The organism is Streptomyces sp. NPDC027962, from assembly GCF_055566095.1.
Genome location: NZ_JBVHTA010000009.1, coordinates 1 through 54,808, shown reverse-complemented (window position 1 = coordinate 54,808; position 54,808 = coordinate 1). Strand labels below are relative to the sequence as shown.

The 54,808-nt window shown below is 70.0% G+C and carries 54 protein-coding genes, 1 tRNA gene and 1 riboswitch (1 of these 56 cut by a window edge); of the genes, 25 read left to right on the top strand and 30 right to left on the bottom strand.

Features of this window, described 5'->3' with window-relative positions:
• Positions 1 to 1,240 carry the 3' portion of a DrmB family protein gene (drmB, locus tag ACZ4SA_RS11355; RefSeq protein WP_468272491.1) on the top strand. 629 nt of this gene lie to the left of the window's left edge, so only the last 1,240 of its 1,869 coding nucleotides appear in the window; its start codon lies beyond the left edge, outside the window; its stop codon occupies positions 1,238 to 1,240.
• A gap of 35 nt (positions 1,241 to 1,275) precedes the next feature.
• Here the strand turns inward: drmB and ACZ4SA_RS11350 are convergent, their stop codons facing one another.
• Entirely contained in the window at positions 1,276 to 1,905 is a 630-nt protein-coding gene (locus ACZ4SA_RS11350) for an ATP-binding protein (RefSeq protein WP_468272488.1), read from the bottom strand.
• Between the two features lie 224 nt (positions 1,906 to 2,129).
• Between ACZ4SA_RS11350 and ACZ4SA_RS11345 the strand changes: the two genes are divergently transcribed.
• From ACZ4SA_RS11345 to ACZ4SA_RS11320, 6 genes are all read left to right on the top strand, one after another.
• Positions 2,130 to 2,975, top strand: coding sequence for a helix-turn-helix domain-containing protein (locus ACZ4SA_RS11345; protein ID WP_468272486.1), 846 nt, complete (start codon positions 2,130 to 2,132; stop codon positions 2,973 to 2,975).
• Entirely contained in the window at positions 2,975 to 3,169 is a 195-nt protein-coding gene (locus ACZ4SA_RS11340; protein ID WP_468272483.1) for a DUF397 domain-containing protein, read from the top strand. The genes ACZ4SA_RS11345 and ACZ4SA_RS11340 overlap by 1 nt, the downstream gene beginning before the upstream one ends.
• A 101-nt stretch (positions 3,170 to 3,270) precedes the next feature.
• Complete coding sequence (locus ACZ4SA_RS11335; RefSeq protein WP_468272481.1) at positions 3,271 to 3,558, top strand: DUF397 domain-containing protein; 288 nt, start codon at positions 3,271 to 3,273, stop codon at positions 3,556 to 3,558.
• Positions 3,559 to 3,581: 23 nt separating this feature from the next.
• A complete protein-coding gene (locus ACZ4SA_RS11330; RefSeq protein WP_468272479.1) occupies positions 3,582 to 4,811 on the top strand; it encodes a damage-control phosphatase ARMT1 family protein in 1,230 nt (409 codons plus the stop codon).
• Position 4,812: 1 nt separating this feature from the next.
• Complete coding sequence (locus ACZ4SA_RS11325) at positions 4,813 to 5,337, top strand: YunG family protein (protein WP_468272477.1); 525 nt, start codon at positions 4,813 to 4,815, stop codon at positions 5,335 to 5,337.
• Between the two features lie 282 nt (positions 5,338 to 5,619).
• Entirely contained in the window at positions 5,620 to 6,339 is a 720-nt protein-coding gene (locus ACZ4SA_RS11320) for an excalibur calcium-binding domain-containing protein (protein WP_468272476.1), read from the top strand.
• 82 nt (positions 6,340 to 6,421) lie between these two features.
• Here the strand turns inward: ACZ4SA_RS11320 and ACZ4SA_RS11315 are convergent, their stop codons facing one another.
• Positions 6,422 to 7,039: a COG4315 family predicted lipoprotein gene (locus ACZ4SA_RS11315; RefSeq protein ID WP_468272474.1), complete on the bottom strand. Its 618-nt coding sequence runs from the start codon at positions 7,037 to 7,039 to the stop codon at positions 6,422 to 6,424.
• Positions 7,040 to 7,220: 181 nt separating this feature from the next.
• Here ACZ4SA_RS11315 and ACZ4SA_RS11310 point away from each other — a divergent pair, with 181 nt between their 5' ends.
• A complete protein-coding gene (locus ACZ4SA_RS11310) occupies positions 7,221 to 8,162 on the top strand; it encodes a CHRD domain-containing protein (RefSeq protein ID WP_468272472.1) in 942 nt (313 codons plus the stop codon).
• Positions 8,163 to 8,331: 169 nt separating this feature from the next.
• Positions 8,332 to 8,634 (top strand): hypothetical protein, encoded by a 303-nt coding sequence (locus ACZ4SA_RS11305; protein WP_468272470.1) that lies wholly within the window; start codon positions 8,332 to 8,334, stop codon positions 8,632 to 8,634.
• Between the two features lie 181 nt (positions 8,635 to 8,815).
• Here ACZ4SA_RS11305 and ACZ4SA_RS11300 read toward each other — a convergent pair whose 3' ends face one another.
• Positions 8,816 to 11,740, bottom strand: a complete 2,925-nt coding sequence (locus ACZ4SA_RS11300; RefSeq protein WP_468272468.1) for an ATP-binding protein — start codon at positions 11,738 to 11,740, stop codon at positions 8,816 to 8,818.
• A gap of 528 nt (positions 11,741 to 12,268) precedes the next feature.
• On the opposite strand from ACZ4SA_RS11300, the gene ACZ4SA_RS11295 reads away from it, so the two are divergent.
• On the top strand, positions 12,269 to 13,408 hold the full coding sequence (locus tag ACZ4SA_RS11295; protein ID WP_468272466.1) for an isoafricanol synthase: 1,140 nt from the start codon (positions 12,269 to 12,271) through the stop codon (positions 13,406 to 13,408).
• 61 nt (positions 13,409 to 13,469) lie between these two features.
• Here ACZ4SA_RS11295 and ACZ4SA_RS11290 read toward each other — a convergent pair whose 3' ends face one another.
• Complete coding sequence (locus tag ACZ4SA_RS11290) at positions 13,470 to 14,828, bottom strand: DUF445 domain-containing protein (protein ID WP_468272463.1); 1,359 nt, start codon at positions 14,826 to 14,828, stop codon at positions 13,470 to 13,472.
• Positions 14,829 to 14,941: 113 nt separating this feature from the next.
• On the opposite strand from ACZ4SA_RS11290, the gene ACZ4SA_RS11285 reads away from it, so the two are divergent.
• Positions 14,942 to 16,186: an SGNH/GDSL hydrolase family protein gene (locus ACZ4SA_RS11285; protein ID WP_468272461.1), complete on the top strand. Its 1,245-nt coding sequence runs from the start codon at positions 14,942 to 14,944 to the stop codon at positions 16,184 to 16,186.
• 610 nt (positions 16,187 to 16,796) lie between these two features.
• Here ACZ4SA_RS11285 and ACZ4SA_RS11280 read toward each other — a convergent pair.
• The 4 genes from ACZ4SA_RS11280 to ACZ4SA_RS11265 all read right to left on the bottom strand — a co-directional run bounded on the left by ACZ4SA_RS11280 (position 16,797) and on the right by ACZ4SA_RS11265 (position 20,248).
• On the bottom strand, positions 16,797 to 17,486 hold the full coding sequence (locus tag ACZ4SA_RS11280; RefSeq protein WP_468272458.1) for a DUF1707 SHOCT-like domain-containing protein: 690 nt from the start codon (positions 17,484 to 17,486) through the stop codon (positions 16,797 to 16,799).
• Between the two features lie 190 nt (positions 17,487 to 17,676).
• The gene (locus ACZ4SA_RS11275; RefSeq protein WP_468272455.1) at positions 17,677 to 18,633 is read right to left on the bottom strand and encodes an ABC transporter ATP-binding protein; all 957 of its coding nucleotides are present in this window, start codon (positions 18,631 to 18,633) and stop codon (positions 17,677 to 17,679) included.
• An 18-nt stretch (positions 18,634 to 18,651) separates the two neighbouring features.
• Positions 18,652 to 19,455 carry an ABC transporter permease gene (locus ACZ4SA_RS11270; protein WP_468272453.1) on the bottom strand — a complete coding sequence of 268 codons (804 nt, stop codon included), beginning with the start codon at positions 19,453 to 19,455 and terminating at the stop codon, positions 18,652 to 18,654.
• The gene (locus tag ACZ4SA_RS11265; RefSeq protein WP_468272451.1) at positions 19,448 to 20,248 is read right to left on the bottom strand and encodes an ABC transporter permease; all 801 of its coding nucleotides are present in this window, start codon (positions 20,246 to 20,248) and stop codon (positions 19,448 to 19,450) included. Before ACZ4SA_RS11265 ends, ACZ4SA_RS11270 begins: the two co-directional genes overlap by 8 nt.
• A gap of 140 nt (positions 20,249 to 20,388) precedes the next feature.
• Here ACZ4SA_RS11265 and ACZ4SA_RS11260 point away from each other — a divergent pair, with 140 nt between their 5' ends.
• On the top strand, positions 20,389 to 23,067 hold the full coding sequence (locus ACZ4SA_RS11260; RefSeq protein WP_468272449.1) for a transglycosylase domain-containing protein: 2,679 nt from the start codon (positions 20,389 to 20,391) through the stop codon (positions 23,065 to 23,067).
• Here the strand turns inward: ACZ4SA_RS11260 and ACZ4SA_RS11255 are convergent.
• The 3 genes from ACZ4SA_RS11255 to ACZ4SA_RS11245 form a co-directional block, all read right to left on the bottom strand.
• Entirely contained in the window at positions 23,061 to 23,381 is a 321-nt protein-coding gene (locus ACZ4SA_RS11255; protein WP_356630518.1) for a DMT family transporter, read from the bottom strand. The two genes, ACZ4SA_RS11260 and ACZ4SA_RS11255, sit on opposite strands and share 7 nt — an antisense overlap.
• A 43-nt stretch (positions 23,382 to 23,424) precedes the next feature.
• Positions 23,425 to 23,484: riboswitch (guanidine-III (ykkC-III) riboswitch) on the bottom strand.
• A 69-nt stretch (positions 23,485 to 23,553) separates the two neighbouring features.
• Positions 23,554 to 23,910: a GroES family chaperonin gene (locus ACZ4SA_RS11250; protein ID WP_468272447.1), complete on the bottom strand. Its 357-nt coding sequence runs from the start codon at positions 23,908 to 23,910 to the stop codon at positions 23,554 to 23,556.
• A gap of 43 nt (positions 23,911 to 23,953) precedes the next feature.
• Positions 23,954 to 24,274: a DUF3618 domain-containing protein gene (locus ACZ4SA_RS11245; RefSeq protein WP_468272446.1), complete on the bottom strand. Its 321-nt coding sequence runs from the start codon at positions 24,272 to 24,274 to the stop codon at positions 23,954 to 23,956.
• Positions 24,275 to 24,409: 135 nt separating this feature from the next.
• Here ACZ4SA_RS11245 and bcp point away from each other — a divergent pair, with 135 nt between their 5' ends.
• The 3 genes from bcp (at position 24,410) to ACZ4SA_RS11230 (ending at position 26,930) form a co-directional block, all read left to right on the top strand.
• On the top strand, positions 24,410 to 24,877 hold the full coding sequence (gene bcp, locus ACZ4SA_RS11240) for a thioredoxin-dependent thiol peroxidase (protein WP_468272444.1): 468 nt from the start codon (positions 24,410 to 24,412) through the stop codon (positions 24,875 to 24,877).
• A gap of 130 nt (positions 24,878 to 25,007) precedes the next feature.
• Entirely contained in the window at positions 25,008 to 26,504 is a 1,497-nt protein-coding gene (proP, locus tag ACZ4SA_RS11235) for a glycine betaine/L-proline transporter ProP (RefSeq protein ID WP_468272442.1), read from the top strand.
• Positions 26,505 to 26,846: 342 nt separating this feature from the next.
• Positions 26,847 to 26,930: transfer RNA gene (locus ACZ4SA_RS11230), tRNA-Leu, on the top strand.
• Between the two features lie 50 nt (positions 26,931 to 26,980).
• Here ACZ4SA_RS11230 and rdgB read toward each other — a convergent pair.
• The 4 genes from rdgB to ACZ4SA_RS11210 all read right to left on the bottom strand — a co-directional run bounded on the left by rdgB (position 26,981) and on the right by ACZ4SA_RS11210 (position 29,244).
• A complete protein-coding gene (gene rdgB, locus ACZ4SA_RS11225; RefSeq protein ID WP_468272440.1) occupies positions 26,981 to 27,583 on the bottom strand; it encodes an RdgB/HAM1 family non-canonical purine NTP pyrophosphatase in 603 nt (200 codons plus the stop codon).
• Positions 27,584 to 27,591: 8 nt separating this feature from the next.
• Positions 27,592 to 27,978, bottom strand: a complete 387-nt coding sequence (locus ACZ4SA_RS11220) for a hypothetical protein (RefSeq protein WP_468272438.1) — start codon at positions 27,976 to 27,978, stop codon at positions 27,592 to 27,594.
• 171 nt (positions 27,979 to 28,149) lie between these two features.
• Positions 28,150 to 28,872: a ribonuclease PH gene (gene rph / locus ACZ4SA_RS11215; RefSeq protein ID WP_356630536.1), complete on the bottom strand. Its 723-nt coding sequence runs from the start codon at positions 28,870 to 28,872 to the stop codon at positions 28,150 to 28,152.
• A 93-nt stretch (positions 28,873 to 28,965) separates the two neighbouring features.
• Positions 28,966 to 29,244 carry a PTS sugar transporter subunit IIB gene (locus tag ACZ4SA_RS11210; RefSeq protein WP_468272436.1) on the bottom strand — a complete coding sequence of 93 codons (279 nt, stop codon included), beginning with the start codon at positions 29,242 to 29,244 and terminating at the stop codon, positions 28,966 to 28,968.
• A 195-nt stretch (positions 29,245 to 29,439) separates the two neighbouring features.
• On the opposite strand from ACZ4SA_RS11210, the gene ACZ4SA_RS11205 reads away from it, so the two are divergent.
• A complete protein-coding gene (locus ACZ4SA_RS11205) occupies positions 29,440 to 30,696 on the top strand; it encodes a PTS transporter subunit EIIC (protein ID WP_468272434.1) in 1,257 nt (418 codons plus the stop codon).
• A gap of 250 nt (positions 30,697 to 30,946) precedes the next feature.
• Entirely contained in the window at positions 30,947 to 32,215 is a 1,269-nt protein-coding gene (locus ACZ4SA_RS11200) for a PTS transporter subunit EIIC (protein ID WP_468272432.1), read from the top strand.
• Positions 32,216 to 32,306: 91 nt separating this feature from the next.
• Here the strand turns inward: ACZ4SA_RS11200 and ACZ4SA_RS11195 are convergent, their stop codons facing one another.
• From ACZ4SA_RS11195 to clpS, 8 genes are all read right to left on the bottom strand, one after another.
• Entirely contained in the window at positions 32,307 to 33,059 is a 753-nt protein-coding gene (locus tag ACZ4SA_RS11195; protein WP_468272430.1) for an MBL fold metallo-hydrolase, read from the bottom strand.
• A 416-nt stretch (positions 33,060 to 33,475) separates the two neighbouring features.
• The gene (locus ACZ4SA_RS11190; protein ID WP_468272428.1) at positions 33,476 to 34,426 is read right to left on the bottom strand and encodes a PLP-dependent cysteine synthase family protein; all 951 of its coding nucleotides are present in this window, start codon (positions 34,424 to 34,426) and stop codon (positions 33,476 to 33,478) included.
• A gap of 6 nt (positions 34,427 to 34,432) precedes the next feature.
• A complete protein-coding gene (locus ACZ4SA_RS11185; protein ID WP_468272425.1) occupies positions 34,433 to 34,711 on the bottom strand; it encodes a MoaD/ThiS family protein in 279 nt (92 codons plus the stop codon).
• 91 nt (positions 34,712 to 34,802) lie between these two features.
• Positions 34,803 to 34,919: a putative leader peptide gene (locus tag ACZ4SA_RS11180; protein ID WP_356630550.1), complete on the bottom strand. Its 117-nt coding sequence runs from the start codon at positions 34,917 to 34,919 to the stop codon at positions 34,803 to 34,805.
• 210 nt (positions 34,920 to 35,129) lie between these two features.
• The gene (locus tag ACZ4SA_RS11175; RefSeq protein WP_468272422.1) at positions 35,130 to 35,552 is read right to left on the bottom strand and encodes a M67 family metallopeptidase; all 423 of its coding nucleotides are present in this window, start codon (positions 35,550 to 35,552) and stop codon (positions 35,130 to 35,132) included.
• A 76-nt stretch (positions 35,553 to 35,628) separates the two neighbouring features.
• The gene (locus ACZ4SA_RS11170; protein WP_468272420.1) at positions 35,629 to 37,077 is read right to left on the bottom strand and encodes an amino acid permease; all 1,449 of its coding nucleotides are present in this window, start codon (positions 37,075 to 37,077) and stop codon (positions 35,629 to 35,631) included.
• A 376-nt stretch (positions 37,078 to 37,453) separates the two neighbouring features.
• Complete coding sequence (locus ACZ4SA_RS11165) at positions 37,454 to 38,047, bottom strand: DUF2017 domain-containing protein (protein ID WP_468272418.1); 594 nt, start codon at positions 38,045 to 38,047, stop codon at positions 37,454 to 37,456.
• Positions 38,047 to 38,358 carry an ATP-dependent Clp protease adapter ClpS gene (clpS, locus tag ACZ4SA_RS11160; protein ID WP_468272416.1) on the bottom strand — a complete coding sequence of 104 codons (312 nt, stop codon included), beginning with the start codon at positions 38,356 to 38,358 and terminating at the stop codon, positions 38,047 to 38,049. Before clpS ends, ACZ4SA_RS11165 begins: the two co-directional genes overlap by 1 nt.
• 106 nt (positions 38,359 to 38,464) lie before the next feature.
• Between clpS and ACZ4SA_RS11155 the strand changes: the two genes are divergently transcribed.
• Together ACZ4SA_RS11155 and ACZ4SA_RS11150 are read left to right on the top strand one after the other, a co-directional pair.
• Entirely contained in the window at positions 38,465 to 39,793 is a 1,329-nt protein-coding gene (locus ACZ4SA_RS11155; RefSeq protein WP_468272413.1) for a nicotinate phosphoribosyltransferase, read from the top strand.
• Between the two features lie 215 nt (positions 39,794 to 40,008).
• The gene (locus tag ACZ4SA_RS11150) at positions 40,009 to 40,593 is read left to right on the top strand and encodes an isochorismatase family protein (RefSeq protein ID WP_468272411.1); all 585 of its coding nucleotides are present in this window, start codon (positions 40,009 to 40,011) and stop codon (positions 40,591 to 40,593) included.
• Between the two features lie 369 nt (positions 40,594 to 40,962).
• Here the strand turns inward: ACZ4SA_RS11150 and ACZ4SA_RS11145 are convergent, their stop codons facing one another.
• Together ACZ4SA_RS11145 and ACZ4SA_RS11140 are read right to left on the bottom strand one after the other, a co-directional pair.
• Positions 40,963 to 41,271 (bottom strand): hypothetical protein, encoded by a 309-nt coding sequence (locus ACZ4SA_RS11145; RefSeq protein ID WP_468272409.1) that lies wholly within the window; start codon positions 41,269 to 41,271, stop codon positions 40,963 to 40,965.
• A gap of 122 nt (positions 41,272 to 41,393) precedes the next feature.
• Positions 41,394 to 43,811 carry an immune inhibitor A domain-containing protein gene (locus ACZ4SA_RS11140; protein WP_468272406.1) on the bottom strand — a complete coding sequence of 806 codons (2,418 nt, stop codon included), beginning with the start codon at positions 43,809 to 43,811 and terminating at the stop codon, positions 41,394 to 41,396.
• Between the two features lie 390 nt (positions 43,812 to 44,201).
• On the opposite strand from ACZ4SA_RS11140, the gene ACZ4SA_RS11135 reads away from it, so the two are divergent.
• Positions 44,202 to 44,513, top strand: a complete 312-nt coding sequence (locus ACZ4SA_RS11135; RefSeq protein WP_468272403.1) for a hypothetical protein — start codon at positions 44,202 to 44,204, stop codon at positions 44,511 to 44,513.
• Here ACZ4SA_RS11135 and ACZ4SA_RS11130 read toward each other — a convergent pair.
• Together ACZ4SA_RS11130 and ACZ4SA_RS11125 are read right to left on the bottom strand one after the other, a co-directional pair.
• On the bottom strand, positions 44,502 to 45,281 hold the full coding sequence (locus ACZ4SA_RS11130) for an RDD family protein (protein ID WP_468272401.1): 780 nt from the start codon (positions 45,279 to 45,281) through the stop codon (positions 44,502 to 44,504). The two genes, ACZ4SA_RS11135 and ACZ4SA_RS11130, sit on opposite strands and share 12 nt — an antisense overlap.
• A 97-nt stretch (positions 45,282 to 45,378) precedes the next feature.
• A complete protein-coding gene (locus tag ACZ4SA_RS11125) occupies positions 45,379 to 46,953 on the bottom strand; it encodes an RDD family protein (RefSeq protein ID WP_468272398.1) in 1,575 nt (524 codons plus the stop codon).
• Positions 46,954 to 47,176: 223 nt separating this feature from the next.
• Here ACZ4SA_RS11125 and ACZ4SA_RS11120 point away from each other — a divergent pair, with 223 nt between their 5' ends.
• Positions 47,177 to 47,647 (top strand): SsgA family sporulation/cell division regulator, encoded by a 471-nt coding sequence (locus tag ACZ4SA_RS11120; protein WP_468272396.1) that lies wholly within the window; start codon positions 47,177 to 47,179, stop codon positions 47,645 to 47,647.
• 145 nt (positions 47,648 to 47,792) lie between these two features.
• Here ACZ4SA_RS11120 and ACZ4SA_RS11115 read toward each other — a convergent pair whose 3' ends face one another.
• Positions 47,793 to 49,160 carry an FAD-binding oxidoreductase gene (locus ACZ4SA_RS11115; RefSeq protein WP_468272779.1) on the bottom strand — a complete coding sequence of 456 codons (1,368 nt, stop codon included), beginning with the start codon at positions 49,158 to 49,160 and terminating at the stop codon, positions 47,793 to 47,795.
• Positions 49,161 to 49,269: 109 nt separating this feature from the next.
• On the opposite strand from ACZ4SA_RS11115, the gene ACZ4SA_RS11110 reads away from it, so the two are divergent.
• Positions 49,270 to 50,934, top strand: a complete 1,665-nt coding sequence (locus ACZ4SA_RS11110) for a tetratricopeptide repeat protein (protein ID WP_468272393.1) — start codon at positions 49,270 to 49,272, stop codon at positions 50,932 to 50,934.
• A gap of 91 nt (positions 50,935 to 51,025) precedes the next feature.
• On the opposite strand, the gene hppD is transcribed toward ACZ4SA_RS11110, so the two are convergent.
• Positions 51,026 to 52,171, bottom strand: a complete 1,146-nt coding sequence (gene hppD, locus ACZ4SA_RS11105; protein WP_468272390.1) for a 4-hydroxyphenylpyruvate dioxygenase — start codon at positions 52,169 to 52,171, stop codon at positions 51,026 to 51,028.
• Positions 52,172 to 52,292: 121 nt separating this feature from the next.
• Between hppD and ACZ4SA_RS11100 the strand changes: the two genes are divergently transcribed.
• The 3 genes from ACZ4SA_RS11100 to ACZ4SA_RS11090 all read left to right on the top strand — a co-directional run bounded on the left by ACZ4SA_RS11100 (position 52,293) and on the right by ACZ4SA_RS11090 (position 53,655).
• A complete protein-coding gene (locus tag ACZ4SA_RS11100; protein ID WP_468272388.1) occupies positions 52,293 to 52,772 on the top strand; it encodes an Lrp/AsnC family transcriptional regulator in 480 nt (159 codons plus the stop codon).
• 71 nt (positions 52,773 to 52,843) lie between these two features.
• Positions 52,844 to 53,458 (top strand): ArsR/SmtB family transcription factor, encoded by a 615-nt coding sequence (locus ACZ4SA_RS11095; RefSeq protein ID WP_468272385.1) that lies wholly within the window; start codon positions 52,844 to 52,846, stop codon positions 53,456 to 53,458.
• Positions 53,459 to 53,472: 14 nt separating this feature from the next.
• Entirely contained in the window at positions 53,473 to 53,655 is a 183-nt protein-coding gene (locus tag ACZ4SA_RS11090; RefSeq protein ID WP_468272383.1) for a hypothetical protein, read from the top strand.
• A 125-nt stretch (positions 53,656 to 53,780) separates the two neighbouring features.
• Here the strand turns inward: ACZ4SA_RS11090 and ACZ4SA_RS11085 are convergent, their stop codons facing one another.
• Positions 53,781 to 54,569 carry a YlbL family protein gene (locus ACZ4SA_RS11085; protein WP_468272380.1) on the bottom strand — a complete coding sequence of 263 codons (789 nt, stop codon included), beginning with the start codon at positions 54,567 to 54,569 and terminating at the stop codon, positions 53,781 to 53,783.
• Positions 54,570 to 54,808 lie beyond the last annotated feature (239 nt).

Genomic DNA, 54,808 nt, shown 5'->3' with positions numbered 1-54,808 from the left:
CCGCCGCTCGGCGCTGACCGACCTCGATGTGCGCTGCGAAGGCAGGCGCCCCTGGTTGGAGGGGGCACCTGCCGAGTTCTGCAAGCAAGCGCCACGTACGCTTCAGCGCGGTTCGTCGGCCGTCTGGCAGCCGGTGCTGAAGTCCGCGCTGTCCATCCCGCCGTGGAGCGACGGCCTCGCCGACAAACTGACGGACCACTGGGAGAATCTGCGCACGCTCGGAACCCGCGAGAAGATCGAGATCTATCTCATGGGGGCGTTCAAGGGCGACGACGCCGTCTCGGTCGACGCCGTCATGGAGCTGTTGGAGGCCGAGCAGGAGGAAGACCCGACCCCGGAGGGCGGCTCGGACACCCCTTCGGCCAGTCGATACCAGGCGCTGCGCCGCCAGGAGTACGAGCGACTCTGTTCGGGTAACGAGCTGCGGGACAAGGGGCGTGACGAGCAGTTCATCTGCGAGCCGCCGGTCTCGGACCCGGCCGCCCTCGATCCGTTCGGCGTCAGAAGTCCGATGCTGGTCAAGCGCCTCCGGGAGGTACGGGCGCTCAAGGCGTTCACTCGCGTCGCTGATCCGGAGTCGAGTTCCGAGGGGCACGAAGCGGCCCTGTCCCTGACTCCGACGGACTGGCTCCCGGCGATGGAGGTCCACGGCGAAGGCGTCTTCGTACGCCTCGACGAGGGCCTGTTGGACGAGTGGGCAGAGTCCGTCGCGGCTGCGGGCCGTGTGGATCTCATGCGCACCAACCACGAACGCATACTCAGGGAACGGTCCGCCGACGCCGCGGACGTGCCGCCCTCGCCTGCCACGCCCCGCATGGTGCTGCTGCACACCCTGGCGCATGTGCTGATCAACGAGTGGAGTCTGGACGCCGGCTATCCGGCAGGGGCACTGCGCGAGCGCCTGTACGCGGACGCCGGCATGTCCGGCTTCCTCATCTACACGGCGACCAGCGACTCCGCCGGCAGTCTCGGCGGCGTGGTGGCCCAGGGCGAGCCCGACCGCCTCGCCGAGGCGCTCAGCTCGGCGCTGAAACGCGCCTCCTGGTGCTCCGTCGATCCGCTGTGCATTGAGACAGGGTCCTCCGGTCCCGGTGGCACGAACCTGGCCGCCTGCCACGCCTGCGCGATGCTCCCCGAGACCAGCTGCGAGTACAACAACATCCTGCTCGACCGCGCACTGCTCGTCGGCACCCCGGATGATCCGCACTTGGGCTTCTTCTCGGAGATCCTGGCCGGCTGAGGTCTGGTGGGCGGCGACGGCCGAGACAATGGGCTTCAAGCGTCGTCCTCCGCCTCGAAGTGCGTCTGCGCCCGGTCCAGAGCCCCGTCCGGATCGCACCCGTGGGCCCGAAGCCAGAGGAGGAGGTCGGCGATCACATCGATCGCCGCTTCCTCCGCCACGGCAACGCTCAGCGGACCGCCGCGGCGGAACCCGACTTCACGGGTGGCCATGCAGAGCCCGAGCAGGGCCTCGGCCCGCTCCACGCTGTCACCACCCACGTGTCCGCCCGCAGAAACCAGGCCGGTCTTCAGCTCGCACCATGTGACCTTGGAGTCGTCGTGCAGCACGACGCCCCACCGATCCGCGATCGTGTTGACCAGCGCCATGCCACGCCCCGACTCATCGTCCGCTTGGACAGCGAGCAGGGTGGGCAGCGCTCTTGGGTCGGGATCCCGCACCTCGATACGCAACCTGGTGCCGTTCATGGAGAACGCGAGCGTGGTCGGCGTCTGGCTCCCCACGTGGCGGATCACGTTGGTGACGAGCTCAGACACACACAGCTGGGCCGCATCAGCGATCGCAGGCAGACCCCAGAGCTCCAGATGATGACGAACGACGCGGCGAAGGCCGGCCAACTCCCTCGCCTCCACGGGGAACGGCAACTCCCAGGTCTTGCGCACCACTCCGATCGTGCAGACACCCGTTTCCATGAACCCTCCCGAAAGTCACACGACAGCCTTGGGTAGCCGCTTCCCAACCCAGAGTGACAGTGAAACTCTCAAAATGGAACTCTCACTTCACCTCATCGGTAGCGCGGGACGGCGCTGCACGCCCCGGGCGCACGCCGGCTTGCCTCGGCACCACGTCGCGTGCAAGCTCGGACGGACCGACACGAGGGGCCCTGAACATGGCAGTTGGACCGACAACCCGTAGGCGGCAACTGGGTGCGGACCTGAGGCGACTGAGGGAGCGCAAGGGGCTCACTCTCGAAGAGGCGGGAGCGCGGGTCGGAATCTCGAAGGCGACCCTGAGCCGCTACGAGACGAAGGAAGGCACCGTCAAGTGGCCGGCCGTCGACGCCCTCTGCCGCGAGTACGGTGCCACGGTCCAGGAGCGGGAGACTCTGGTCGAGCTGGCCAAAGGAGCGAAGATCCAGGGGTGGTGGCGGTCCCTGGCTGACCCGATCCCCGAGTCCATGAATCTCATGCTCACGCTCGAGGACGAGGTCGTGCGCGAGGACCACTACGCGTGCATGTACGTCCCCGGGTTGCTTCAGACGCGCCCGTATGCGGAAGCCGTCCACCGGGCCTCGGAGATGCGGTGCAGCGAGTCGGAGATCGCGCACATGGTCGACATCCGCATGAAGCGCCAGGAGCTGTTGACCCGCGAAGATCCGCCGCACATCTGGGCAGTGATCGACGAGGCGGTGATCCGACGCGCGGTGGGTGGACGGGCGGCCATGCGCGAACAGCTGGAACTCCTGCTCTCGCTCACGGACTCGCCCCATGTCACTGTGCAGATACTGCCGTTCGCCAGCGGCGCACACGCCGCGGCCGTGGGGAGTTTCGTGGTTCTTGGAGGCCCTGCCCCCGAACTGGACGTCGTGTATGTGGACATCATCGGAGGTGGGCTCTTCATGGAAAAGCCCGAGGAACTCGAACGCTATAAGTTGGCGTTCGACTACTTGCGTGCTCAGGCGTTGGACATCCCCTCGTCGGTCGCGCTCCTCAACCGGGTCTGCAGGGAGTTGTAATGGATCGCGACGACCTTCACTGGTTCAAGTCCTCGTACAGCGGAGGAAGCGGAACCGAGTGTGTGGAGGCCGCCTGGATGCCTGTCGGCACTGCCGTACGCGACAGCAAGAACCCGTGCCGGTCTCATCTTTCTTTCTCCGGCCCTGCCTGGGAGAACTTCGTTGATGCAGTCATCGAGGGCCATCTGATGTGACCGGGGTGCCGGTCGCGTGGCGTGCGTCGGCGACCTCACCGGCGCCACTCTGCCTGGATGTGCCTGGGCGCGGGACGACCAAGCCGCGGCCGTCCGTCGGCATGATGGTCCGCAGCAGCCGCGGCCCGCAACAACCGACCGAGGAGTACGTGAGCCTGATGACCGTATTCGCGACGCCCCCGAGCACCAATACTGCACCCAGCCACGGCGACGGATGGTTCAAGAGCAGTTACAGCAACGGGTCCGGCGGTGAGTGCGTCGAGGTTCACTTGGCCGCGTACAGCGCCTCAGTACGGGATTCCAAGCACAAAGGTGGCCCTCAACTACGCATCAGCGCCCCAGTTTGGACTCACTTCGCTTCGGCGGTTCGCGAGCAGCGACTCGGCTAGCACTGTCATCCTCGGAGAGCCTGATGACCACAGACGCGACACCCCCGAGCGCCGACGACGACCCGGTGAGCGCGCCCGTGATCCTGAGCAACGAACCCGGGTCGTTCGCCTGGGGGGTCCTCGCCAAGCGGCACCCCGCGCTCATCCAGCAAGTCCGTGACGCCTTCCCCCTCGGGCCCGCGCAGCACAACGCGCTCGACGCGCTCCTCGAGGAGTCCGCCCACGGCGTCATCGAGCCGCTCGACGCGGGCGCCCACGATCGCGAGCGATGGGCGGCCTGGGGCCAGGGGCACTTCGGGCGGTCGTGGTTCGACGTGCCGTTCCTGTGGGCCGAGAGCTACTTCTACCGCAAACTCCTCGGCGCCCTCGGCTACTTCTCCCCCGGGCCCTGGCAGGGCATCGACCCCTTCGGCCCCTTCAAGGCGGCCGAGCTGCGCAGCGCGACGGTCGACGACGAACTCGCCGCCCTCGACGAGCTCGCCGGGCGGCCCGCTGACGTCCAGGCCGCGGCGTACCTGGGCGCGGCCCTGTGGGGCAACCGCGCCGACCTCGGCTTCGGTCTCGACTCCGGCGGCGCCGCTCAAACCGCGCGCGTCGACTCCCACCTCGTGGCCGACGACAGCGACGCTCTCTGGTCGCTGCTGCCGGTCGGCCGCGCCGCCACGGTGCACGTCGTCGCGGACAACGCGGGGCGGGAACTCATCCCCGATCTCGTACTCATCGACCACCTGCTCCACGCCGGGCGCGCCGCCGACGTCGTCCTGCACGTCAAGCCGTACCCGTACTACGTCTCCGACGCCACCATGGCGGACGTCGTCGACAGCCTGCGCCGGCTCATGAGCGCCCCGGCGACGGCGTACGCCTCAAAGATCGGGCAGCGCCTCTGGGCCGCGATGGCCGACGGGCGGCTCGAGGTCCGCGCGCACGGGTTCTTCTGCGCACCGTTCCCGTACAGCGCGATGCCCGACAGCTTGCGGGAGGAGTTCGCGGGGGCCACGGTGACCGTCCTGAAGGGCGACCTGAACTACCGTCGCCTCGTCGGCGACCAACTGTGGGAGCCGACAACGCCGTTCGCGGAGCGGACCGGTTTTTTCCCCGGGCCGGTGGCCACTCTGCGCACCCTGAAGTCCGACGTGATCGTCGGCCTGGAGCGGGTCGTTCTCGCCGCCCTCGAATCCAGCGGCAACGCATGGCGCACCAGCGGAACCCACGCCCTGATCCAGGTCAGCAGCGGCGGCGGCAGCAGCAGCTGAAATGCGGCATCGCTGGGCGGCACGACCCGGCGTACGGCCATCGACGACTCCTGTCAGGGCTGTCCGTGCTGTCAGTCGGACACGGCATCCTGCAGAGACGACCCCAACGACCCTGACCGGCATCGAGAACGCCCTGCGCGCGAGTTGGGCCGCCGACACCTGCTCGCCCGACGATCTGGAGCGCGCCGGCTGGAGCGGTGACAACCCGGCCCTGGGCCAGTGCGACGTCACGGCTCTGATCGTGAACGACCTGCTCGGCGGCGACCTCGTCGTCGGCGAGGTGCACCTGGACGGCAGGCAGCACGGCTACCACTGGTGGAACCGGCTGCCGGGCGGCCTCGAGATCGACCTCACGCGCGACCAGTTCCGGCTCGGTCAGACGGTCACGGCGGGCCGCACCGTCCGGAGGCCCGAGGGCCGGCCGCGGCGGCGCGGGGACGAGTACGAACTGCTGCGCAGGCGGGTCCTCGCGCGACTGGGCTGCGGCCTGCCCGTGCGGACGGGCGGCCAACGAGCCGACGCGTAGCGCCTGCGAAACGGGCGGGCACCCGGCAGTGGGGGCGGCGGCTGCTCGTCCCCACCTCAGCGGCACGCACATTTTCGTCACAACTTCTCCAACTCTGCCCACAACTCACTCACAGGAATGACATGCTCGGCCCCTCGTTTTCTGTTCAACAGCCTTGGGGGGCCAATGACAGCAAAAAGAGCTCGCGGACGGATCGTTCCGGCCGTCTGTGTCATGGGAATGGCCGCGGCACTGGTCGGGTGCGGCGGGGACGGGGGTGAGGATGCCAAGCCCCTTGCGACGGTGTCGAGCACTGCGGCCACACAGGAGCCGACACAGACGCCCTCGCCGAAGCCCGGACTGGCCCTCGTCGACGACGAGGAGAGCGCCGACGCCGGCAAGGAAATCGTGGTGGAGGTACTGGAGAACGACACGGCCACCCTCGGCGACGCGCCCTTCGCGCCGCTCGAGGACGTCTGGCAGGCCGAGGACTTCACGCTCACCGTCGACAGCCCCGCGAGCCACGGGACTGCCGAGGTCGACGGCACGAGCATCACCTACACACCCACCGCCGGGTACGGGGGCGAGGACGAATTCACCTATCGCGTCGAGGTGACGGGCAAGGACGCCGCGGAGGAGGCCTTGGCGGCCACCGCCGTCGTACGGATCACGGTCACAAGGCCCAAGCCCAAGCCGACCCCGACACCGACCCCCAAGGCCAAGCCCAGGGTCTCGTACGCCAACTGCGACGCCGTCCGCGCTGCCGGAGCCGCCCCGATCCACGAGGGGGACCCCGGGTTCGGGTCGCATCTCGACCGTGACGGGGACGGAGTGGGCTGCGAACCGTACAACGGCGGCAGTGGCGGCAGCAGCGGCGGCGGTACGACCGGAGGCGGGTCCGGCAGTGCGTACTACGCCAACTGCTCCGCCGCGCGGGCCGCCGGAGCCGCGCCCGTCCGCGTCGGGGATCCCGGATACGGGCGGCACCTGGACCGCGACGGGGACGGGGTCGGCTGCGAGTGAGCCCGGCCCGGCGGCCGGGGGGCTCAGCGGTAGTCGTCGGGGTGGTCAGCTCAGCCGCGGGAGGAGGGAGGGAACCCGCCGGTCACGCCTGCGACTTGATCAGCTTGCCGTCCGCCGCGATCACGAACCACTCGTCGTCCAGCCCTTGGCCGTTCACGTCGCCGGCAGTCACATCGCCCACGTAGTAGTAGAGCGGCCAGTCGCCGTAGACGGCCTGCTCCGCGCCCGCGCCGAGCTTGATCTCCTTCAGCAGCGACGAATCGACTCCCTCGCCCGCCGTCACGTCCTTGGCCGAGATGAGCGCGGGCCAGACGGCGATGCAGTCGGCGTCGCAGTTGGCTTGGCCCGGCTTGTCCTTGGTGAATCCGTAGAGGGTACGGCCCTGGTCGTCGACCAGGATCGTACCGAGATCCGACTCGGCCGTACGGACCGAGATCGAGGGCGCCGGCGCCTGCTTCGGCGGTGCGTCGGCGGCGGGCTCCTCGGCGTCGGGCTGCTCCTTCGGCGGCGCTTCGGCAGGCTGCTCGGCCGGTGCCTGCCGGTCCGCCGGCTGCTCGGCGGTGCCCGCGCCGTACGACGGGCCCGAGCCGTCCGAGTCCTCGCACGCGGTCGCGGTGAGCAGCGCCAGCGCCATCAGCGGGGCTGCGATCAAGGCCTTGGTCCGGGTGCTGGGCCGGTCGCTGGTCCGGGTGGTGCGCATGGTGTGATCCCTCGGCTTCCGGGGCGGGAGCGGGCGGTGCGTACGGCGGGAGGTACGGCCTCAACTGACCGGCTGTTCAACGGAATCCACGGTTTCTGCCATTGAACGAGGTGCGCGGGCGGCTCGTACAAGACCCCGACCGACCACGACCGGTCGGCCCCCAATGAGAGGTTCATTCGCAATGCACAAGCGCACTCTCGCCGTGCCGGCCGCCGCCCTCGTGCTGGCCGTGGCCGGTGTCGTCCCAGCCGTCGCACACGACAGTCACGGAGGGGGCCGAAGTAACGCGCAGACCGCTGCCTCCACGTTCACCAAACCCAGCCACGGACGCGCCGTCACCTTCGCCGCCGTCCTCACCGGCGCGCACGAGGTGCCCGACGAGACCGGGGCGGCGGTGAACGACCCCGACGGCAAGGCCGTCGCCCTGGTGCAGGTGAAGGGCGACCGGGTGGTGTTCGCGATGCAGTGGAAGGGGTTCGTACCGAGCCAGGGCCACATCCACGAGGGCGCCGCCGGGCAGAACGGCGACGTGAAGGTGCCGCTGTTCGGCAGCACGATGCCCGAGTCGCTGCACTCGGCGGCCGGGCACACGACCGTCACCGACGCCGCGCTCGCCAAGAGCATCGTCGAGCATCCGTCCGGGTTCTACATGAACCTGCACAGCGAGGAGTTCCCCGGCGGGGCGGTGCGCGGTCAGCTGAAGCAGCTGCACAAGAACATCAACCCGCTCCACATCATCAAGGGCGGCAAGCTGCGCGCCCTGGCCAACGGTGCCCAGGAAGTCGCCGACAACGACGCGACGAAGGTCAACGACCGCGATGGCAAGGCAGTGACGTTCCTGCATCCCAAGGGCACGAACGTCGACTTCTCCCTCGCTTGGGTCGACATCAAGGCGCCGAGTGCCGCACACGTCCACAAGGGCGACTTCGGCAAGAACGGCGACGTGGTGCTCGGCTTCTTCGACAAGCCGGTGCCCGAGGGACTGTTCGCCGTCTCCGGGCGGCTCGAGCACCAGAAGGCCGAGCTGGTGAACGAGATCCGCCACAACCCGTGGGGCTTCTACTCCAACATCCACACCGAGGAGTTCCCGGACGGGGCGGTCCGGGGCCAGCTCTTCCACTGATCGGGGCCGGTTCCGCCACTCGTCCGGGGCCGGCTCGGGCGCCGGTGCGGGTCGGTTCCTCCACCGGCACGAGCGGAACGAGGCCTCCGGAGCGAGCGGAACACGGCCGGGAACGAGCACCGTTCAGACTCGAATCGACGTGACAGCGAAAGAACGAAAGGCGACAGCGATGGCCAAGGTTCCCGCAGCAGCGGTGGCGGCAGGCGGACTCGTCGGCGGGTACGGAGTCGCCCGCTGGACCAGGCAGCGTCCCCTCGGCGGGGTCGCCCTCGCCGCCGCCGGGGCAGTGGCCGCCCGGCAATGGCATCAGGACGCGGGGCCCGGGGCAGCGGCGGCGCTGAGCGCCGCGTACGTCGCCGCGTTCGCCGGATCGCACCCGCTCGCCAAGAAGGTGGGCGCGTGGCCCGCGGTGTTCACGGTGGCCGCCGGAGTGGCGCTGGCCTCGTGGACGGTCACCCGGCGCAGCCACTGACCGGGGCGTGCCTCCCGGGACCGGGGCCGCGTCGGAGAAATCCGGATCGGGCTGAACACATCCGGCACACCGTACGTATTCCTCTACACCTCCCCATAGAGGCGCTGGGCGCGTGATCGTCAGGCAGGGACCTCACGCGCCCAGCGCATATCCGGCCCCTGCCCCGGGGCGCGCGCCCGGCTCAGTCACGGTCGACGGGGACTGCCCCGCCCTGGCGTCCGATCAGCCGGGGCAGTCCCGCGCGGTCGGACCCCACCTTGCGATAGATGCCCGACAGCAGACGCGTCACCATCTGGTCGTGCGCGCCCAGCTCCTCCGCTATCCGCGCGTCCGACCAGCCGCGCGCGGCCCACTCGGCCACCGTCCGCTCCTGCGCGGTGAGCGACTCCGTGGCCGCGGTGCGCAGTTGGAGCGGCCACAACCCGGCCGCGTCCAGCTCCTCCCTGGCCCGGGCCGCCAGCGCGTCCGCGCCGCACTGCACGGCCCCCTCAAGGCCGCGGTGCAGCCGCTCGCCCGCCTCCTTCCGGCGCCCGGCGCGGCGCAGGGCGATCCCGTGGTCCACCAGCGCGCACGCCAGGTCGTAGCTCGCGGGGGAACGCTCCAGGTGCTCGACGGCCTCGGCCAGCAAAGCGAGCCGTTCCGCGTCGCCGGCCACGGACGCCATCGTGTGCAGCGCCTGGCCGATGGCGGACTGGATGCCGAAACGGCGGGCCAGTTCCAGGCCTTCCGCGGCCAGGGCCTGGGCCCGTTCCGGTTTGTCCGTCGCCCGGGCCAGGTGCAGCCGCCAGGGGCACCAGGCGGGGTTGCGCATGCTGCGCGGTTCGAGCCGCAGGCCGACCCTGGCGAGTTCCTGCTCGGCCTCCCGGCGCCGGTCGAGAGCGAGCAGCAGCTCGCTGTAGACGGTCTGGGAGTCCGGGTAGACGACGGCGCTCGGCACCACGTCACCGTAGTTGTACGTGGAGGCGAGTCGGTGGGCCTCCGCGGTACGGCCACGGGCCAGCAGGATCTCGATGAGGATCCCGATGGCGAAGTACTGGGCGGGCACCATGTGGCCCACCCGGTCGGCGATCCGCAGTCCCGCGCGGACCAGGGTCTCGGCCTCGTCGAGGCGCCCGCGGCGGTAGCGGATGTAGCCGAGCAGGGTGAAGCCGAACGACAGATGGGCGCCGCGCCAACCCTTTCTCTCGCATTCGGCGATGCCCTTGTTGAAGAGCTCCTCGGCGCGCCCCGGCTGGTCGCAGTACATGAAGGTCAGGGCCACAAGGACCGGGACCTCGAACCCCCACTGCTCGTCGGTCCAGGCGAGGCCCTCGCCGAGCGCCTCCTCCGCGTAGTGCAGGGCGGTGGTGGCGGGCTCGCCGCGGACCATCGCGTCCCAGGCCCGCAGCCCCAGGATGTACCGCTCGGCGAGCCCGCGGCCGGTGAGGTGCTCGGCGAGCCGGGCCAGCCGTCGGGAGCGGGCCGGCGAGTCCTGTTCGTCCGCCCGGAAGGCGTTCCACATGAACTGCTCGGCCTGCATGTGCAGGCGGGTCCTGGCGTCGGAGGCTCCGCGGGCGGCTTCGGCGACCGTCTGTGCGGCCTCGGCCATCCGGTCGCAGTGGCCGAGGGCCTGGGCCAGCCGGTAGACGATCGCCTCGCGCAGGGCGGGGTCGAGGACCGGTTCGTCCAGTGCGGCCCGCAGATGGTTGACGGTGGTCGCCGGTTCGGTCAGCAGGGCGGAGCAGCCGAGTTCGAAGAGCACATCGGCTCGCTCGTCCAGCGCGGGCGGTTCGCGCAGCGCACGGGCGAGGCAGCGCCGGGCCGCCTCGGGGGCACCCGACCTGAGGTACTCGCGGGCGGCCTCGCGCAGCTGCCGCACGGCCCACGGGTCGCTCTCGGGGTGCATCTCCAGCAGGTGCCGGGCCACTGTGGTGACGCCCAGGCCCGCGCCCGAGACGACTGCGGCGGCCTGGCCGTGCATGGCGACCCGGAACGCGGCGGGTATGGCGCGGTAGACGGCGGTGGCGACCAGCGGGTGGAAGAACTCAAGCCGGTCGTCGTCGGGGGCGTCGGCCGGCGGATCGGCGAGGATCCGGGCCTCGCGCAGCCGGGCGGCGGCGTCGAAGGATTCGGCCTCGCCGAGTCCGCCGACGTTCGCGGCGAGGCTGCGGGAGGCCTCGGAGCCCAGCACGGCGGCGCTCCAGGCGAACCGGACGGCGGAGGTGCCGAGACGCTCCAGCCGTTCGATCAGTCCGCTGCCCTTCACCGCGGAGGCGAGTTCCCTCAGTTCGGGGACGTGGACGAGCTGCGGCTTGAGTCCGTGGTCGGCGACCTTGGCGGCGAGTTCGACGGTCTCGAAGGGGTTGCCTCCGGTGACGGCCCAGGTCTCGCGGCAGAATCCGTCCTCGGCCTCCTCCCCCAGCGCCTCCCGGACGAGGCGGCTGACCGCGCCCGGGGTGAGCGGGACCAGGTCGAACGGGTGGGAGCCGTGGCGTTCCGCGAGCCGGGCGAACGCGGCTGCGTCGACCGGCAGTTCGTCGGAGCGGTACGCCACGACGAGCAGCAGCGGCAGCTCGGTGACGCGCGGCGCGAAGCCGGTGAGCCAGGCCAGCGACTCGGCGTCGGCCCAGTGGGCGTCGTCGAGCATCACCACGAGGGGCGCGTGCTGGACGGCGAAGCGGGTGGCGATCCAGTCCAGTCCGTCGCGGACGCCCTGCGGGTCGGGCGTGCCGTCGCCGGCGCCCGCGACCAGGCCCATGGCGGGTGCGACGATGTCGTACCAACTGCCCAGGAGCTTGCGGTGCTCCTTCTCGGGGACCGCCGCCAGGAGCGGCTGGACGAGCTGGCGCACGACGTGGAAGGCCACGCCCTGCTCCTGCTCGCCCGCGCGTGCGAAGAGCACGGTGCAGCCCCGGGCCACGGCCCTGCGGCGCACTTCGGTCAGCAGGGTGGTCTTTCCGAGGCCGGCAGGGCCCGCGAACGCGAGCAGACCGCCGGCGCCGGGTGCGGGCGAACCGCCGGCGGACGCGCCGAGTTCGGTCAGCAGCACATCCACGGCGGCGAGTTCCGTGTCACGTTCCAGCAGCAGTCGGCGCGGTCGCCCCGGCCGGTCTCCCGAGTGGGCCACATCTGTTCCTTCGACCGTGAGTCGTCCGTGGGGTGGTGGTGCGTGAGCAGTTCGTACTGAGCAGTTCGTACTGAGTGGTTCGTGTGCGAACGGGTGATGCAGGGGTGGTTCCGGTGGAGTGGGTGGCGCGTGAGTGGTGCAGGTGGAGCGGGTAGCGCACGAGCGGTGGCGCGTACTCGCGAAGCGTACGCCCGCGAGGACGTTCCGTGACCCCTGAGGGATGTTATGACCACGAGGGGCCAGGTGGTCCGGTATCGCCGTACCAGCGCGCAGCAGGCCGCGCACTCCCCTCGGCACCCCAACTGCACCCGCGCGCATGCCGGTTGCCCCGGCGCCGCGTTTGTCCCCTCCTGCCCTAAACGCCTCAGAAGGAGGCGCACGAGAACGCGCCCCGCGCAAATTCGCGCCAATTCGCGTCGACCGAACACCCCCGCTGCGCCGGTGCTGCCCCTAGCCTCGTGGGCTGCGAGCAGACGTCGGACCTGCACCACCGACGGTGGGACACACCGTGAGACTCAGGGGGCACGTATGGCGACCGCGACGAACTCCGGCCATTCTCATGTTCCTTCGGATCCGACCCGGCGCACAGCGGCCATCAGGATTCCGTTCCCCGCGCGCCTGAACCCGCACGCCGAGCGGGCGCGGCGGCACACGATCCAGTGGATCCTGGAGAAGCGCCTGCTGACCGGGGACTCCGCGACGTCGGAGTACGACGCGCTGCGGCTGGAGCGCCTGATGGCGTACTTCTACCCCGACGCCACCGGCAGCGATCTCGAACTCGCCGCCGACTTCAACGCCTGGTTCTTCATCTTCGACGACCAGTTCGACGGCCGGCTGGGGATGCACCCGGTGGCCGTCGAGCAGCTGGTCGGATCGCTGGGACGGACCATGCGTGCGGGCTCCGCCCCGCACCCCTTTGATCCACCGCTCGTCCAGTCCTTCCAGGACATCTGGCTGCGGGCCACCGCGGGGAGGCCGGACCACTGGCGGCGCCGGTTCCGGGAGCACTGGCTGGCCTACATGGCCGCCCATCGAGGAGAGGCACTCAACCGGAACGCGGACCGGCTGCCCGCTCCGGAGCAGTTCCTCGAACTGAGGCGACACTCCATAGGGGTCCAGCCGTGCCTCGACTTCACCGAGCGGTGCGGCGGCTACACGCTGCCGGACGACCTGCACGGCTCCCAACCGCTGCGGGAGATGCGGGAGATCACCGCCGACGTGGTGATCTTCGTCAACGACATCGTTTCCCTCGTGAAGGAACTGGCGGTGGGGGACGTGAACAACAGCGTCGTCGTCCTGCGGGAGCAGAAGGGCTGCACCCTGGAGGAAGCCGTCGAGTTCACCGCCACGCTCGCCAACGAGCGGACCGCCCGCTTCACCGCGCTCGTCGCGTCCCTTCCCCGGACGCTGGGCGAGAGGCGCGTGCCGGCGGACGTGCGGGGGCACGTCGACCACTACGTGGAAGGGATGGCCCATCTGATGGCGGGGAACCTCGCCTGGTCGCTGGCGACCTCCCGGTACGACGAGCGGGGCATCGCCGCGGTGAGCGGCGGGCGCCGGCGCCCCTGGGCGAACCTCGTGGCGAATGCGGGTACGTCGGCCGAGGGGCTGCGGACCGAACCGGACGGTGCGGACGTGACGGCACAGAGTCTGGAACGGAACGGCTGAGGGCGGTCCGGCATCGCGCCGCGGTCAGGCCCGCCCGGGCCGCCGCACGATGCCGTGCCGGTCACGCGCCCAGCGCATGGGCGATCGTGTAGATGACCAGGCCGGCGAGGGCGCCGACCACCGTGCCGTTGATCCGGATGAACTGCAGATCGCGCCCGATGTGCGCCTCGATCTTGCGTGACGTGTGCTCCGCGTCCCAGCCGGCCACGGTCTCCGAGATGAGCGAGGTGATCTCGCTCCGGTACGTCGTCACCACGTACACCGCGGCGTCCTCCACCCAGCCGTCCACCTTCGCCTGGAGCCGGCTGTCCGTCGCAAGGCGCGAACCCAGCGACAGCAGGGAGGCGCGGGCCCGCAGGCGCAGTTCGCTGCGGTCGTCCTCCGCCGCCGAGATGATCATCGCGCGTACGGACGCCCAGGCCGACGCGATCACGTCCTGTACCTCGGAACGGGACAGCAGCTCCGACTTCATGCGCTCCACCCGGCCGCGCGTCTCCGTGTCCGACTGGAGGTCGGTGGCGAAGTCCCCGAGGAAGCGGTCGATCGCCCCGCGCGCCGGATGGCCGGGCATGTCGCGCATCTCGGTGACGAAGCGCAGCAGCTCCTTGTAGACGCGTTCGCCGACCTTCTTGTCCACGAAACGCGGCGTCCAGCCGGGGGCGCCGCCCTCGACCGCGTCCATCACCGAGTCGGAGTGCAGGACCAGCCAGTCGTGGGCGCGGTTGCAGATCAGGTCGACGGCCCGGTGGTGGGCGCCGTCGGCGACGACCTTCTCGAGCGTCTTTCCTATGCCGGGCGCGATCTCGGCGGCCTCCGCACGGCGGGTGATCGCCTCACCGACGACCGCCTGCACATCGGCGTCGCGCAGGACCGTCAGCGCACCGCGCAGGGCAGTGGACAGCTCGGCCGTGACCCGGTCGGCGTGGGCGGGCTCGGCCAGCCATGCGCCGAGCCGTCTGCCGATGCCGACGGAGCGCAGCCGGAGCCGTACGACGTCCGCGGACAGGAAGTTCTCACCGACGAACGAGCCGAGCGAGGCGCCGAGCTGGTCCTTCTTGTTGGGGATGATCGCGGTGTGCGGGATGGGGATACCGAGGGGGTGGCGGAAGAGGGCGGTGACGGCGAACCAGTCGGCGAGCGCACCGACCATGCCGGCCTCCGCGGCGGCGGCGACGTAACCGGCCCAGCCGCCGAGGCCCTCGTTCTTCGCCCAGGTGGCGAGGACGAAGATGAGCGCGACGAGCAGCAGCAGACCGGTCGCCGTGGCCTTCATGCGCCGCACGCCGCGGCGCTTCTCCTCGTCGGCCGCGGTGTACGCGAAGGGCGGCAGGGCCGCCGACGCGGCCGGCCGGCGCCGCACGCCGTCGACGCCGTCCGCGACGCTCGAGACGCCCGGCTGATCCCGTTCTGTACGTTCCATCCGCTCCACCCGTCCGCGACTGCGTCCGTACGCAATGTCCCTACCACTCGTCCCTACATCAGGTACTCCTGGGCGGCACATCGAGTTCCCGAGCCATGCCGGATGATGTGTCCATGAATAAGCGTCAGGGGTATGTGAACCTCGCTGCCCTCATGACCTCGGTTGCCCTGATATGCGGCGGTATCTACCTCGGCGTCGGAACCGTCAAGAAGCGCCCCGAAGTCCGTACACCCCCGGTCTCCACTCCCGAGTGGATCGGAACCTGGGCCGCCAGCCCCGTCGCAGCCGCGCCCGTCACCCACGCCCCCGGCGCGCCCAGCGGCCGCGAGGGCCGTTCCGTGCGGAACGTCGTCCACACCAGCGTCGGCGGCACCGCCGCCCGCGTCACGTTCTCCAACCTCTACGGCACCGAGCCGCTGCACCTCACCGGCGCGTCGCTCGCCTTGCGCGAGAACGGGAGCCCGGCCGCCATGACGGGCTCCCTGCGCCGGCTCACCTTCGACGGCGCGGCCGAGACGACCGTCGCACCCGGCGGGCGGGTCGTCAGCGACCCGGTCGAACTACGGATCCCGTACGACGGCGACCTGCTGATCTCCGTCCACACCCCCGCCCCCGGCGGACCGGTCACCAGCCACCCGCAGGCCCGCCAGACGTCGTACATCGCGGACGGCGACCATGCGCAGGAAGAAGCGGGCGACGCCTACACCTCGCAGACCCTCTCCTGGTACCACGTCACCGCGGTCGACGTCCTGACCTCGGAAGCACGCGGCGCGGTCGTCGCCATCGGCGACTCGATCACCGACGGCGTCTCCTCCACCGCCGACACCAACCGCCGCTGGCCCGACGTCCTCGCCGACCGGCTCGGCGGCCGCTACGGCGTGCTCAACCAGGGCATCAGCGGCAACCGGCTGCTCGAATACGGCCGCGGGGCCAGCACGCTGGAACGCTTCGACCGCGACGTGCTCGGCCGGTCCGGCGTCCGCACCGTCATCGTCGCGATCGGCATCAACGACGTGCTCCGCGCGCCGCAGGCGACCACCGCGGACAACGTGACCGCCGGGCTGCGGGAACTCGCCGACCGCGCGCACGCACGCGGACTGCGGGTGATCGGCTCGACCCTGCTGCCCTGCGGCGGGCTCGCCCGCTGCACCCCTGCCGTGGAGGCGGAGCGCCTCGAGATCAACGCGGCCGTCCGCTCGGGCGGGATCTTCGACGCGGTCGTCGACTTCGACCGGGCGCTGCGTGATCCGTATGCGCCAGGGCGGCTGAGGGCCGCGTACGACTCGGGGGATCATCTGCATCCGAGCGATGCGGGGTATGCACGGATGGGCGCGGCGGTGGACCTGGCGGTGCTGTAGCCCCCACCCCGCCCCTTCCCGAAACCGGGCTCCGCCCGGACCCGGCCCGCCCGACGGGCGGTGTTCCGGGGGCTCCGCCCCCGGGGCCCGCGCCTCGAACCCGCCCTACGGCCAGGCCGGCCGTGGGTGGGGGCATCTCCGCGGCGCCACGCCGCAGGGCGATGCGAGGACCCCGCGCGAAGCGCCGCACCGCGCCCAGGGTGGCCCGCTTCGGAAACCGACGCCGGCCCCCGCGCGAAGCGCCGCACCGGGTCCCCGGGGAACCCGGCAGCGCACCGATAGCCGGCGGTCGGCGGTCGGCGGTCCGACGCGAACGACCTCCGTACGCACAGCGACACCGGACCACTCGCGCGCAGCGCGCTACAGAACCCGGGCCCCCGCACGTGAAGCGGCGCCGAACCCCCGTGCGCAGCGCGCTACAGAACCCGGGCCCCCGCACGTGAAGCGGCGCCGAACCCCCGTGCGCAGCGCGCTACAGGGCCCGGCCCCGTACGTGAAGCGGCGCCGAACCCGCGGGAAGCGCCGGCCCGGGTCCCGGGCTGCCCAGGTCCGGGGCGGGCCGGGAACGGGAACAGACGCGCACGCCGACGCGACCGCGCCCCCCGGCGGCTTACGCCCCGTCGCCCAGTTGCTTGCCGCCATCGCCCTTCGACAGCTTCCGTTCCTGGCGCTCGAGCTTCAGGCGCTGCTTCTCCGCCCTCGTGCGCTTGCGCTCCACGCCGACCCCGCCCATCAGAGCCAGGCCCCTGACGATCACGCGCGGGGCCTCCGGGTCCGGTTCCGCCTCGACCCTGCCGTGTTCGTCGAAGCCGCCCATCAGGCCGATGCCCCTGACCTCGACGTTCAGACCGGGCGGCACGACGACCTGGACCCCGCCCATGATCGCGACACAGTCGATCACGGTCACAGGGTCCTCGAAACGCGCCTCCCGGAGGTCCAGTTCGCCCCCGCCCATCAGGGTGACCGCAGTGAACCTCCGGCCGATCGTCCAGGTCCCCCTGCGCCTGAACCCGCCCCAGAACGCGAAGGCGACCTTCGACGTCGCCGGGCCGCCCATGCGCTCCGTCCAAGCGCTCCTGGTCGACGCCACGGCCGGCGCGGCCGCGGCGGAGCCGGGCGCGGGCAGGTCCCGTACCAGCGGCTCCAGCTCGCCGTGCGTACGCGCGGTGTACGCCACGTCCAGGCGCTGTTCGAACTCGTCCATGTCGAGACGCCCCTCGGCGACCGCGTCCCGCAGCCGCTCGGCGACCCGCTCCCGTTCGGCATCGGAGGCACGCATCTCAGGAGGTTTACTCGTCATACCGTCAGCCTAATGCTGTGACCGGAAAGGTTTGCCGGAAAGCTCGCGGCGTCCGGTGCGGTGCATCGCAAGGCGGAGGATCTCCCGCGTACTGGATGTACTTGGGTGATGCGACAACGCAGCGAGGTGTCGTGCCGGGCGTCGCGAGCCGGTGAACCTTTCCGGTCACAGCACTGGCCAAACGGGCTGGTCAGACCGAGCGTTCCGCGTACATCTTGGCGATCACCGCTTCAATGTCCGGCTCCCGCACCGAGAGGTCCACCAACGGGTAGCGCTCGGCCAGCGCCGCCACGAGCGGCGCCGCCGACGCGGAGGCGGGGAAGGCCAGCCACTGCCTCGGGCCCTCCACCTTCAGCGTCCGCGCGGACTCCAGCTCGATCGGCGGCAGTTCCCGCTCGAGGTCCACCACCAGGGTCCGTTCGCTCTCCCCCACCTCGTGCAGCCCGGCGAGCGCGCCGTCGTACATCAGCCGCCCGTGGTCGATGACCATCACGCGTTTGCACAACTGCTCGATATCGGTCAGGTCGTGCGTGGTCAGCAGGACCGTCGTACCGCTCTCGGCGTTCAGGTCGCGCAGGAAGTCCCGCACCTTCGCTTTGGAGATCACGTCGAGCCCGATCGTGGGCTCGTCCAGATACAGCACCTCGGGATCGTGCAGCAGCGCGGCCGCGATGTCGCCGCGCATCCGCTGCCCCAGCGACAGCTGACGCACCGGCACCTCCAACAGCTCGCCCAGGTCGAGCATTTCGACGCAGCGGTCCAGGTTCTGCCGGAAGGTGGTGTCGGGGATGCGGTACATACGGTGCATCAGACGGTACGAGTCACGCAGCGGCAGGTCCCACCACAGCGTCGTGCGCTGCCCGAACACCACGCCGATCCGCTGGGCCAACCGGGTCCGCTCACGCGACGGATCGATACCGGCGACCCGGAGCCGGCCGCCGCTCGGGGTCAGGATGCCGGTCAGCATCTTGATGGTGGTGGACTTGCCGGCGCCGTTGGGGCCGATGTAGCCGACCATCTCGCCGCGCGGCACGGTGAAGCTGATCCCGTCCACCGCCCGCACCTGGTGCTTCTCCCTGCGCAGTCGGCCCACCTTGCGCCGTATGCCGAAGACCTTCTCCACACCCTCGAGTTCGATGAAATCCATGCCTCGCGCCTCCTCCCTTCAGTTGCCGGTACTGCAGTACGAACGGAGCCCGACCCGCCAGGCCAGCGCAGCGAGCCCGAGGCAGCCCGCGGCGACGACGGGCGGCAGCAGGGCGAACCAGTCGGGCAGGCCGAGCGGGTCCTCACGGCCCAGCACGTACAGCGACGGCATCCAGTTGACGAAGGCCAGCGGCACGACGAACGTCACCCCGCGCACCAGGTCCTTCGCGAAGATCGACGGCGGGTACTGAAGCAGCGTGTTCCCGCCGTACGTGAAGGAGCTCTGCACCTCGGCCGCGTCCTGCGCGAAGAACTGGAACGCCCCGCCGGCCACGAACACCGAAGCGAAGATCGCCCCGCCGCAGAGCAGCATCAACGGCACCATCGCCGCCTTCGCCACGGTCCACTCGATCTCGAGGGTCACCAGCGCGTAGCCCAGCACCAGCAGCCCCTGCGTGATCCGCCCGAGCCTGCGCAGCGCGAACCGGTCCGCGGCGACCTGCGCGAGCACCGGCACCGGCCGCACCAGCAGCGTGTCGAGCGTGCCGTCCCGTACCCGCCGCCCCAGCCGGTCCATCGAGCCCATCACCAGGTCGGCGAGACCGAAGGCGGTGCTGGTCGTGCCGTACAGGAACGCGATCTCCGGCAGCGAGTAGCCGCCCAGCGCGTCCACATGGGAGAACATCAGCAGGATCGTGAGGAAGTCGAACGCGGTGGCCGCGAAGTTCCCCAGTGTCGTCATCGCGAACGACACCCGGTACGCCATGGTCGAACGGACCCACATCGCCACGATCAGCCCGTACGCCCTGAGCGCCTCAGCCACCTTGGACCACCACCCTGCGGGTGGCGACCGACTGCAGCATCCGCCCGGCCGCCAGCAGCACGAGCGCCCAGCCGCCCTGGAAGGCGTACGCCTCGACCAGGCCCCAGCCCGCGCGCTTGCCGAGGAACACGTCCGCCGGGACCTGGAGCAGCGACGACCAGGGCAGTGCGCGCGCCACGTCGCCCAGCACGCCCGGGAAGAGGTTCAGCGGCAGCAGCATCCCCGAGAAGAAGAGGCCGGCCAGCCAGCACATCTGCATCACCCCGGCACCGTCCATCAGCCAGAAGGCGGACAGCGACACCAGAAAACGCACGGCGAAACTCACCACGACGCCGAGCGTCACGGACACCAGGAAGGCGACCCAGGTCAACGGCGAACCGGGCAGCGCCAGATCGAAGGCGAGCGCCCCCAGGATCATCGGCACGATGCCGCGCCCCAGCAGATGGAACGCCGCCCGCCCCAGGTCCCCCGCCAGCCACCACAGCTGCAGATCGGCCGGACGGTAGAGATCGATGGCGATGTCTCCCGTACGAATACGTTCGATCAGCTCGTCCTCGAAGCCGCCGCCCATCATGGCGCAGGTCATCAGCAGCGCCTGACCCAGCCACACATAGGTGAGCGCCTCCGACTGGTCGTAACCGCCGAGCCGCGGACGCTCGTCCCACAACGCTATATAGGTGTACGCCAGGATGAAGCCGAAAACGGTGTTGGTGAAAACCCCCGCCGCCGTCGCCACCCGGTACGTCGCATAGCGCCGGAACCCACCCGCTGCAACGACCGCGTACAGCCTCACAGCAGCTCCCCCCACGCGACCGTCCGGGCACCAAAGCGCCCGACCCTAGCCGACCCCGACTGGCCGCCGCGAGGGGATTTCCGGCACAAGATGTGACCGGATACGGGGGTTATTGGACCGAAAAGTGCAGTATGGGTGCCATGAGCGACGAGCCGCAGCAGCAGGACTGGACACCCCAGGACGCGACGGCAGCCGACCCGCCGGACGACGGGGACACGGGTACAGAGGACAAGGAACCCCAGGACGCGGATCCCGAGGCCCTGGAGCCCCCCAAGGACAAGAGCCCAGAGGACTCCGAGGCCCTGGAATCCGACCACGGGCCCGACGGCAAGGGCCCCGAGGACGACGACCCCGAAGACCTGCCCAAGGGGGAACCTGCGCCAACCGCGGCCTGCGCGGAGCACTCGGCCCGGAAGAAGGGCCGCAAGGCCCGCCCCGAGCGCACCGGATGGCGCCGCGCCGTCCCCACCTGGCGCGTCACGGTCGGCGCCCTGCTCGTCGCCTCACTGCTCGTCATGGGCGGCCTCGTCACCGGCTACCTGCTCGTCGACATCCCGCCGGCCAACGCCGCGGCCACCAAACAGACCAACGTCTACCTCTATGCGGACGGCACCCACATCGCCCGCGACGGCGACGTCAACCGCGAGAACGTCTCCCTCGACAAGATCCCCCTCGCCGTCCAGCATGCCGTGCTCGCCGCAGAGGACCGCGACTTCTACGACGCGCCCGCCATCGACCCCCTGGCGATGATGCGCGCCGCCTGGAACACCGTCACCGGAAAGGGCAAACAGTCCGGCTCCACCATCACCCAGCAGTACGTCAAGAACTACTACCTCGGCCAGGAACAGACCGTCACACGCAAGGTCAAGGAGTTCTTCATCGCGGTCAAACTCGGCCGCAACCAGAGCAAGAGCGAGATCCTCGAGGGCTACCTCAACACCAGCTACTTCGGCCGCAACGCCTACGGCATCCAGGCCGCCGCCCACGCCTACTACGGCAAGGACGTCCAGGACCTCGACGTCGCACAGGGCGCCTACCTCGCCTCGCTCCTCAACGCCCCCAACGCGTACGACATCACCACCCACCCCGAGAACAGGAAGGCGGCGGTCCGCCGCTGGAACTACGTACTCGGCGGCATGGTCAAGGAGAAGTGGCTCAGCTCCGAGGGCCGCACCGCCATGAGATTCCCGACGCCGCCGCCGGCCAAGCCCGTCAGTGGACTGTCCGGCCAGGGCGGATACATCGTCCAGGCCGTCAAGGAGTACCTCGAGCAGAACGGCATCCTCGACGAGAAGACCCTGGCCACCGGCGGCTACCGCATCACCACCACACTGCAGCGCCACAAGCAGGACGCCCTCATGGCGGCCGTCGACGACCGGGTGACCTCCAAACTCGACAGCGAACGCGAGGCCGACCGCGAGGTCCGTGTCGGCGGCGCCTCCATCGAACCGCGGACCGGCAAGGTCGTGGCCATGTACGGCGGCATCGACTACACCAAACAGTTCGTCAACAACGCCACCCGCCGCGACTACCAGGTCGGCTCCACGTTCAAACCGTTCGTCTTCGCCTCGGCCGTCGAGAACCACGCCACCACGCAGGACAACCACCCCATCAACCCCCACACCATCTACGTCGGCGACAGCAGGCGCCCGGTCCAGGGCTGGAACGGACCCCGCTACGCGCCCGAGAACGAGGACAACCGCTCCTACGGCCCCATCCCCGTCCGCGAGGCCACCGACAACTCCGTCAACGCGGTCTACGCGCAGATGGCCGTGGACGTGGGCCCCACGCGCGTCAAGCGGACCGCCATCGACCTCGGCCTGCCGAGGAACACCCCCGACCTGAGCCCCTCCCCCTCCATCGCCCTCGGCCCGGCCACCGCGAGCGTCCTCGACATGGCGGGCGCGTACGCCACCCTCGCCAACCACGGCAGGCACGCCAAGACCATGCTGGTCGAGAAGATCTCCAAGAACGGCAGCGACGTCGCCCTCCCCGGACCGAGCGCCCAACGGGCCATCAGCCGCGAGGCCGCCGACACCACCACCTCCGTCCTGCGCGGCGTCGTCGACGGCGGCACCGGCTCCGCCGCCCAGGCCGCGGGCCGCCCGGCCGCCGGCAAGACCGGCACCGCTGAGGAGGACAGGGCCGCCTGGTTCGCCGGATACACCCCCGAACTGGCAACCGTCATCGCCCTGATGGGCCAGAACCCGACCACCGGCGCACAGACATCGCTGTACGGGGCGCTCGGCCTCTCCCGGATGAACGGCGGCAGCGCGCCCGCCGAGATCTGGGGGCTGTACACGGGCACCGCCCTCGACGGCACAGAGGTCCAGGGCTTCGAACTCCGCCTGGCGCCGGGTGCGGACAAGCCCCCGCCGGGCCAGCGGGACCCGAGGGAGCCGGGCTCCGGCGACCCGAGCGACCCGTACCGGCCGCGCGACCCCGGCCGGCAGGTCGGCGGCGAGGACGGCAGCCCGTACGGCGGCGGCAGGGGCAACGGCAGCAGGCCCGGCACCGGACCGGTGACCGGAACCCCCACGGGACCGTCCGGAACACCGGCGCCACCGCCCGGCGCGCCGACCGTCCCCACCACGCCCGTCGCCCCCGGCACGCCCGTTACGCCCGTCACCCCCGTCACCCCCGGCACCCCCGTAGGCAGTCCGCCCGTGCCGCCCACGCCCGCGCAGCCGCAGCCCGCGCAGCCCGCGCCGACGGGTCCGAGCGGGCCGGGAGATGCGAGCGTGCCGACCGGTCCGAACGGGCCGGGAGATGCGAGCGTGCCGACCGGTCCGAACGGGCAGAGCGGCCGGCCTCAGTGACCCGAGGTCGCCTTCAGACCCACCACGGCGACCAGCAGCAGACAGACGAAGAAGATCCGGGCGGCGGTCACCGGCTCGTTCAGCACCAGCATGCCGACCACAGCCGCACCCGCCGCACCGATCCCGACCCACACGCCGTATGCCGTACCGATCGGCAGGGACTTCGCCGCGTACGACAGCAGCAGCATGCTCGCCACGATCCCCGCGCCCGTGAACACACTCGGCCACAGTCTGGTGAACCCGTCGGTGAACTTCATCCCGATCGACCAGCCCACCTCGAGCAGACCGGCGACAACAAGCAGAACCCAGGCCATGACAGGCACCTCCGGGACGCGGAAATCCGCGGACGACAACGGGGGTGCGTCGTCTTTTCCTACCCGGTACGGCGCGTCTCGTCGGGGGTCGATCCAACGTAGCAAAGCACGGGCTCGGGGCAGGCAAAAGGGCCGGTGACCTCGGCCACCAGCCCTACCCGTTGGAGTGCCGCTACAGATACAGCCCGGTCGAGTCCTCCGACCCCTGGAAGCGGTCCGCCGCCACCGCGTGCAGATCACGCTCACGCATCAGCACGTAGGCCACACCCCGCACCTCGACCTCGGCACGGTCCTCGGGGTCGTAGAGCACCCGGTCCCCGATCTCCACCGTCCGCACGTTCTGCCCGACCGCGACCACCTCGGCCCAGGCCAGCCGCCGGCCCACCGCCGCGGTCGCCGGGATGACGATGCCGCCGGTGGAGCGCCGCTCCCCCTCCGGGATGTCGGTCCTCACCAGCACACGGTCGTGCAGCATCCGGATGGGCAGCTTGTCGTGCTGAGTGTTCCGCTCATGGCTGTTGACGCTCACAGCTCGAACCTACCTGTCCAGGGCGTTCCCGTACTCCGCAGGGTCACAACCGGCGCCGTCGCGCCGACACCGCGAGGAGACCCACCAGTCCGACCGCCACCAGCGCCACCGGAACCAGGCGCTCGAGCCGCGGCGACCCGTCGTCGGAGACGAACTTCGCCTTCACGTCCGACACCGACCGGTTCACCGCCACGTACGCGCGACCGGCCGTCCGGTCCACACTCGAGGCGACCTTGGCCTTCGCGTCACCGATGACCGTCTTCGGGTGCATCCGCACACCGATCTCGTCGAGCGTATCGGCGAGCCGATCGCGCCTGCGGACGATGTCCGCCTCGATCTGCGCAGGGGTCCTGGCATCCGACACCGCGCTGCCTCCGTGGTCGTGTCCGGTTGTCCTTCGTCGACAGTCTGTCAGCTCGGCCGCGACCGCACCCGGCGGCACCCCCGTTACGCTCGACGCCGTACCCCGACGCCCATCGAGGAAGCACCGAGGAGAACCATGAGCGAGCGACTCCAGCCCGGCGACACCGCCCCCGCCTTCACCCTGCCCGACGCCGACGGCAACGAAGTCTCGCTCGCCGACCACAAGGGCCGCAAGGTGATCGTGTACTTCTACCCCGCCGCGCTGACGCCCGGCTGCACCAAGCAGGCCTGCGACTTCACCGACAACCTCGAGCTGCTGGCCGGCGCTGGCTACGACGTCATCGGCGTTTCGCCGGACAAGCCGGAAAAGCTCGCGAAGTTCCGCGAGAAGGAGGACCTCAAGATCACGCTCGTCGGCGACCCCTCCAAGGAGGTCCTCGAGGCATACGGTGCCTTCGGTGAGAAGAAGCTCTACGGCAAGACGGTGACGGGAGTGATCCGCTCCACGGTCGTCGTCGACGAGGACGGCAAGGTCGAGCGCGCGCTGTACAACGTCAAGGCGACCGGCCACGTCGCGAAGATCATCAAGGACCTCGGGATCTGACCTCGCCCAACCTCTACCCGCCACCTCACGCTGTGTGACCGAGGTCCCATTTCAGGTGGGACTTCGGTTTGCGGTCTCCGCCGTCAAGCAGACGATTTTCTTGGAGCAGGAGTCCAGGAAAGGAACCGACATGGCGGAAAGTGGCCAGGAGCCGACGGCCGATCCCGCAGCGGTCAAACGCCACCCCATCCTCTTTCGCACCATCAACCAGCGGAAGAACCGCAAGCTCCGGCGCACGGACATCACCGTCACCGACGAAGCGACGGTCAAGCGGGCGGTCAAGGCGGCCTCGCTGGGCAACGCCATGGAATGGTTCGACTTCGGTATCTACAGCTATCTGGCCGTCACCCTCGGCCATGTCTTCTTCCCCTCCGGCAACGACACGGTCCAGCTGCTCTCCTCCTTCGCGACCTTCGCGGTCGCCTTTCTCGTTCGCCCGCTCGGCGGAATGGTCTTCGGTCCGCTGGGCGACAAGATCGGCCGCAAGAAGGTACTCGCCGCCACGATGATCATGATGGCGATCGGGACGGGCGCCATCGGCCTCATCCCGTCGTACGCCACCATCGGCTTCTGGGCACCGGTCCTGCTGATCCTGTTCCGCCTCGTGCAGGGCTTCTCCACCGGCGGTGAGTACGGCGGCGCCTCCACCTTCATCGCCGAGTACGCCCCCGACAAGCGGCGCGGCTTCTTCGGCAGCTTCCTCGAGTTGGGCACGCTGGCCGGTTACGTCGGAGCGGCCGGCCTGGTCACGGTCCTCACCGCGTGGCTCGGCAGCGACACCATGGAGGCCTGGGGCTGGCGCCTGCCCTTCCTCGTCGCGGCCCCGCTGGGCCTCGTCGGCGTCTACCTGCGGCTGAAGCTCGACGAGACACCCGCCTTCCAGAAGCTCGAAGCGGAGTCCCCGCGCATCTCGGAGGCCGCCGACACCATCGAGACGACGGCCAAGGGCGACCTCGCCGACATCTTCCGCACGTACTGGCCGACGCTGATCCTGTGCATCGCCCTCGTCGGTGCGTACAACATCACCGACTACATGCTGCTGTCGTACATGCCGACGTACCTGTCCGACGAGCTCGGCTACAGCAAGACCGGCAGCCTGCTCGTCCTGGTCGGCGTCATGGTCTTCCTGATGCTGATCATCAACCAGGTGGGCCGCCTGAACGACCACTTCGGCCGCAAGCCGCTCCTGATGGCCGGAATGCTGGGCTTCCTGTTCCTGTCGGCGCCGGCGTTCGTACTGATCGGCCAGGGCAGCATCCCGGCGATGACGGCGGGCACGCTGATGCTCGGACTGTCCCTGGTCTGCCTGCTCGGCACGATGTCGGCGGCCCTGCCGGCCCTCTTCCCGACGCACGTCCGGTACGGCTCCCTGTCGGTCGGCTACAACATCTCCGCCTCCCTCTTCGGCGGAACCACCCCGCTCGTGATCACCGCTCTCATCAGCGTGACCGGCAACAACCTGATGCCGGCCTACTACTCGATGGCGGCGGCACTGGTCGGCGTGGTCGCGGTGGCATGCATGAAGGAGACCGCCCAGCGCCCCCTGGACGGCTCGCCGCCCTCGGTGTCCTCGAAGGAGGAGGCCGTGGAAATGGTCCTGGCGGCGGCGCCGGAGCCGAAGTTCTGACCGCTTCTCGACGGAACGGCCCGCCCCGGCAATCGGAGCGAACCGCTCCGCTTATCGGCGACAACTGCCCGATGAACGGTTCGCCACTCCGTACGAGACCGCGAACACGCGGCCGGAGCGCCCGCTGTGACACCGGACCGGCGCGGCACGGGAAGCCGATGACGCTCGCGGTCGACCACATCAACGGCGCCCGCGGCGATGACCGTCCGGAGAACCTCCGTGCACTGCGCCCCAACTGCCCTGCGATCACCGGCACATGGTGCCGCGGCGGGGCCCCCACCCTGCCGGGTCGGGCCAGTTGCGCGAGCCTGACGCCCATCCCGGTAGCATGACGGGTAGCTGGCGGCGGTGGTGCAATGGCGACACAGCAGACTTAGGATCTGTGGCCCGTGAAACGGCTTGAGGGTTCGAATCCCTCCCGCCGCACCTAAATGGCCTGCGAATCGAAGCATCGATTCGCAGGCCATTTCTTTCGGTCAGCCCAGCAGTTCCTTCACCACCGGCACCAGCGCCCGGAACGCCTTCCCCCGGTGGCTGATCGCGTTCTTCTCCTCCGGGGTCAGCTCCGCGCAGGTACGGGTCTCGCCCTCGGGCTGGAGGATCGGGTCGTAGCCGAAGCCGTTGGTGCCGTGCGGGGTGCGGCGGAGCGTGCCGGGCAGGCGGCCCTCGACAACGCGTTCCGTGCCGTCCGGGAGGGCGAGCGCCGCCGCGCAGGCGAAGTGGGCGGCGCGGTGGGCGGTGTCGACGTCGATCAGCTGGGCGAGCAGCAGCTCCAGGTTGGCCTGGTCGTCGCCGTGGCGGCCGGACCACCTCGCGGAGAAGATGCCGGGCGCGCCGCCGAGGACGTCGACGCAGAGGCCGGAGTCGTCGGCGACGGCGGGCAGACCGGTGGCCCTGGCGAGGGCGTGGGCCTTGAGGAGGGCGTTCTCGGCGAAGGTGACGCCGGTTTCCCTGACGTCGGGGATCTCCGGGTAGGCGTCCGCGCCGACGAGGTCGTGGATGAGCCCTGCGTCGGCGAGGATCGCCTTGAGTTCGGTGATCTTTCCGGCGTTGCGGGTGGCGAGGATCAGTCGGGTCATGCCCTTGATTATCCGGGCGTGCAGACCTTGCCGATTTCGGTGGCGGCGTCGGTGACCGGCCTGATGTCGGGGGTGGTGTCGCCGTTCTCGATGGCCTTGCGGACGGTTTCGACGCCGGCGCCGAGGTCGTCGACGGCCTTGCTGAGGTCGGCGTTGTCGGTCTTGTCGCCGAGGTTCTTCAGTTCGCGGTCGATGGCGTCGAGCGATTCCTGGGCCTGTGTCAGGTCGTTGGTGCCGGTGGCGACGGCGTCCTGGAGGTTGCCGACGCTGGTGGCTATCGAGTCGGCGGTCTCGACGCACTCGAGCGCCTTGTCGAGGGCGCCGCAGCCGACGGCCGCGGGCAGGATCAGGGCAGCGGTGGCGATGGTGAGTGCGATGCGGCGGCGCGCAGTCATTCGGTACGGTCCTCCCCGGATACGGACGGGCGCACGGTTCGGCCCGTGCGCCCGTATCAGTGACGACGCCCACTGAGGGCTTCTTGGTTGCTTCTTTACCCGAGGCTTTGCCCGAGAGCCTTGACCGCGGCTTCGCCCGAGGGCATTGGCCGAGGGCCTTGACCGAGGACCTTAACCGAGGGCTTCGACCTGGAGGGCGGCGAGGTCGGCGCAGCCGCCGGTGGCGAGGTCGAGGAGGGCGTTGAGCTCCTTGCGGTCGAAGGGCTCGGCCTCCGCGGTGCCCTGGACTTCGACGAAGCGGCCGTCGCCGGTGCAGACGACGTTCATGTCGGTCTCGGCGCGGACGTCCTCTTCGTAGCAGAGGTCGAGGAGGGGTGTGCCGTCGACGATGCCGACGCTGACGGCGGCGACGGTGCCGGTGAGGGGCTTGCGGCCGGCCTTGATCAGCTTCTTGCCCTGGGCCCAGGTGACGGCGTCGGCGAGGGCGACGTAGGCGCCGGTGATGGCGGCGGTGCGGGTGCCGCCGTCGGCCTGGAGGACGTCACAGTCGAGGACGATGGTGTTCTCGCCGAGGGCCTTGTAGTCGATCACGGCGCGCAGGGAGCGGCCGATGAGCCGGCTGATCTCGTGGGTGCGGCCGCCGATCTTGCCGCGTACGGATTCGCGGTCGCCGCGGGTGTTGGTGGAGCGGGGCAGCATCGAGTATTCGGAGGTGACCCAGCCTTCGCCGCTGCCCTTGCGCCAGCGGGGGACGCCTTCGGTGAAGGAGGCGGTGCAGAAGACCTTGGTGTCTCCGAAGGAGATGAGGACGGAGCCCTCGGCGTGCTTGCTCCATCCGCGTTCGATGGTGACCGGGCGGAGCTGTTCGGGGGTGCGGCCGTCGATTCGAGACATGGTGCGAGCCTATCGGCACACGGGTGAGGGGCCTGTTCCGGTCGATCGGAATCAGGCCCCTCGGGGCGCGACGGCCGGCGGGGCAGCGTCAGCTCACATCATGTCTTCGATGTCGGCGGCGATGGGGTCGGCGTCGGTGCCGATGACGACCTGGATCGCGCTGCCCATCTTGACGACTCCGTGCGCTCCGGCGGCCTTGAGGGCGGCTTCGTCGACGAGGCCGGGGTCGGAGACCTCGGTGCGGAGGCGGGTGATGCAGCCCTCGATCTCCTCGATGTTGTCGATTCCGCCGAGCCCGGCGACGATCTTCTCAGCCTTGCTGGCCATGTCTTTCTCCCTGCGTTCGGAGCGTTGAGCGCTGTCGCCGCCCACCGCCTCAGCCCACCGTAGGTCTGGTTTGTCACCGTAACGCACGGTTGGCCCATCTTCACGGGCGAGTAACCGTCTTGTAGCCAAAGATGACGATCACCGGTGCCGCGTCTCGCGACCGGCCCCCGGGGACCGTATCGCAACTGGTCTACACCAGTCTGCAACACCCGTCGAACCAGGCCTGTTCCGGGAGGACCGATGAGCGCCGAGAGCGCGGCCCCGCCGCGGAAGAAGTGGTGGAACGGACTCTTCCAGGGCCTCCAGAAGATCGGCCGAAGCCTCCAGCTGCCGGTCGCCGTCCTCCCCGCGGCCGGTCTGCTGGTCAGCCTCGGCAATCTCTTCGACGCCACGCTGGACGGGCCGTTCTGGGACAGGACTTCCGAGGTCCTGATCAAGGGCGGGGGCGGCATCCTCGACGGCAGTCTCGGCCTTCCCCTGCTTTTCTGCATCGGCGTCGCGATCGGCTTCGCGAAGAAGGCCGACGGCTCAACCGCCCTCGCCGCGGTCGCCGGGTTCCTCGTCTACTACAACGTCCTCAGGGCCTTCCCGGTCGACGGCACGGTGACGGAGGCGATGCCGGACGGTACCCCGCAGAACCCGGGGGTGCTCGGCGGCATCCTGATCGGCCTGCTGACGGCCGTGGTCTGGCAGCGCTACCACCGCACCAGGCTGGTCGACTGGCTGGGCTTCTTCAACGGCCGGCGGCTGGTCCCGATCATCATGGCGTTCCTGTGCTGCGTTCTGGGGGTGCTGTTCGGCCTGCTGTGGGATCCGATCGGTGACGCGCTGACCGTCTTCTCGAAGCGGCTGATCGACCTGGGCGCGTGGGGCGCGGGCATCTTCGGCCTCGCCAACAGGCTGCTGATCCCGATCGGCATGCACCAGTTCCTGAACACGTTCTTCTGGTTCCAGGCGGGCGAGTACGACGACGACGGCACGGTCGTGCAGGGGGACCTGACGCGCTTCTTCGCGGGCGACCCGGACGCCGGGCTGTTCATGTCGGGCTTCTTCCCGATCATGATGTTCGGTCTTCCGGCCGCCGCCCTGGCCATCACCCACTGCGCCCGCCCCGAGCACCGCAAACGGGTCGCGGGGCTGATGTTCTCGGTCGGTCTGACGTCGTTCGTGACCGGGGTGACGGAGCCCATCGAGTTCTCGTTCATGTTCGTGGCGCCACTGCTGTACGGGCTGCACGCGGTGCTCACGGGCGCGTCGATGGCCATCACCTGGGCGCTGGGGGTGCATGCGGGTTTCAGCTTCTCCGCAGGCCTGATCGACTACGTCGTCAACTGGCACCTGGACACGAAGCCGTGGCTGATCCTGCCGATCGGCGCCTGTTTCGCGGTGGTCTACTACGTACTCTTCCGCACAGCGATCACTTTGTTCAACATTCCTACACCCGGTCGCGAGCCGGAGGAGATCCAGCAGGAGATGGAGCGCGACGCCACGAAGTAGGAGCTCCCCCCTGGCAGGCAAGCGCCTCCGAGCCGTTCGGGCCCGGAGGCCTTTGCCTGCATTGACCTGATCGTTATACGCCCCCGGAAATTCGCAGGTTCCTTATCCAACCCTCACCGTGCTACAACAGGTCTACACCACTCAGTGGTGTAGACCATGCGGTCCAGACCACGGACGCATTTCCCCTTTGAGTCGCCGCCCTCCCCCGTTGTCTGTCCTCTGGCGGCGCCTTGCCCACTGGAGGATGTTGATGACCACGGCCAGCGCCACCCCCGGCGCGGACAAGAAGAAGACGGGCGCGGGTGCGATGGCTGTCATGCAGCGCATCGGCCGCAGCCTGATGCTGCCCGTCGCCGTGCTGCCCGCCGCCGCGCTGCTGGTGCGCTTCGGCCAGCCCGACATGCTCGGCAAGGAGTCGTTCCCGGAGTTCATCACCAAGATCGCCGGTTACATGGCGGCCGGTGGCGGCGCCCTGCTCGACAACATGCCGCTGCTGTTCGCCGTCGGCATCGCGATCGGCTTCGCCAAGAAGTCGGACGGCTCCACCGCGCTCGCCGCGGTGACCGGATACCTGGTCTTCAAGAACGTCCTGGCCCAGTTCACGGACAGCAATCTGCCGAAGGTCGCCGCCGTCGCCGACGGCAAGATCGTCATGAACGAGGCCCCGGTCAACGCCGGTGTGCTCGGCGGTGTGGTCATGGGCGTCGTCGTGGCGCTGCTCTACCAGCGCTTCTACCGCACCAAGCTGCCGGACTGGGCGGGCTTCTTCGGCGGCCGCCGGCTCGTCCCGATCCTCTCGGCCTTCGCGGGCCTGGTCATCGGCATCCTCTTCGGCCTGATCTGGCCCTGGCTCGGCACCGGTCTGCACAACCTCGGTGAATGGCTGGTCGGCTCCGGCGCGGTGGGCGCGGGCATCTTCGGCGTCGCCAACCGTGCGCTGATCCCGGTCGGCATGCACCACCTGCTGAACTCCTTCCCGTGGTTCCAGGCCGGCACCTACGAGGGCAAGAGCGGCGACATAGCCCGCTTCCTCGCCGGTGACCCGTCGGCCGGCCAGTTCATGACCGGCTTCTTCCCGATCATGATGTTCGCGCTGCCCGCGGCGTGCCTCGCGATCGTCCACTGCGCCCGCCCCGAGCGCCGCAAGGTCGTCGGCGGCATGATGTTCTCTCTCGCGCTCACCTCGTTCGTCACCGGTGTCACCGAGCCGATCGAGTTCACGTTCATGTTCATCGCGCCGGTGCTGTACGCGGTCCACGCGGTACTGACCGGTGTCTCCATGGCCCTGACCTGGGCTCTCGGAATGAAGGACGGCTTCGGCTTCTCGGCCGGTGCGGTGGACTTCTTCCTGAACCTGGGCATCGCGTCCAACCCTTGGGGTCTCGCCCTCGTGGGTCTGTGCTTCGCGGCGGTCTACTACGCGGTGTTCCGCTTCGCGATCACCAAGTTCAACCTCCCCACGCCGGGCCGCGAGTCCGACGAGGAGCTCGCCGAGCTGCAGAAGGCCGAGGCGAAGTAAGCCGCAGGCCAGACGCCGGGGCCCCCGTCCTGTGGTTCACAGGACGGGGGCCCCGGCCTTTCGGCACGTACGCGCCCGGGCGGGCGAGCGGTCAGATCTCGTAGACCGCGCCCGGATGGGCGACCTCCGTCGGACCGCCGTACACGGCCCTGGCGTCCGCCAGGGTCCGCTCGGGGTCCGTCCACGGCGGGATGTGGGTGAGGACCAGCCGGCCCGCGTTCGCGCGCCGCGCGTACGCGCCCGCCTCACGGCCGTTGAGGTGGAGGTCCGGGATGTCCTCCTTGCCGTGCGTGAAGGACGCCTCGCACAGGAACAGGTCCGCGCCCCGTGCGAGATCGTCGAGTCCGTCGCACACGCCGGTGTCGCCGGAGTACGTCAGCGTCCTGCCGCCGTGCTCGAGCCGGATGCCGTACGCCTCCACGGGGTGGGCCAGCTTCTCCGTCCGTACGGAGAACGGGCCGATCTCGAAGTGGCCCGGCTTCAGCGTGTGGAAGTCGAACACCTCGCTCATGGAGGAGGCGGAGGGGGTGTCGGCGTACGCCGTGGTCAGCCGCTGTTCGGTGCCCTCGGGGCCGTGGACCGGGATGGGGGCGCAGCGGCCGCCGTCGTGGCGGTAGTAGCGGGCGACGAAGTACCCGCACATGTCGATGCAGTGGTCCGCGTGGAGGTGGCTGAGGAAGATGGCGTCGAGGTCGTAGAGACCGCAGTGTCGCTGCAACTCGCCGAGGGCGCCGTTGCCCATGTCGAGGAGCAGCCGGAAGCCGTCGGCCTCTACGAGGTAGCTCGAGCAGGCCGATTCCGCGGACGGGAACGACCCGGAGCAGCCGACGACGGTGAGCTTCATGGAGCTGGAACCTCCGTTGACGGGGAGGGCTGAGGGAAGGTCGTGCGGTCCGTCGAGCGTAAGGCGCGAAAGGGCTGGTCGCTCCTCAGCCGCCCCGTGTTGTGGGTAACGTCACCCCCCGTCCCCGGGTCGGGACGAGGGGTGACATCGCCTGGTTCGTGTGAAGTTATGACCGCTCGCGGCGGAGCACCGGAGGCTCCTGCGGCAACCGTCCGGCGTCACGGCGCGGGCTGGGGTCCCTAGGGCGTGTTTCGAAAGTCCCGCCTGGCCCACGACGCCTGGCACGCACACTCGCTGCGTTGTCGGAGTCATCCAGGTACGTCCAGTACGAGGATGATCCTCCGCCTTGCGATTGCACGCACCAGACGCCGCGGGCCCCGCCCTGCGGGCGGACGACGCTACTTTCGAAACACGCCCTAGGCCCAGAGCTGGCCCTGCAGTGTCTCGATCGCCGCCTCCGTCGTCTCCGCCGTGTAGACGCCTGTCGACAGGTACTTCCAACCGCCGTCGGCCACCACGAAGACGATGTCCGCCGATTCCCCGGCCTTGACGGCCTTCTTGCCGACGCCGATCGCGGCGTGGAGGGCCGCGCCCGCGGAGACGCCCGCGAAGATGCCCTCCTGCTGGAGGAGTTCGCGGGTGCGGGTGACCGCGTCGGCGGAGCCGACCGAGAAGCGGCTGGTGAGGACCGAGGCGTCGTACAGCTCGGGGACGAAGCCCTCGTCGAGGTTGCGCAGGCCGTAGACGAGGTCGTCGTACCGCGGCTCGGCCGCGACGATCTTGACGTCCGGCTTCTGCTCGCGCAGGTAGCGGCCGACGCCCATGAGGGTGCCCGTCGTGCCGAGTCCCGCCACGAAGTGGGTGATGGACGGGAGGTCGGCGAGGATCTCGGGGCCGGTGGTGGCGTAGTGCGCGCCCGTGTTTCCGGGGTTGCCGTACTGGTAGAGCATCACCCAGGTCGGGTTCTGCTCCGCGATCTCCTTGGCCACGCGTACGGCCGTGTTGGAGCCGCCCGCCGCGGGGGACGAGATGATCTCGGCGCCCCACATCTTGAGCAGGTCCCTGCGCTCCTGCGACGTGTTCTCCGGCATGACGCACACGATGCGGTAGCCCTTGAGCTTGGCCGCCATCGCCAGCGAGATGCCGGTGTTGCCGCTGGTGGGCTCGAGGATGGTGCAGCCCGGGGTGAGGCGGCCGTCCTTCTCCGCCTGCTCGACCATGTGGAGCGCGGGGCGATCCTTGATCGAGCCGGTGGGGTTGCGGTCCTCGAGCTTGGCCCAGATGCGGACGTCGTCGGAGGGGGACAGTCGCGGGAGCCGGACCAGGGGCGTGTTGCCGACGGCCGCGAGGGGGGAGTCGTATCGCATCAGCGATCAGACCATGCCGCCGGCGACGGCCGGCAGGATCGTGACGTTGTCGCCGTCGGCGAGCTTGGTGGAGATGCCGTCCAGGAAGCGGACGTCCTCGTCGTTCAGGTAGACGTTGACGAAGCGGCGCAGCTGGTCGCCGTCGACGATGCGCTCCTGGATGCCGTTGTGGCGGGTCTCGAGGTCGGCGAAGAGCTCGGCGAGGTTGTCCCCGTTGCCCTCGACGGCCTTGGCGCCGTCGGTGTAGGGGCGGAGGATGGTCGGGATGCGGACCTCGATGGCCATGGCGTGGGCTCCTGTTGTGGAAGGTGACGTAGGGGCGCGCGGCTGTGGCCCCCGCGCAAGGGGGTGGTGCTGGCTGAGGTGCGCTGGGCTGTCAGGCCGCGGCGCGGGCCGTACACATCGCGCTGGCGAGGCGGCACAGGTCGACGTGCAGCCGCGCCACGAGCAGCAGGGTGCTCGGCGTCTTGTCGCTCACGTCATGGGGAACCATGCGGTCATCGTATCGATTCCCGGTCCGGATCCCGGAGTGTGATCTCGCATTCTGGACACCAGCGGCTCACTATCCGGGCAGGAGGCGGACAAGCGGTGGCCGGAGGGCCGACGGGAGGGCCGCCTGGCTCCGGGGACGTCGGCGGGCAACTGCGGCGTCAGGACGTCGCCCGGCCTTTGGAGGTGACCGCCCTGACGCCTTCAGCGGGCCTCAGTAGGCCGCGACGACCTGCACGTCCTCTTCGGTGATCTCGCCGTCCACGATGCGGAACGAGCGGAACTGGAAGGGGCCCGCACCGTCGGTGTCCGCCGTCGAGACCAGGACGTAGTGGGCGCCGGGCTCGTTGGCGTAGCTGATGTCGGTGCGGGAGGGGTACGCCTCGGTCGCGGTGTGCGAGTGGTAGATGATCACCGGCTCCTCGTCGCGGTCGTCGAGCTCGCGGTAGAGCTTGAGAAGGTCCCCGGAGTCGAACTCGTAGAACGTGGGCGAGCGGGCAGCGTTCAGCATGGGGATGAAGCGCTCGGGGCGGCCGGAGCCCTCCGGTCCGGCGACGACGCCGCAGGCCTCGTCGGGGTGGTCCTCGCGGGCGTGGGCGACGATCTGGTCGAAGAGGGCCTGGGTGATGGTCAGCATGAGCGACAGGATAGGCAGACGGCCTCCGGATACGAGCTCCGGAGGCCATCGGTTGAGACGGGTATCGCCGCCGGGATCAGTCGGACCGGGTGGCGTACTCGCGCGGGGCGCGGTCGGCGATCTGCGGGGTCTTCCGCTTCAGCATCTGCCAGCCGACGGCCAGGCCCAGGGCCCAGACGGCTGCCACGTACAGCGAGATCCGGCCGGCCTCGTCGAGCGCGACCATGCAGGTCACGACGACCAGGAAGAGCAGGGCGACCCAGCTGAAGAGCGCACCGCCGGGAGCGGGGAAGGACGAGGCGCGCAGCCGTCCGGCGTCGACGGCCGAGCGGTAGCGGATGTGGCTGACGAGGATCATCATCCAGGTCCAGATGCCGGCGGCCGTGGCGACGGACACGACGTATCCGAACGCCTTCTCCGGGACGAGGTAGTTGAGGACCACGCCGATGCCCATCAGGGCGACGGAGACGGCGATGCCGACGGCGGGGGTGCGCCGGGCGTTGAGCGTGCCGAGCGCCTTGGGGGCTTCGCCGTTGGCGGCGAGGTCGCGCAGCATTCGGCCGGTGGAGTACATGCCGGAGTTGCAGGACGACAGCGCCGCGGTGAGCACCACGAAGTTGACGATGCCCGCGGCGAGCGGGATGCCGATCTTCTCGAAGGCGTGGACGAACGGGCTCACGCCTGCGGAGAACTCGGTCCACTTCACGACGGACAGGATCACGACCAGGGCGCCGACGTAGAAGATGATGATGCGCCAGGGCAGCGTGTTGATCGCCTTGGGAAGGGTCTTCTCCGGGTTCTCGGACTCGCCGGCGGTCACGCCCACGAGCTCGACGGCGAGGTAGGCGAACATGACGCCCTGCAGGGTCATCAGGCTGGAGCCGATGCCGTTGGGGAAGATCCCGTCGTAGGACCAGAGGTTGGAGACCGAGGCGGTGTCACCGGCGTCGGAGAAACCGAGGGTGAGGACGCCGAGACCGATCACGATCATGCCGATGATCGCGGTGACCTTGATCATCGAGAACCAGAACTCGACCTCGCCGAAGATCTTCACAGAGATCAGGTTGACGCCGAAGAGCACCACCAGGAAGACCAGGGCGCTGACCCACTGCGGGATGTCGGGGAACCAGAAGTGGATGTAGATGGCGGCGGCCGTCAGCTCGGCCATGCCGGTGACGATCCACATCAGCCAATACGTCCAGCCGGTGACGTAACCGAAGAACGGGCCGAGGAACTCCCGGGCGTACTCGGCGAAGGAGCCGGAGACGGGCCGGTAGAGGAGCAGCTCGCCGAGGGCCCGCATGATGAAGAAGATGACGACACCCGCGAGGGCGTACATCAGGATGATGCTGGGTCCGGCCTTGGCGATGTTCGCCCCGGCGCCCATGAACAGGCCCACGCCGATGGCCCCGCCGATGGCGATCATCTGGACCTGGCGGCTCCCGAGTCCACGCTCGTAGCCCTCTTGCGAAGTGTTGCCCCCGGCCTCGCCGCCGGTGTGCTTGTCGACCTGCACCGAGGTCATGGTGATGTGCCTTTCTCCATGCCGATCCGCGCCCGCCGCGTCGCGCGACTGCGGATCAGATCGTGATCCCCCCGGATGTGGATGGAGTGCCACCGGCGGTCTGCCGACTGAAGCGCACTCGGGAAACAGGGGTGACGTCCCCGAGCGATCATGAAGATCTATCACGGCCGCAGCAGTGACCCCCTATGGCAGAAGTGGCCCACACCACAGGGAAAAGCGGACAAAAAACACGCAGAGCAAGGAACGGGTACGCCCGATTTGACGGGACCGTTACCCGGATTTGAGCGTCCGCTGAGCGAACGGGAGCGACAGGAGCCCCATGCACCGATCTCAGGGCATGGGGCTTCCGGCTCTCAGCGCATCAGAGTCTCGACCCTCAGGGCATCAGAGTCTCGACGAGCGTCTCCTGGAGCGCGCCCAGCCACAGATAAGCCATGACCATCGGCTTGCGCGGGTCGGAGTCGGGGAGGCGGTACAGCTGCTCGTTCTCGTCCTCGTCGCCGACCTCGAGGCGGGTACCAATGGTCAGCCGCAGGTCGTTGAGCACACCGAGCCAGTGCCGGCAGCCGTCGGCGTCCAGCTCCAGTACGGCGCTGCCGTCACCGTCCCGCGCCAGGGAGTCGAGGCTCCGCACGACGGCGAGGGCGTCCTCGCGCTTCTTCGTGCGCAGGTCGGCCTCGGTGAAGCGCCTGAAGTCGGAGGAAGCGGCGCGCAGCTCCTCGTCCGGCGCTCCCGCCTCCGGGTCGGCATAGGCGTCCGGGAACAGGCGCGCCAGCGCCGGGTCCGAGGGCGGCTCGCTCGGGCCTTCGGCGAACAGGGCGGCCAGCGGGTCCTGCCCCTGCTCGGGCTCATCGCCGGGCCCGATGAGCTCCAGGAGCTGGACGGCCAGGGAGCGCAGGATCGAGATCTCGACCTCGTCCAGGCGGGCGGCGGCGCCGCCGTCGGTCAGCGGCTCGAAGTGAGAGCTCATCAGCCGCGGTCCTGGGTGAGCGTGGCCCACAGTCCGTATCCGTGCATCGCCTGCACGTCACGCTCCATCTCCTCGCGGGTGCCGCTGGAGACGACAGCGCGTCCCTTGTGATGGACGTCGAGCATCAGCTTGTGCGCCTTGTCCTTGGAGTAGCCGAAGTAGACCTGGAAGACGTAGGTGACATAGCTCATCAGGTTGACCGGGTCGTTGTGCACAAGCGTCACCCAGGGCACGTCCGGCTCGGGGACGACGTGCGTCTCCTCGGCCGATTCCGGTCGTTCGATCTCTACGGGCACAGTCACTCCACCCATGCTGCCACCCGAGGGCCCCTGTCGCACAAACGGCCCCGCCGCCTTGCGGCAACCTTCCGCCAGCACATCTCGTCAGATTGACGAAATGTGCGCTAGCATCGAAGTCATGAACACAGCAGATCTTGGGCTGCCGGTGGACGTGCCGTCGACCGCGCTCTTCACCGACCAGTACGAGTTCACGATGCTGCAGGCGGCACTGAAGGCCGGCACGGCCGAACGGACTTGCGTCTTCGAGGTCTTCACCCGCCGCCTGCCCGAGGGCCGCCGCTACGGCGTGGTCGCGGGAACCGGCCGCGTCCTGGACGCCGTGGAGAACTTCCGCTTCGACGCGGGCGTCCTCGGCTTCCTGAGGGAGCGGCGCATAGTCGACGAGGCGACGCTGAAGTGGCTCGCCGACTACCGCTTCAGCGGCGACATCTGGGGCTACCCCGAGGGCGAGGTGTACTTCCCCGGATCACCGGTCATCCGCGTCGAGGGCTCCTTCGCCGAATGCGTACTCCTCGAGACCGTGATCCTCTCGATCCTCAACCACGACTCGGCCATCGCCGCCGCGGCCTCGCGGATGTCGACGGCCGCCGGCGGACGCAGGCTCATCGAGATGGGCGCGCGCCGCACGCACGAGCTGTCGGCGGTCGCCGCCGCGCGCGCGGCGTACGTGGGCGGCTTCGACTCCACCTCGGATCTCGCGGCAGGCTTCCGCTACGCCATCCCCACCGTCGGCACCAGCGCACACGCCTTCACCCTGCTGCACGACAGCGAGCGCGGCGCCTTCCAGGCACAGGTCGACTCGCTCGGGCGGGGCACCACGCTGCTCGTCGACACCTACGACGTCGCCGAGGCCGTCCGTACGGCCGTCGACGTCGCCGGCCCCGAGCTCGGAGCCGTCCGCATCGACTCCGGTGACCTGCTGCTCGTCGCGCACCGGGTGCGCCAGCAGCTGGACGAGCTGGGCGCGGTCGACACCAAGATCGTCGTCACCTCCGACCTCGACGAATACGCGATCGCCTCGCTGGCCGCCGCCCCGGTCGACGCGTACGGCGTCGGCACCCAGGTGGTCACCGGCAGCGGGCACCCCACCTGCTCGATGGTCTACAAGCTCGTCGCCCGCGCGCAGTCCGCCGATCCCGCGGCGCCGCTCCAGGCCGTGGCCAAGAAGTCCCTGGGCGGCAAGCTGTCCGTCGGCGGCTGCAAGTGGGCCGCGCGCCGCGTGGACGCGTACGGAGTCGCGGAGGCCGAGGTCATCGGGGTCGGCGAGGTACCCGTGGAGCTCGCGGATCGGGCACTGCTCGTGGAGCTGGTCAAGGGCGGCGAGGTCGTCGCCCGCGAGCCGCTGGACGCGGCACGCGACCGTCACATCGCGGCACGGGCCGAACTGCCGATGTCCGCGGTCCAGCTCTCGCGGGGCGAGCCCGTGATCCCGACCGAGTACGCATGAGCGGCGGGGTACGCATGAACGCCGGGCGAATGGGCAGGCGATCCGCACCCACCGTGGCGTGCGGACCACGCCCCCTCCCGCGCGGCGTGTCGAGTGGCTACGCTCGGTAGTTCGCACCCGGCGCACGGGCGGCAGTTCGCACCCGGCGCGCGAGCCGGCCGCCCCGCTTCTCCGCCCTCCCCGCCGACCTCCCTCCCCACCGAAGGACACCCGCCATGCACCGCGCGTTGATCGTCGTGGACGTTCAGAACGACTTCTGCGAGGGCGGCAGCCTCGCGGTGGCGGGGGGTGCCGATGTCGCAGCCGCCATCACCGACCTGATCGGCCAGGCCCAGCCGGGCTACCGCTACGTGGTCGCCACCCGCGACCACCACATCGAACCGGGCAGCCACTTCTCCGACGACCCCGACTTCGTCGACTCCTGGCCGCCGCACTGCGTCGCCGGCACGGAAGGCGTCGGCTTCCACCCCAACTTCGCGCCGGCCGTCGCGTCGGGCGCGATCGCCGCGGTCTTCGACAAGGGTGCGTACGCGGCTGCGTACAGCGGCTTCGAAGGCACCGACGAGAACGGCTCGACGCTGGCGGAGTGGCTGCGCGCGCACGACGTCACCGAGGTCGACGTGGTCGGCATCGCCACGGACCACTGCGTCCGCGCCACCGCGCTCGACGCGGCACGGGAGGGCTTCAGGACGCAGGTCCTGCTGGACCTGACGGCGGGTGTCGCCGAGGAGACGACGGCGCGGGCGCTGGACCAGCTGCGGGAAGCGGACGTGGAACTGACGGGCAAGCCGGTGGTCTGACGGGGGCGCCCGCGGCGGGCGGTTCCTCGTGGCCCGCCCGCGCAGCGGCCCCCTGTCCGGCCCGCACCCGGCACCGCGCCCCGCGCGGTGTCCTCGATCGCCCGACGGGCTGAGGCTGCCCAGCAGCTCCTGCCTCACCAAGGAGCGGGCCCGGGGCCTTGTCCGCGTGGCAGCACACTGCGGCCCCGGCACCGCGCCACGCGCGGTGTCCTCGATCGCCCGACGGGCTGAGGCTGCCCAGCAACTCCTGCCTCACCGATGAGCGGGGCCCGAGGCACCGCCGCGCCCGCGCGGCGGCAGGCGCGGGGGTCCGGGGCTCTGCCCCGGTTTCGGGAAGGGGCGGGGGTGGGAGGCGGGCCCCTTGCGGGACTACGCCGGGCGGCGGAGGAGGGCTCGGGCCGGATGCCAGAGTTCTGCTGTCGCGTTCCGGTCGGGACGCCACAGCAGGCCGTCCGGGTGGTGCAGCACCGCCGTGATCTCGTCCGGCGTCGGCGGCTCCGCGTTGCCCCGCAGATAGACCGCTCTGAGCCCGAGGTTGCGCAGTCGCGTCAGCGCTCTCGCGCGGTTCACCGCGTGGACCAGGAAGCGGACCGTTCCCTCGCCGCCGGCCGGGCTCGGCAGATTGAGCGCGACGACCACGCTGCCGTTCGGCAGCTTGCAGAAACCTCCGCCGGGCATGCGGAACCACTCCCCCGTGAGCTCACTGTCAATAAGAACTTCGTCAGACGCACCTAAACACGATCGGCCGCCGCCCGCTAGAGGGCGACGGCCGATCATGATTTGACCTGCGGTGTTACGGATTACTTGGTCGACGGACCAACCTTGACGGTGATCGTCCGGCCGTTGCGCGGCTCCTTGACGATCGAGATCTTGGTGTTGGTGTCAGTTACCTTGACGCTGCCCGTCGGGTTCTCGGCGTACCAGTAGACGCCCTTGCGGTCGTCGAAGACCGGGTTGCCGCGCTGCGAGGCGATCCACTGCGGCTTGTCCGCGTTGTGCAGCCAGAAGCTGTCCGTGCGGTAGCGGCTGAACGTCGAGTCGAACGTCTGGATCTTGTTGCGCAGCAGCGTGCCGTCCGCCCACTTCATCGGCTTGGCGTGGGCATCGACCGGAAGGATCAGACCCTGCCCGTGGTGGGCGCTGGTGTTGTTGTCCTTCTGGGAGGTGTCCCACTGCCAGATCATCAGCCCGTTCTGGTACGGGTAGTGCTCGACCCAGTTGTCCTTGGGCGCCTTGAAGCCGAAGTTGTACGGACCGACCTTGAGGGTGGTGTCGTACGACACGTACTGGCGGTTCTCGGCGATGTAGTACTGCTCGTAGTCGAGCGTGAAGGACTCGCCGATGCGGTTGAAGCCCTGGGCGGTCCAGCCCTCGGCCTCGCCCTCGGCGTTGTCCGAGAACACCGGTGCGCCGTCGGCCTTGATGGTGATGCTGTCGGCCGCGAAGCCCTTGCCCGCCACGCCGCCGTCCGTCTGGTAGCGGAAGCGGACGTCGACCTTCTTGCCCGCGTACGCGTCCAGCGAGTAGGCGAGCTTCTTGTGGCCCTCCGACGGGCCTGTCAGCGCCGGCTTGTCGCTGGCGTCACGGGTGATGGCCTTGCCGTCGGCCGTGCCGTCCACCGCCGTCCAGTTGGCGCCGCCGTCCGTCGACACCTCTGTGTAGAGGTAGTCGTAGTCGGCCTCGATGTCCCACCAGCCGTCGAGCTCCAGCGAAGCCGTGGACTTGCCGGTGAGGTCGACCGTGCGACTCAGGGTGTTCTTGAGGTCGTCACCCATGTCGCTCCACCACTGCTTGGAGCCCTCGGCGGGCTTCACGACAGTCGTGGTGACGGGCTTCTTCGGGAGCTCGACGACGAGCGCCTGCGGCTTCTTGGTGTTGTACGCCGACACACCCAGAGTGTGGCGGGACTTCGTCGCCGCCTTGGCCGTCTCGTAGTTGAGCCAGCCCAGCTGCAGCTTGTCCCAGGCGGTCATGTCGCCCGGGAGGTCGCCGATGGACTCCCTGCCGGTGCCGAGCCAGGAGCCCGCCGACATCAGGGTCCAGTAGCCGGTCGAGTTCTCGCCGCCGCCGGAGGTGTCGTAGTGGTCCGGCAGGCCGAGGTCGTGGCCGTACTCGTGGGCGAAGACCCCGAGGCCGCCGTTCTCCGGCTGCACGGTGTAGTCGCCGACCCAGATACCGGTGTTGCCGATCTGGGTGCCGCCGGCCTTGTTGTTCGCCGGGCCGGACTTGCCGGCGTCGGTGCCGTAGGCGTACCAGCGGTGCGCCCAGAGGGCGTTCGGGCCCTCCGCGCCGCCGCCGGCCGACTCGTCCTCACCGGCGTGGACGAACTGGAAGTGGTCGATGTAGCCGTCGGACTCGTTGAAGTTGCCGTCGGCGTCGTGGTCGTACCGGTCCCACTTGTCGTACTCGGCGAGCGTCGCCTTGATCTCGGCGTCGGTCTTGCCCTTGGCCTTCTGGTCGGCGGCCCAGGCGTTCACGCCGTCGCGGACGGCGTCCCAGGCGTTGGCGCAGTTGGACTGGCCGCAGTAGTTCGAGCCGTAACGGGCCTCGTTGTACTCGACCTTGACCCAGTCGGAGACCGTGCCGTCGACCGAGTAGCGGCCCGAGGAGGCCTTCTCGTAGTACGTCTTCAGCGACTGCTTCTGCTGCCCCTTCTTGTCCTTGCCGGAGCCGAAGTAGAGGTCCTGGAAGTGCTCTTGGTCGTAGTCCGCCTGCCAGGCGGTCGAGTTGTCCTTCGACCGGTCGGGCTCGGCGATCTTGTTGTGCAGCGGACCGGGCGCGCCGCCGTACTTCTTGACCGGCGGCTTGGGGCCGTCGGCGCCGTCCGGGTCGAACATCGTGGTGTCGTCGACCTTGTCGCCGAACTCCACGAGGATGGTGAAGATCTTGTCGGTCTTCTCCCGGGCGAGCTCGACGTACTTCTTGTCGTCGAGCTTGATCACCTTGGAGCCGCCGCGCGACTGCACGGTCGCGTCGCCGGAGATGACCTGTTCGAGGGCCGCCTGGCGCTGCTGCTCCTGCTGCTTGCTGAACGGACCCTCGAGGTCGTGCTCGACATGGCCCTTGTGCGGCGCGGGGTCGCGCCGCTCTATGCCCGCAGGGTCCGACGACTTCTGGCCGTCGGCCTGCGCACTGGTGAACGCAGACGCGGTCGCGGTGGTCGCGGCAAGGGCCACGAGCACCGCGGATGCTCTGAACGTCCGTCGCTTGCTGGTCACTTGATGGTGTCCTCCCCCGCGTTCCGTCGCCGCCGCGGACCGGTTTGTGGGGTCGTCCGCGCGGGCGGTATACGCGTCTCAAGTGACGACATTCGACCGGAGTTGAAGAAGAAAAGACAGTCCTTGACTTGGACATACCAACTGCACTATGCAGAAGCACAGCTCCGCTATGCGGACGATGTCGAATCAGGACAAGAGGCGCACAGTTTCAGCCACTTGGCCGGTCGCATGACCCCGTGCGCCCCCCGTGCATCGACACACATCGGCACCGCGGGTTAGGTCACGCTTACTGCTGGTTCCACTGGGGCATCCACCGTCGTAGAGTCTGCTGCCAGTGCGAACTGTCCCAGAGACTCAAGACCTGCCACTGTCCCGAGGACGGATACCGTCATGCCGCGTCCGACTGCCGCACAGCTCGCCTACGGTTCGGCCACCGTCGTCTTCTCGACGGTCGCCCTCCTGCTGCTGACCCGCACCACCAACGGCGTCGCGGTCGCCGCGATCGGAATCGCCTCTCTGGGACTTGGACTGCTGGTCGCTCTGGCGCTGCCCGTGCGCCGCGCCACCGGGAAGGCCGAAACCGCCCGTGCGGCGACGGCCGCCTCCGCCGCCGCCCCGGTCGGTCTCACCACCCATGTATCCGAGGTCCGCGCCCACTCCGGCGCCGAGGCCCGGGTCGGCGAGCATTCGCTACGCCGCTGACACCACCACCGTCTTGCCCGCCTTGTCGTGCAGGCCCTGCCGGTACGGCTTGTCGGTGAACACCGTGATGAGGATGACCAGCCACCAGACGCAGAAGCAGCACACCAGCGCCGGCACCCACAGCACCACGGCGCGCACCAGTGAGGAGCGGGTGTCGGGCACCCGGCCGTCGTTGAGCATCGCGACGCGCAACTTCATGATCTTCTTGCCGACGGTCTGGCCGTCCCTCCTCGTCATGATCGTGTCGTAACCGACGTACGCGACAAGGGAGATCAGCGACCACAGCCACTGCCGGCCGGGGTTCACCCGGTCCGTGACATCGCCCCAGTCGTCGCCCCAGTCGTCGCCGCCGGTGGCCACGTCGAGGCCGCCGAAGAGCAGCGAGATGAGAAACAGCGGCACGAAAACAATGATCACGTCGATGATCCGGGCCAGCACGCGCTTGCCGAAGTCGGCGAGCGGTGGCATGCCCGAAAGGGGGTCGGCTCCTCCGTACGGCCCGCCGTACGCCCCCCCGTCGTACGGCGGGGGCTGACCGCCGCCGTAGGGGCCACCGGTACCGCCCGCGCCGTACGGACCGCCGGCACCGCCCGCTCCGCCGGTGCCGCCCGCTCCGCCGGGCGGAGAGTCGTAAGGCGAACCGCCGCCGCGCGTCGGGCCGTCCGACGGGGGCGGGGTCGGACCCCCGGGTCCCTGCGGCTCCTGCGGCTTCTTGCGGAAGGGGTCGTCCTCGGGCGGCTGGCCGGGCGGCGGCTGGTCGTTGCTCATGGGGGCAGTGCACCTTGCCCCCAACGCCCCCGCAACGGCTCGCGCGCGTTCGGGGGAACCCCCGCGCGAGAGCCGTCCGGAAGAGGCGGAAGACCGGTCAGCCGGTCACGAACGTGTGCGCCGCCTTGTCATGCCAGCACTGCCGCCACGGGCGGTCGAACAGGCACCACAGGACATTGAGCACGCCCACGACGAGTACGCCGAGCACGCTGTAGAGAAGCCAGCGGCGCAGCGCGCCGCCGAACGACGGCGGCTCATGGGTCTCGATGTCCACGACCTTGAGCCCGCAGATCTTCTTGCCGACGGTCCGGCCCCACTTGGCGGTCGGCAGCGACTCGTAGAGCAGACCGAGGACGAGCAGGGCGCCGAGGACGATGCCGATGTGGCCCGCCGTGGTGGCGTCGAGCAGCCAGACGGTCACCGTCTCGCCGGACAGCTTCGCCGCCTCGATCTTGCCGTCGATGTGGGTGCGCGCCTGGTCGAAGACCGGTACGGCGACGGCACCGACGAGCGCGCCGAGCAGCACGGTGTCGATCAGGCGGGCGGCGAGACGCTTGCCGAGGGCCGCGGGACGGGCCGCCGCCTGGGCCTGGGCGGCGGCCAGGAACGGGTCGTTGACCGGCGGCTTCCACGGGAGGACGGGCTCACTCTCATCGGCGCCCGGGGACTGCGCGAGCTGGTGCACCTGCTGTGCCCAGGAGGCCGCGCCGCCGCCGGCGCTGGTGGTGACGGGCGGCTGGGACTGGGCGGGCACCTGCTGCTGGGGCACGGCCGGCTGAGCCTGGGGCGCTTGGGCCTGGGCCTGCTGCACGGGAGTCGGCCGGGCATGCGGCTGGGGCCGGGCGGTCGCGCCGGCCTGCGGGGCGCGTTGGGCCGGACCCTGCTGGGCCGCGGCCGCATCCACGTCCGCCCCGAGCGCACGGATCGTCATCGTCCCGTCGGCCTGCGGGGCGGACCCGCCCGGCCGCTGGGGGCGGATGGTGACGGTGTTCTCGGCGGGCTGGTGCGGCTTGGGCGAACGGCCGGGGCCGTCATCGGCGGCGGCACTCGTCCCCGTACCTGACGGGGCGGCGCCGCCGGGGCGCGGCGCACGGATGGCGACGGTGCCGTCCGTCGGCGGCTCACCGCCGGCGGACGGGCCGCCCGGCGAACGGACACCGCCGGGGATTTCGTCGTCGGCGGGCCCGCCCTGCGGACCCGCGGAGCGCATGCCGGGCAGCCTGCCCCCGGTCGGGTCGGCGGACGGTGCGTCGGACGCGGCCCGGCGCGGGTCGGACGCTGCCGGCCGCTCGGGCGTACGGGGATCGGTGCCGCCCCACGACACCCGGCTGCCCATGTCGCCGCCGAAACCGGCCTGGCGTGCGACGTCCGCCTGCCAGGCGCTCGCCGGTTCGGGGCGTGACGGCCCGCCTGCGGGCTCCTCGTCGAGGAAGACCGGGCCCGTCTCCTCCACGGAGGGCGCGGGTGGGGCGGGGGCCGCCACGGCCGGGGCCGGGGAAGCCGCCGAACGGGGCGGCGTGGGCATCGCCTCGCCCGCCTTCGGGGCGGGCCTGCTCGTACCGGGCACCCATGCCGCGCCGTTCCAGTACCGGACATATCCGGGAATGGACGGGTCCGGGTAGTAGCCGGGCGTGGGGCTGCCGTCGCCGGTTGCCGGGGTTGGGGCGCTCATCACCGTGGTCCCGTATCTCTTCGAGGCCTCAATTCAAGGCACCACATCTATCAGACCCGCGACCACCCCTGGGCCGGTCCTGCCGTAACGACCACTTTCCGGTAACGATGCCATCACGGAAAGTTACTACCGAAACCCGCGTAATGGTGGCGGCGGGAGCCTGTCTCTTCCTGTGAGGCCCGATCGGCGGGCCGCCCAGAAGGCGTACAGGAAGGAAGCGGCCATGCACACCGTGGTGGAACGTGAGCTCGAACTGAACCTGGTGCTGTCCCCCGAGCGCAGCATCCCCGTCCCGGCACGGATGACCTACCGCACCGAGGACCCGTACGCCGTGCACATCGTCTTCCACGTCGGCTCCGACCATCCCGTCAACTGGACGTTCGCCCGCGAGCTGCTGGTCGAAGGGGTGTTCCGGCCCGCCGGAACCGGGGACGTGAGGGTCTGGCCGTCGAAGAACGAAGGCCGCGGCGTTGTCCTCATGGCTTTGAGTTCACCCGATGGTGAGGCCTTGCTGGAGGCGCCGTCGACGGCGGTCTCCGGGTGGCTGGAGCGGACCCTGCGGATGGTCCCCCCGGGTTCGGAGTCGAAGCAGCTCGGTATCGACGACGCCCTCGCCGAGCTGCTCGCGCCGGCCGGCGCGGACGAGCTGCGCGCACACGGTCCCTCCGGTGACGCGCAGGACGGCGACGCCTGATCGGCGTCGCGTCCGGGCCGGTCGAGTGCGCGGGACGACCGCGGCCTCACGCACGCGTACACCCGGGACGACCGCGGCCTCACGCACGCGTACACCCGGGACGACCGCGGCCTCACGCACGCGTACACCCGGGACGACCGCAGCCTCAGAAGAGTTTGCCCGGGTTGAGGATGCCGAGCGGGTCGAAGGTCTGCTTGATGCCACGCTGCAACTCCAGGCTCACCGGTCCCAGTTCGCGGGCCAGCCACTCCTTCTTCAGCACGCCGACGCCGTGTTCGCCGGTGATGGTGCCGCCCAGTTCCAGGCCGAGCGCCATGATCTCGTCGAAGGACTCGCGGGCACGCCGCGACTCGTCGGCGTCGAGGTGGTCGAAGCATACGACGGGGTGGGTGTTGCCGTCGCCGGCGTGCGCGCAGACGCCGATGGTCAGGTCGTACTTCTCCGCGATCGCGGCCGTTCCCTCGATCATGGCGCCGAGTTTCGAGCGCGGTACGCACACGTCGTCGATCATCGTCGCGGACTTGACGGTCTCCAGTGCCGTCAGCGACATCCGGCGGGCCTGGAGCAGCAGTTCGGACTCGGCGGCGGTGTCGGCGGGCACCACTTCGCTCGCGCCGGCGGCCTCGCACAACGCACCGACGGCGGCCAGGTCGGCCGCGGGGTCCGGTGTGTCGAAGGCGGCGAGGAGCAGGGCCTCGGTGGTCTCGGGGAGCCCCATGTTGGCCAGTTTGTTGACGGCATGGACGGTGGTGCGGTCCATGATCTCGAGCAGTGAGGGCGTGTGGCCGCGTTCCATGATCGCGCAGACGGCGTCGCAGGCGGTGGCCGCGGAGGGGAACTCGGCGGCCAGGACGAGCTGCGCGGGCGGCTGCGGACGCAGCGCCAGGACCGCCTCGACGACGATGCCGAGGCTGCCCTCGGAGCCGACGAAGAGCCGCGTCAGGTCGTAACCGGCGACGCCCTTGGCGGTGCGCCGGCCGGTGTTCAGCAGCCGCCCGTCGGCGAGGACGACTTTCAGCCCGAGGACGTATTCGGCCGTCACGCCGTACTTGACGCAGCACAGGCCGCCGGAGGCGGTGCCGATATTGCCGCCGATCGTGCACATCTCCCAGCTGGAGGGGTCCGGCGGGTAGTACAGGCCGTGCGCGCCCACGGCGCGTGAGAGCACGGCGTTGACGACGCCCGGCTCGACGACGGCGATCCGGTCGACCGGGCTGATCTCCAGGATCCGGTCCATCTTGGTCAGGGACAGCACGATGCAGCCGTCGGACGCGTTGGCCGCGCCGGAGAGGCCCGTACGGGCACCCTGCGGGACGACGGGCACGCGTAGTTCCGTGGCGGTGCGCATGACGTGCTGCACCTGCTCGACGGTGCGCGGCAGTACGACGACGGCGGGGGTGCCCGCCGCGCAGAAGCTCGCCATGTCGTTCCCGTACGACGCGGTGACGTCCGGATCGGTGATGAAGGCTTCGGCGGGAAGACCTGTGCGCAGCCGCTCGAGGAGATCGTCCATGATCCCCAGCCTCGCACCGGGGGCCATCGGTGTGAACCCGTATGTGTTCCGTTCCATGGGTCAGAGTGTGTTCTTCGTATTGGCTGGGCGCTGCCGCACAGTGAGCGCCATGAGGAGCGAAACCCTGAAGAAAGCCGCTGTCAGCACGCTGGTCGGCGCGACACTGGTCACCGGGGTGATCATGCTCGCGCCCGGTTGGAAGAAGGAGCCCCCGCCGCCGCCGCCCGCGTCGGGGCCCGCGGCGCGGGCGCTCGCCGCGGCCGACACGGGCGCGCCGGCCTCGGTCGCCGATCTGAACGCACTGATCCGCGATCGGGAGAAACTCGTCCGCGACTATCCGGACGACGCGCTGTCGTGGGCCCAGCTGGGTTCGGCGTACGTCGAACGGGGGACACGGCTCGGGCGGACGGACCACTACCCGAAGGCGGAACGCGCGCTGCAACGCTCGCTGCGCGAGGTCCCGGCCTCCGAGGGCAACGTCGAGGCGCTGGTCGGGCTGGCCGAGCTGGCCAATGCCCGGCACGACTTCGCAGGGGCGCGTGGATACGCGGAGAGCGCCAGAAAGCAGAAGCCGAAGCGCTGGACCGTGTATCCGCCCCTGATCGACGCGTACAACGGGCTCGGCAAGTACACCGAAGCCGGCAAGGCCATGGACAAGCTGGTGGAGCTGCACTCCGGGCCGCAGGCGCAGGGGCGGGAAGTGACCGTCTACTGGAACCGGGGCTGGCGCGAGGACGCCGCGGCACTGGCGTACGGCGCCACCGCGAACTCCCGGACCCCCATCGAGCGGGCCATGGCCCTGCACCGCCAGGGCGAACTGGCCTGGGAGCGGGGCGAGCCCGAGGACGCGGTCGAGCACTACACCGACGCGCTGAAGGCCGTGCCCGGGCACTACCGGTCACTGGCCGGACGGGCCCGGGCCCTGGCCGCACTCGACCGCACCGACGAGGCGCTGCGCGACTACGATGCTGCGCTGAAGAAGCTGCCCCTGCCCGAGTACCTGCTCGAGTCGGGCGAGCTGTACGAGTCGCTGGGACTGAACGGGGACGCCACGACCCGGTACGAGCTCCTGCGCAAGCAGGTCACCCGCGCCGGGGAGCACGGTGTCGACGGGAATCTGGTCCTGGCCCGCTACGAGGCCGACCACGGCGACCCGGCGGCCGCGGTGCGCCGTATGCAGGGCGAGTGGCGGCGCGGCCACCGCAGCGTGGAGGTCGCGGACACGATGGGCTGGGCCCTGTACAAGGCGGGCCGGCCGGAGGACGGGCTGCCGTTCGCGAAACTCGCCGACCACCAGGGGGTGCGCAGCGCGCTGGTCTCGTACCACCTCGGGCAGATCCAGCGCACGCTGGGCAACTACGGTCCGGCGCGGCGCCACATCGACGAGGCGCTGCGGACGAATCCGCACTTCTCTCCGCTGCTCGCGCCGCGGGCGGAGGCGGCTCAGGAGTCACTCGGCGAACCGCCGCTGGAAGGGCCTGCGGACGTGATGGGCGAGCCGTGGGACACGGAGGAGTCGGAGTCACCGTCGGAGTCACCGTCGGAATCGCCGTCGAGGTCGCCGTCAGAATCGCCTGAACCGCCGTCCGCGCCGTCGCCTTCGCCCTCTGATTCGCCGGGGCCGCCGTCGTCCGCCGAGGGACCGTCGTCGCCCGCTCCGGCACCGTCGTTCGCGGCGGCTTCCGAACCAGCGACGGCGTCACCGGCTGCGGCGCGACCCGCTCCGCAGGTGCGTCCGGTCCTGCCGTCGGCGCCGGCGGCCGCGAGCAGCTGACCGGCTGCGGCGCCGGACGGCTCCCGCGGCACAGCGACGGCCCCACGGGGTCAGGTCCGTGAGGCCGCTGCTGTGGCCGGCGGCGGGGCGGTTACAGGTTTCCGCGCTTCTCCTGCTCGCGCTCGATCGCCTCGAAGAGCGCCTTGAAGTTGCCCTTGCCGAAGCCCATCGAACCGTGCCGCTCGATCATCTCGAAGAAGACCGTGGGGCGGTCCTGGACCGGCTTGGTGAAGATCTGCAGCAGGTAGCCGTCCTCGTCCCGGTCGACGAGGATCTTCAGCTCGCGCAGCGTCTCGACGGGCACCCGGGTCTCACCGGCCCACTCGCCGAGGGTGTCGTAGTACGAGTCGGGGGTGTCGAGGAACTGCACACCCGCGGCGCGCATGGAGCGGACGGTCGCGACGATGTCGTTGGTGGCGAGCGCGATGTGCTGCACGCCGGCGCCGCCGTAGAACTCGAGGTACTCGTCGATCTGCGACTTCTTCTTCGCGATCGCCGGCTCGTTGATCGGGAACTTCACCTTCAGCGTGCCGTCGGCGACGACCTTCGACATGAGGGCGGAGTACTCGGTGGCGATGTCGTCGCCCACGAACTCCTTCATGTTGGTGAAGCCCATGACGTTGTTGTAGAACGCCACCCAGTCGTTCATCTTGCCGAGCTCGACGTTGCCCACGCAGTGGTCGATGGCCTGGAAGGTGCGCTTGGCCGGCGGCTCGACCATCGGGTCGGCGGCGACGAAGCCGGGCAGGTACGGGCCGTCGTAGCCGCTGCGCTCGACGAGCGTGTGGCGGGTCTTGCCGTAGGTGGCGATCGCCGCCAGCACGACCGTGCCGTTCTCGTCCTTGACCTCGTACGGCTCGGTGATGCCGGTGGCGCCGTGCTCGACCGCGTACGCGTACGCCTTGCGGGCGTCCGGCACCTCGATGGCCAGGTCGATGACGCCGTCGCCGTGCTCGGCGACGTGCTCGGTGAGGAAGCGGCCCCAGTCGGTGGACGCCTTGACCACGGAGGTGAAGACGAAGCGGGCGGCGCCGTTGGTGAGGACGTAACTCGCGGTCTCGCGGCTGCCGTTCTCCGGTCCGGAGTAGGCGACGAGCTTCATGCCGAAGGCCGTGGAGTAGTAGTGGGCGGCCTGCTTGGCGTTGCCGACGGCGAAGACGACCGCGTCCATTCCCTTGACCGGGAAGGGGTCGGCCTGCCGCGCGGTGTTCGGGGTGTGATCCATGGTCTTAGTCATGCCAGCAGGCTCTCCCTGTTCCACAAGGTGCGCAATAGTTTGTCTCTCGACTGGGCAATCTGCACATCCCTAAGCAGGGATTGCCGGGCGTTCTGTACAGGATGACCATCAGGAGGACCTCATGGCGATCGATCATCTGGACGGGCGGCTCATCGTGCTGCTGGCACGCGAACCGCGGATCGGCGTGCTGGAGGCGTCCCGGCGGCTCGGCGTGGCACGCGGCACGGTCCAGGCACGCATGGACCGGCTCCAGGCGAACGGCGTCATCCGCGGTTTCGGCCCGGACGTAGACCCCGCAGCCCTCGGCTATCCGGTGACTGCGTTCGCGACGCTGGAGATCAAACAGGGGCAGGGCGCGGACGTGCGGGCGCACCTGGCCACCGTTCCCGAGGTGCTCGAGCTGCACACCACCACCGGCCACGGCGACATGCTCTGCCGGCTCGTGGCCCGCTCCAACGCCGATCTCCAGCGGGTGATCGACCGGGTGGTCGGCTTCGAGGGGATCGTCCGGGCGTCGACGGCGATCGTCATGGAGAACCCGGTGCCGCTGCGGATCATCCCGTTGGTGGAGCAGGCGGCGGAGGACTCACGGAGCTCTTGAGGCTCACTTGCAAAGAAGTGATTGCATAAAAGGCGTTGCAAGGGTTTCTTTGCAACGCTACCTTTGCATGTATGAGCGAGAGCGAGTACGAGGAAGAAGGCGCGGCCGAGGCCGGCGCGCGCAAGCTCCACAGGCTGAACCCGCGCTCACTGCGCGGCATCGCCCACCCACTGCGGATGCGCCTGCTGACGGTGCTGCGCCAGGACGGCCCCGCGACCGCCTCCCGGCTCGCGGAGAAGCTCGGCGAGTCCAGCGGCGCCACCAGCTACCACCTGCGTCAGCTCGCGGCGCACGGCTTCGTCGAGGACGACCCGGAGCGCGGCAAGGGCCGGGAGCGGTGGTGGAAGGCATCCATGGACGGCATGCTCTTCGACGAATCCCTTTACAGCGACCCCGACCCGGCGGTGCGCGGAGCGGCCGACCTGTACCTCCACGAGCACGCGACCATGCACACCCAGGAGGTCGCCACCTGGCTCGGCAGCCAGCGGGACTGGCCCGAGGAGTGGCGGCGCAGCTCCGACCTCAGCGACTTCACGCTGCGCCTGACCCCCACTCAGGCCTTCGAGCTCAACGAGAAACTCCACGCCCTCATCGAGAGCTACCGCGACCAGGCGCCCGCCCCCGGTACGGAAGGCGCCGCCCAGGTCCGTCTGCACACCCACCTGCTGCCACGCGCCAGAGACTGAGGGGACACGGAACCATGCACAGCGACGTCCATCTGATGCTGCACCACCTGCGCGCCGACGAGCTGCGCACGGCCGCCGCGCGCGCGGTGCCCCGCGAGCCGATACGCACCCGGCTGGGCTGGGCCCTCGTCGACATGGGACTGCGCCTGGTGCACCAGGCGACCGCGCCCGGCACTGCCACGACCCGTCTCGCGTGAGCGGGCGAAAGGAACCAGGCGCCAACGGGCGCACCGAGGCCCGCTCGCCGCCGTGCTGTTCCCGGAGGGTGCGGGCGCTACCGTCCCGGCGGCCGGTGCGGGCGCGGACGCCGCCGGCCCCGGCGTCAGCAACTCGGGACCTTCCCGCCCCGCTCCAGCGAACGAAGCGAATCCACCGCGCCCTTGAGCGTCGTGACGGGGATCAGGCGCATCCCTGCGGGCAGTTCCGCCTGCGCGTCGGAGCACTCGGCCTTCGGCACCAGGAACACCGTCGCCCCGTCGCGCTTGGCCGCCTGGGTCTTCAGCGACACCCCGCCGACCGCGCCGACCTTTCCGTCGGCGCTGATCGTCCCCGTACCGGCGATGTTCCGGCCGCCGGTCAGGTCGCCGCCGGAGCCGTCGCCCTCGAGCTTGTCGATGATGCCCAGCGAGAAGAGGAGACCGGCGCTCGGACCGCCCACGTCGGCGAGATGCAGCGAGACCTTCACCTTCGCGGGGTCCTCACCGAGATAGGAAAGCGCCGCCCGGGCGGCGACGTCCTGCGACTCCTCCATGTCCTCGACGTTGTGCCGCTCGATCTCCTGCTCCGACTTGCCGGCCGGGTAGACGGCGTCGCGGGGCAGGACGGCGCGGTCGGTACGGAACCAGCCATCGGCCACATCGCCGAGATCGACGTCGGCCGCCGGACCCGTCGCCACGATCGTCGTCATCCGCAGAGCGCCCTCCGTCTTGCGGGTCGGCGCGCCGGAGATCGTGATGACCTGCCTGCCCTGGTCCTTGCCGAGCACGTCGGCGGTCATCCCGGGCTGTGCCACGACGAACGGCAGCGGCGCGAACCCGGCGACGGCGAGCAGCGCGACGACGGGCAGAGCGCAGACGGCGAGGGCGCGGGGGCGCGTGAGACTGGAGAGCACGGAGCCAACCTATCGGCCCGGCCATGCCCGGGGCTGGTCCGGGCGGGGGCGGGGGCCGCCGCGCGCTCGTGGTCGGCCCGGTCCGGGGACGTGGCGTTTCCGGGAGTGTCCGCGTGGTGGCCCGGTCCGGGGGTGTGGTGTTTCCCGGGGGTGTCCCTGCCTTGTGGGTGGTGTGGGGGTCGGGGCCTCCGGAGGGGGGTGTCCGGAATGGCTTTCCTCACCGCGCTTCGCGCGAGTTG

Excerpts from the sequence above, each read along its gene's own strand:
- ACZ4SA_RS11345 (WP_468272486.1), top strand. The coding sequence starts at position 2,130 with ATGGCAGTTGGACCGACAACCCGTAGGCGGCAACTGGGTGCGGACCTG.
- ACZ4SA_RS11340 (WP_468272483.1), top strand. The coding sequence starts at position 2,975 with ATGGATCGCGACGACCTTCACTGGTTCAAGTCCTCGTACAGCGGAGGA.
- ACZ4SA_RS11335 (WP_468272481.1), top strand. The coding sequence starts at position 3,271 with ATGATGGTCCGCAGCAGCCGCGGCCCGCAACAACCGACCGAGGAGTAC.
- ACZ4SA_RS11330 (WP_468272479.1), top strand. The coding sequence starts at position 3,582 with ATGACCACAGACGCGACACCCCCGAGCGCCGACGACGACCCGGTGAGC.
- ACZ4SA_RS11325 (WP_468272477.1), top strand. The coding sequence starts at position 4,813 with ATGCGGCATCGCTGGGCGGCACGACCCGGCGTACGGCCATCGACGACT.
- ACZ4SA_RS11315 (WP_468272474.1), bottom strand. The coding sequence starts at position 7,039 with ATGCGCACCACCCGGACCAGCGACCGGCCCAGCACCCGGACCAAGGCC.
- ACZ4SA_RS11310 (WP_468272472.1), top strand. The coding sequence starts at position 7,221 with ATGCACAAGCGCACTCTCGCCGTGCCGGCCGCCGCCCTCGTGCTGGCC.
- ACZ4SA_RS11305 (WP_468272470.1), top strand. The coding sequence starts at position 8,332 with ATGGCCAAGGTTCCCGCAGCAGCGGTGGCGGCAGGCGGACTCGTCGGC.
- ACZ4SA_RS11295 (WP_468272466.1), top strand. The coding sequence starts at position 12,269 with ATGGCGACCGCGACGAACTCCGGCCATTCTCATGTTCCTTCGGATCCG.
- ACZ4SA_RS11290 (WP_468272463.1), bottom strand. The coding sequence starts at position 14,828 with ATGGAACGTACAGAACGGGATCAGCCGGGCGTCTCGAGCGTCGCGGAC.
- ACZ4SA_RS11285 (WP_468272461.1), top strand. The coding sequence starts at position 14,942 with ATGAATAAGCGTCAGGGGTATGTGAACCTCGCTGCCCTCATGACCTCG.
- ACZ4SA_RS11280 (WP_468272458.1), bottom strand. The coding sequence starts at position 17,486 with ATGACGAGTAAACCTCCTGAGATGCGTGCCTCCGATGCCGAACGGGAG.
- ACZ4SA_RS11275 (WP_468272455.1), bottom strand. The coding sequence starts at position 18,633 with ATGGATTTCATCGAACTCGAGGGTGTGGAGAAGGTCTTCGGCATACGG.
- ACZ4SA_RS11260 (WP_468272449.1), top strand. The coding sequence starts at position 20,389 with ATGAGCGACGAGCCGCAGCAGCAGGACTGGACACCCCAGGACGCGACG.
- ACZ4SA_RS11255 (WP_356630518.1), bottom strand. The coding sequence starts at position 23,381 with ATGGCCTGGGTTCTGCTTGTTGTCGCCGGTCTGCTCGAGGTGGGCTGG.
- bcp (WP_468272444.1), top strand. The coding sequence starts at position 24,410 with ATGAGCGAGCGACTCCAGCCCGGCGACACCGCCCCCGCCTTCACCCTG.
- proP (WP_468272442.1), top strand. The coding sequence starts at position 25,008 with ATGGCGGAAAGTGGCCAGGAGCCGACGGCCGATCCCGCAGCGGTCAAA.
- rdgB (WP_468272440.1), bottom strand. The coding sequence starts at position 27,583 with ATGACCCGACTGATCCTCGCCACCCGCAACGCCGGAAAGATCACCGAA.
- ACZ4SA_RS11220 (WP_468272438.1), bottom strand. The coding sequence starts at position 27,978 with ATGACTGCGCGCCGCCGCATCGCACTCACCATCGCCACCGCTGCCCTG.
- rph (WP_356630536.1), bottom strand. The coding sequence starts at position 28,872 with ATGTCTCGAATCGACGGCCGCACCCCCGAACAGCTCCGCCCGGTCACC.
- ACZ4SA_RS11205 (WP_468272434.1), top strand. The coding sequence starts at position 29,440 with ATGAGCGCCGAGAGCGCGGCCCCGCCGCGGAAGAAGTGGTGGAACGGA.
- ACZ4SA_RS11200 (WP_468272432.1), top strand. The coding sequence starts at position 30,947 with ATGACCACGGCCAGCGCCACCCCCGGCGCGGACAAGAAGAAGACGGGC.
- ACZ4SA_RS11195 (WP_468272430.1), bottom strand. The coding sequence starts at position 33,059 with ATGAAGCTCACCGTCGTCGGCTGCTCCGGGTCGTTCCCGTCCGCGGAA.
- ACZ4SA_RS11190 (WP_468272428.1), bottom strand. The coding sequence starts at position 34,426 with ATGCGATACGACTCCCCCCTCGCGGCCGTCGGCAACACGCCCCTGGTC.
- ACZ4SA_RS11185 (WP_468272425.1), bottom strand. The coding sequence starts at position 34,711 with ATGGCCATCGAGGTCCGCATCCCGACCATCCTCCGCCCCTACACCGAC.
- ACZ4SA_RS11180 (WP_356630550.1), bottom strand. The coding sequence starts at position 34,919 with ATGGTTCCCCATGACGTGAGCGACAAGACGCCGAGCACCCTGCTGCTC.
- ACZ4SA_RS11175 (WP_468272422.1), bottom strand. The coding sequence starts at position 35,552 with ATGCTGACCATCACCCAGGCCCTCTTCGACCAGATCGTCGCCCACGCC.
- ACZ4SA_RS11170 (WP_468272420.1), bottom strand. The coding sequence starts at position 37,077 with ATGACCTCGGTGCAGGTCGACAAGCACACCGGCGGCGAGGCCGGGGGC.
- ACZ4SA_RS11165 (WP_468272418.1), bottom strand. The coding sequence starts at position 38,047 with ATGAGCTCTCACTTCGAGCCGCTGACCGACGGCGGCGCCGCCGCCCGC.
- clpS (WP_468272416.1), bottom strand. The coding sequence starts at position 38,358 with ATGGGTGGAGTGACTGTGCCCGTAGAGATCGAACGACCGGAATCGGCC.
- ACZ4SA_RS11155 (WP_468272413.1), top strand. The coding sequence starts at position 38,465 with ATGAACACAGCAGATCTTGGGCTGCCGGTGGACGTGCCGTCGACCGCG.
- ACZ4SA_RS11150 (WP_468272411.1), top strand. The coding sequence starts at position 40,009 with ATGCACCGCGCGTTGATCGTCGTGGACGTTCAGAACGACTTCTGCGAG.
- ACZ4SA_RS11145 (WP_468272409.1), bottom strand. The coding sequence starts at position 41,271 with ATGCCCGGCGGAGGTTTCTGCAAGCTGCCGAACGGCAGCGTGGTCGTC.
- ACZ4SA_RS11135 (WP_468272403.1), top strand. The coding sequence starts at position 44,202 with ATGCCGCGTCCGACTGCCGCACAGCTCGCCTACGGTTCGGCCACCGTC.
- ACZ4SA_RS11130 (WP_468272401.1), bottom strand. The coding sequence starts at position 45,281 with ATGAGCAACGACCAGCCGCCGCCCGGCCAGCCGCCCGAGGACGACCCC.
- ACZ4SA_RS11125 (WP_468272398.1), bottom strand. The coding sequence starts at position 46,953 with ATGAGCGCCCCAACCCCGGCAACCGGCGACGGCAGCCCCACGCCCGGC.
- ACZ4SA_RS11120 (WP_468272396.1), top strand. The coding sequence starts at position 47,177 with ATGCACACCGTGGTGGAACGTGAGCTCGAACTGAACCTGGTGCTGTCC.
- ACZ4SA_RS11115 (WP_468272779.1), bottom strand. The coding sequence starts at position 49,160 with ATGGACGATCTCCTCGAGCGGCTGCGCACAGGTCTTCCCGCCGAAGCC.
- ACZ4SA_RS11110 (WP_468272393.1), top strand. The coding sequence starts at position 49,270 with ATGAGGAGCGAAACCCTGAAGAAAGCCGCTGTCAGCACGCTGGTCGGC.
- hppD (WP_468272390.1), bottom strand. The coding sequence starts at position 52,171 with ATGACTAAGACCATGGATCACACCCCGAACACCGCGCGGCAGGCCGAC.
- ACZ4SA_RS11100 (WP_468272388.1), top strand. The coding sequence starts at position 52,293 with ATGGCGATCGATCATCTGGACGGGCGGCTCATCGTGCTGCTGGCACGC.
- ACZ4SA_RS11095 (WP_468272385.1), top strand. The coding sequence starts at position 52,844 with ATGAGCGAGAGCGAGTACGAGGAAGAAGGCGCGGCCGAGGCCGGCGCG.
- ACZ4SA_RS11090 (WP_468272383.1), top strand. The coding sequence starts at position 53,473 with ATGCACAGCGACGTCCATCTGATGCTGCACCACCTGCGCGCCGACGAG.